The 42912-nt window shown below is 66.2% G+C and carries 44 protein-coding genes; 29 read left to right on the top strand and 15 right to left on the bottom strand.

Going from position 1 to position 42912, the window contains the following annotated elements; genetic code table 11:
- Nucleotides 1-164: 164 nt before the first annotated feature.
- Complete coding sequence (gene hrpB / locus ACKOED_RS10700; protein ID WP_408916582.1) at nucleotides 165-2597, bottom strand: ATP-dependent helicase HrpB; 2433 nt, start codon at nucleotides 2595-2597, stop codon at nucleotides 165-167.
- Nucleotides 2594-3517, bottom strand: coding sequence for a carbohydrate kinase family protein (locus ACKOED_RS10695; RefSeq protein WP_408916585.1), 924 nt, complete (start codon nucleotides 3515-3517; stop codon nucleotides 2594-2596). Before ACKOED_RS10695 ends, hrpB begins: the two co-directional genes overlap by 4 nt.
- A 145-nt stretch (nucleotides 3518-3662) precedes the next feature.
- On the opposite strand from ACKOED_RS10695, the gene zwf reads away from it, so the two are divergent.
- The 5 genes from zwf to mbfA all read left to right on the top strand — a co-directional run bounded on the left by zwf (nucleotide 3663) and on the right by mbfA (nucleotide 9508).
- A complete protein-coding gene (gene zwf / locus ACKOED_RS10690; RefSeq protein WP_408916581.1) occupies nucleotides 3663-5144 on the top strand; it encodes a glucose-6-phosphate dehydrogenase in 1482 nt (493 codons plus the stop codon).
- Complete coding sequence (locus tag ACKOED_RS10685) at nucleotides 5141-5797, top strand: 6-phosphogluconolactonase (RefSeq protein WP_408916580.1); 657 nt, start codon at nucleotides 5141-5143, stop codon at nucleotides 5795-5797. The genes zwf and ACKOED_RS10685 overlap by 4 nt, the downstream gene beginning before the upstream one ends.
- Nucleotides 5798-5806: 9 nt before the next feature.
- Nucleotides 5807-7621 carry a phosphogluconate dehydratase gene (gene edd / locus ACKOED_RS10680; protein WP_408916579.1) on the top strand — a complete coding sequence of 605 codons (1815 nt, stop codon included), beginning with the start codon at nucleotides 5807-5809 and terminating at the stop codon, nucleotides 7619-7621.
- Nucleotides 7621-8271: a bifunctional 4-hydroxy-2-oxoglutarate aldolase/2-dehydro-3-deoxy-phosphogluconate aldolase gene (gene eda / locus ACKOED_RS10675; protein WP_408916578.1), complete on the top strand. Its 651-nt coding sequence runs from the start codon at nucleotides 7621-7623 to the stop codon at nucleotides 8269-8271. Before edd ends, eda begins: the two co-directional genes overlap by 1 nt.
- A 280-nt stretch (nucleotides 8272-8551) precedes the next feature.
- On the top strand, nucleotides 8552-9508 hold the full coding sequence (mbfA, locus tag ACKOED_RS10670; RefSeq protein WP_408916577.1) for an iron exporter MbfA: 957 nt from the start codon (nucleotides 8552-8554) through the stop codon (nucleotides 9506-9508).
- Between the two features lie 3 nt (nucleotides 9509-9511).
- Here mbfA and ACKOED_RS10665 read toward each other — a convergent pair whose 3' ends face one another.
- The 4 genes from ACKOED_RS10665 to ACKOED_RS10650 form a co-directional block, all read right to left on the bottom strand.
- Nucleotides 9512-10354: an EamA family transporter gene (locus ACKOED_RS10665; RefSeq protein WP_408916576.1), complete on the bottom strand. Its 843-nt coding sequence runs from the start codon at nucleotides 10352-10354 to the stop codon at nucleotides 9512-9514.
- A gap of 52 nt (nucleotides 10355-10406) precedes the next feature.
- Nucleotides 10407-10970, bottom strand: a complete 564-nt coding sequence (locus tag ACKOED_RS10660; RefSeq protein ID WP_408916575.1) for a TadE/TadG family type IV pilus assembly protein — start codon at nucleotides 10968-10970, stop codon at nucleotides 10407-10409.
- Nucleotides 10970-11485, bottom strand: coding sequence for a TadE/TadG family type IV pilus assembly protein (locus tag ACKOED_RS10655; RefSeq protein WP_408916574.1), 516 nt, complete (start codon nucleotides 11483-11485; stop codon nucleotides 10970-10972). Before ACKOED_RS10655 ends, ACKOED_RS10660 begins: the two co-directional genes overlap by 1 nt.
- Nucleotides 11486-11645: 160 nt before the next feature.
- Nucleotides 11646-12143 (bottom strand): pilus assembly protein N-terminal domain-containing protein, encoded by a 498-nt coding sequence (locus tag ACKOED_RS10650; RefSeq protein WP_408916573.1) that lies wholly within the window; start codon nucleotides 12141-12143, stop codon nucleotides 11646-11648.
- A 433-nt stretch (nucleotides 12144-12576) separates the two neighbouring features.
- On the opposite strand from ACKOED_RS10650, the gene ACKOED_RS10645 reads away from it, so the two are divergent.
- The 10 genes from ACKOED_RS10645 to ACKOED_RS10600 all read left to right on the top strand — a co-directional run bounded on the left by ACKOED_RS10645 (nucleotide 12577) and on the right by ACKOED_RS10600 (nucleotide 22010).
- Nucleotides 12577-12807: a Flp family type IVb pilin gene (locus tag ACKOED_RS10645; protein ID WP_408916572.1), complete on the top strand. Its 231-nt coding sequence runs from the start codon at nucleotides 12577-12579 to the stop codon at nucleotides 12805-12807.
- A 142-nt stretch (nucleotides 12808-12949) separates the two neighbouring features.
- Nucleotides 12950-13117, top strand: coding sequence for a Flp family type IVb pilin (locus tag ACKOED_RS10640; RefSeq protein ID WP_408916571.1), 168 nt, complete (start codon nucleotides 12950-12952; stop codon nucleotides 13115-13117).
- 523 nt (nucleotides 13118-13640) lie between these two features.
- Nucleotides 13641-14141: a prepilin peptidase gene (locus ACKOED_RS10635; RefSeq protein WP_408916570.1), complete on the top strand. Its 501-nt coding sequence runs from the start codon at nucleotides 13641-13643 to the stop codon at nucleotides 14139-14141.
- A gap of 82 nt (nucleotides 14142-14223) precedes the next feature.
- Complete coding sequence (cpaB, locus tag ACKOED_RS10630; RefSeq protein ID WP_408916569.1) at nucleotides 14224-15066, top strand: Flp pilus assembly protein CpaB; 843 nt, start codon at nucleotides 14224-14226, stop codon at nucleotides 15064-15066.
- A gap of 18 nt (nucleotides 15067-15084) precedes the next feature.
- Nucleotides 15085-16509, top strand: a complete 1425-nt coding sequence (locus tag ACKOED_RS10625; RefSeq protein WP_408916568.1) for a type II and III secretion system protein family protein — start codon at nucleotides 15085-15087, stop codon at nucleotides 16507-16509.
- Between the two features lie 14 nt (nucleotides 16510-16523).
- On the top strand, nucleotides 16524-17207 hold the full coding sequence (locus ACKOED_RS10620; RefSeq protein ID WP_408916567.1) for a CpaD family pilus assembly protein: 684 nt from the start codon (nucleotides 16524-16526) through the stop codon (nucleotides 17205-17207).
- A gap of 19 nt (nucleotides 17208-17226) precedes the next feature.
- On the top strand, nucleotides 17227-18477 hold the full coding sequence (locus ACKOED_RS10615) for a CpaE family protein (protein WP_408916566.1): 1251 nt from the start codon (nucleotides 17227-17229) through the stop codon (nucleotides 18475-18477).
- A complete protein-coding gene (locus ACKOED_RS10610) occupies nucleotides 18477-19991 on the top strand; it encodes a CpaF family protein (protein ID WP_408916584.1) in 1515 nt (504 codons plus the stop codon). Before ACKOED_RS10615 ends, ACKOED_RS10610 begins: the two co-directional genes overlap by 1 nt.
- An 18-nt stretch (nucleotides 19992-20009) precedes the next feature.
- The gene (locus tag ACKOED_RS10605; protein WP_408916565.1) at nucleotides 20010-21017 is read left to right on the top strand and encodes a type II secretion system F family protein; all 1008 of its coding nucleotides are present in this window, start codon (nucleotides 20010-20012) and stop codon (nucleotides 21015-21017) included.
- 15 nt (nucleotides 21018-21032) lie between these two features.
- The gene (locus ACKOED_RS10600; protein ID WP_408916564.1) at nucleotides 21033-22010 is read left to right on the top strand and encodes a type II secretion system F family protein; all 978 of its coding nucleotides are present in this window, start codon (nucleotides 21033-21035) and stop codon (nucleotides 22008-22010) included.
- Nucleotides 22011-22014: 4 nt separating this feature from the next.
- On the opposite strand, the gene ACKOED_RS10595 is transcribed toward ACKOED_RS10600, so the two are convergent.
- Nucleotides 22015-22794 carry a tetratricopeptide repeat protein gene (locus tag ACKOED_RS10595; protein ID WP_408916563.1) on the bottom strand — a complete coding sequence of 260 codons (780 nt, stop codon included), beginning with the start codon at nucleotides 22792-22794 and terminating at the stop codon, nucleotides 22015-22017.
- 107 nt (nucleotides 22795-22901) lie between these two features.
- On the opposite strand from ACKOED_RS10595, the gene ACKOED_RS10590 reads away from it, so the two are divergent.
- From ACKOED_RS10590 to ACKOED_RS10580, 3 genes are all read left to right on the top strand, one after another.
- Nucleotides 22902-24278 carry a leucyl aminopeptidase family protein gene (locus ACKOED_RS10590; protein WP_408916562.1) on the top strand — a complete coding sequence of 459 codons (1377 nt, stop codon included), beginning with the start codon at nucleotides 22902-22904 and terminating at the stop codon, nucleotides 24276-24278.
- 83 nt (nucleotides 24279-24361) lie between these two features.
- Entirely contained in the window at nucleotides 24362-24706 is a 345-nt protein-coding gene (locus ACKOED_RS10585) for a MarR family transcriptional regulator (RefSeq protein WP_408916561.1), read from the top strand.
- Nucleotides 24706-25566: a C40 family peptidase gene (locus ACKOED_RS10580; protein ID WP_408916560.1), complete on the top strand. Its 861-nt coding sequence runs from the start codon at nucleotides 24706-24708 to the stop codon at nucleotides 25564-25566. The genes ACKOED_RS10585 and ACKOED_RS10580 overlap by 1 nt, the downstream gene beginning before the upstream one ends.
- Nucleotides 25567-25845: 279 nt before the next feature.
- On the opposite strand, the gene ACKOED_RS10575 is transcribed toward ACKOED_RS10580, so the two are convergent.
- From ACKOED_RS10575 to ACKOED_RS10565, 3 genes are all read right to left on the bottom strand, one after another.
- Complete coding sequence (locus tag ACKOED_RS10575) at nucleotides 25846-26325, bottom strand: type II toxin-antitoxin system HicB family antitoxin (protein ID WP_408916559.1); 480 nt, start codon at nucleotides 26323-26325, stop codon at nucleotides 25846-25848.
- Nucleotides 26326-26544: 219 nt separating this feature from the next.
- Nucleotides 26545-27867, bottom strand: a complete 1323-nt coding sequence (gltX, locus tag ACKOED_RS10570) for a glutamate--tRNA ligase (protein ID WP_408916558.1) — start codon at nucleotides 27865-27867, stop codon at nucleotides 26545-26547.
- Nucleotide 27868: 1 nt separating this feature from the next.
- Nucleotides 27869-29497: an NAD+ synthase gene (locus ACKOED_RS10565; RefSeq protein WP_408916557.1), complete on the bottom strand. Its 1629-nt coding sequence runs from the start codon at nucleotides 29495-29497 to the stop codon at nucleotides 27869-27871.
- Between the two features lie 82 nt (nucleotides 29498-29579).
- On the opposite strand from ACKOED_RS10565, the gene ACKOED_RS10560 reads away from it, so the two are divergent.
- The 5 genes from ACKOED_RS10560 to ACKOED_RS10540 all read left to right on the top strand — a co-directional run bounded on the left by ACKOED_RS10560 (nucleotide 29580) and on the right by ACKOED_RS10540 (nucleotide 34902).
- Nucleotides 29580-31082 (top strand): acyl--CoA ligase, encoded by a 1503-nt coding sequence (locus ACKOED_RS10560; protein WP_408916556.1) that lies wholly within the window; start codon nucleotides 29580-29582, stop codon nucleotides 31080-31082.
- The gene (locus ACKOED_RS10555; protein ID WP_408916555.1) at nucleotides 31079-32071 is read left to right on the top strand and encodes a 2-dehydropantoate 2-reductase; all 993 of its coding nucleotides are present in this window, start codon (nucleotides 31079-31081) and stop codon (nucleotides 32069-32071) included. The genes ACKOED_RS10560 and ACKOED_RS10555 overlap by 4 nt, the downstream gene beginning before the upstream one ends.
- A 12-nt stretch (nucleotides 32072-32083) precedes the next feature.
- Nucleotides 32084-33067: a neutral zinc metallopeptidase gene (locus tag ACKOED_RS10550; RefSeq protein ID WP_408916554.1), complete on the top strand. Its 984-nt coding sequence runs from the start codon at nucleotides 32084-32086 to the stop codon at nucleotides 33065-33067.
- A gap of 104 nt (nucleotides 33068-33171) precedes the next feature.
- Nucleotides 33172-33585: a universal stress protein gene (locus tag ACKOED_RS10545; protein ID WP_408916553.1), complete on the top strand. Its 414-nt coding sequence runs from the start codon at nucleotides 33172-33174 to the stop codon at nucleotides 33583-33585.
- A gap of 69 nt (nucleotides 33586-33654) precedes the next feature.
- Nucleotides 33655-34902, top strand: coding sequence for a glycerate kinase (locus tag ACKOED_RS10540; RefSeq protein ID WP_408916552.1), 1248 nt, complete (start codon nucleotides 33655-33657; stop codon nucleotides 34900-34902).
- Nucleotides 34903-34990: 88 nt separating this feature from the next.
- On the opposite strand, the gene ACKOED_RS10535 is transcribed toward ACKOED_RS10540, so the two are convergent.
- Nucleotides 34991-35323 carry a DUF1491 family protein gene (locus tag ACKOED_RS10535; RefSeq protein WP_408916551.1) on the bottom strand — a complete coding sequence of 111 codons (333 nt, stop codon included), beginning with the start codon at nucleotides 35321-35323 and terminating at the stop codon, nucleotides 34991-34993.
- Nucleotides 35324-35327: 4 nt separating this feature from the next.
- Nucleotides 35328-35921: a peptidoglycan-binding domain-containing protein gene (locus tag ACKOED_RS10530; protein ID WP_408916550.1), complete on the bottom strand. Its 594-nt coding sequence runs from the start codon at nucleotides 35919-35921 to the stop codon at nucleotides 35328-35330.
- 274 nt (nucleotides 35922-36195) lie between these two features.
- On the opposite strand from ACKOED_RS10530, the gene ACKOED_RS10525 reads away from it, so the two are divergent.
- On the top strand, nucleotides 36196-36615 hold the full coding sequence (locus ACKOED_RS10525) for a DUF5330 domain-containing protein (RefSeq protein ID WP_408916549.1): 420 nt from the start codon (nucleotides 36196-36198) through the stop codon (nucleotides 36613-36615).
- A gap of 60 nt (nucleotides 36616-36675) precedes the next feature.
- On the top strand, nucleotides 36676-37134 hold the full coding sequence (locus ACKOED_RS10520) for a SufE family protein (protein WP_408916548.1): 459 nt from the start codon (nucleotides 36676-36678) through the stop codon (nucleotides 37132-37134).
- Here ACKOED_RS10520 and ACKOED_RS10515 read toward each other — a convergent pair.
- From ACKOED_RS10515 to ACKOED_RS10505, 3 genes are all read right to left on the bottom strand, one after another.
- The gene (locus tag ACKOED_RS10515; RefSeq protein WP_408916547.1) at nucleotides 37089-37673 is read right to left on the bottom strand and encodes a DUF6456 domain-containing protein; all 585 of its coding nucleotides are present in this window, start codon (nucleotides 37671-37673) and stop codon (nucleotides 37089-37091) included. The two genes, ACKOED_RS10520 and ACKOED_RS10515, sit on opposite strands and share 46 nt — an antisense overlap.
- Nucleotides 37674-37775: 102 nt before the next feature.
- Nucleotides 37776-38270, bottom strand: a complete 495-nt coding sequence (locus ACKOED_RS10510; protein ID WP_408916546.1) for a PAS domain-containing protein — start codon at nucleotides 38268-38270, stop codon at nucleotides 37776-37778.
- A 112-nt stretch (nucleotides 38271-38382) separates the two neighbouring features.
- The gene (locus ACKOED_RS10505) at nucleotides 38383-38787 is read right to left on the bottom strand and encodes a MucR family transcriptional regulator (RefSeq protein WP_408916545.1); all 405 of its coding nucleotides are present in this window, start codon (nucleotides 38785-38787) and stop codon (nucleotides 38383-38385) included.
- A 45-nt stretch (nucleotides 38788-38832) separates the two neighbouring features.
- On the opposite strand from ACKOED_RS10505, the gene msrB reads away from it, so the two are divergent.
- The 4 genes from msrB to ACKOED_RS10485 all read left to right on the top strand — a co-directional run.
- On the top strand, nucleotides 38833-39333 hold the full coding sequence (gene msrB, locus ACKOED_RS10500; protein WP_408916583.1) for a peptide-methionine (R)-S-oxide reductase MsrB: 501 nt from the start codon (nucleotides 38833-38835) through the stop codon (nucleotides 39331-39333).
- A gap of 1 nt (nucleotide 39334) precedes the next feature.
- Complete coding sequence (locus tag ACKOED_RS10495; protein WP_408916544.1) at nucleotides 39335-41428, top strand: S9 family peptidase; 2094 nt, start codon at nucleotides 39335-39337, stop codon at nucleotides 41426-41428.
- A complete protein-coding gene (locus tag ACKOED_RS10490) occupies nucleotides 41418-41969 on the top strand; it encodes a hydrolase (protein ID WP_408916543.1) in 552 nt (183 codons plus the stop codon). Before ACKOED_RS10495 ends, ACKOED_RS10490 begins: the two co-directional genes overlap by 11 nt.
- Nucleotides 41970-42035: 66 nt before the next feature.
- A partial coding sequence (locus ACKOED_RS10485; RefSeq protein ID WP_408916542.1) for an acyl-CoA dehydrogenase family protein occupies nucleotides 42036-42912 on the top strand: 877 nt, incomplete at its 3' end.

Here is a 42912-nt window from a genome sequence, read left to right as displayed (position 1 = left end):
CTTGCCGTGGTCGATATGGGCGATGATGGAGAAATTGCGGATATGCGCGGTGTCAATCATGATTGCGCGGTGTTTGGCATCGGGGCCCTGCAAGGTCAAGCCTCGCCGAAGGTCTAAGGCAGCGCAGACTGCATCCGCTGCAAGGCTCGATGCCCCATCCGTGATCAGCGCAGGCGCCGCGGCTTCACCGGCGCCGTATTGAGCGGGTCTTCAGGCCAGGAATGCTTCGGGTAGCGGCCGCGCATGTCGGCGCGCACCGAGGGGTAGCCGTTGGTCCAGAAGGTCTCGAGCGACTGGGTGACGGCCAGCGGCCGGCCGGCCGGCGACAGGAGCTCGATCCTCAGCCTAGCGCGGCCCTCGGCGATGGCCGGCGTGCGCGCCAGCCCGAACATTTCCTGCAGCCGCACCCGCAGCACCGGGTCGCCCTCCGTGCCGTAGTCGATCCGCACATCAGCGCCCGACGGCACCTCGATGCGCGAAGGCGCCAGCCGGTCCAGGCGGGAAAGCAGCTCATGCGGGATCATGCCGCGCAGCATCGCCTTGAGGTCGAGCCGCTCGAGATGCGCCTTGCGGGTGATGCCGGCGAGCCAGGGCGTGAGCCAGTCCTCCAGCGTGGCAAGCAGCGCCGCGTCCGACAGGTCCGGCCAGCCGTCATCGGGAAACAGGCGGCGCAGGAACATGGCGCGGGCCCGGAACGCGCGGATTTCATCCGTCCACGGAAGACAGTCCAGCCCCATCTCGCGCGCGCCCCGCGCCATGGCGGCGGCGGCGAGCGCGGGATCGGCGTCGCGCAAGGGCTTTTCCTCCAGCACCAGCGCGCCGAGCCTGCGGCTGCGCGTGGCGGTCACCGCCTGGGCGCGGCTGTCCCAGCTCACATCCGCGCGGGTTTCGATGGCCGCGGCGAAACCGGCCTCGATCTCGGCGAGCGACAGAGGTGCTGCAAGGAATATCTTCTGGTCGCCGGTGCCGCCGTCGGTGGTGGCCACGGCGAGGAAGTCCTCAGTCACCAGCGGGTCATGTTCGGGCAGGATGGCGCCGCCGCCGCCGGACAGCCGGTAGCGCCGGTCGCCGCCGCGGCGCTGGGCGATGCGGTCCGGGAAGGCATAGGCCAGCAGCATGCCCGCACGCGCCTCGCTGTCGCCCTCGCCCGCCGCCGCGATCTGGCGGATCTGTTTCGCGGCCTGGCGGATGCGCTCGCGGGCGGGGCCGCGCAGCTGCGCCAGCCGCGCCGTCACATCGACGCCCGCCTCGCGCGGCAGGCCGTCGCGCTCGGAGAGCAGCGCGGCGAGATCGGCGGCAAGCCCGCTCCGGCCCCTCGCCACCATATGCGCCAGCCGCGGGTGCAGCGGCAGCCGCACCATCTCCTTGCCCATGCGGATGATGCGGCCTTCGGCGTCCAGCGCCTCAAGCCTGATCAGCAGGTCGCGGGCCTGGGCGATGGGCGCGGCCGGCGGCGGGTCGAGCCAGGGCAGAGCCTGCGCATCGCTCACCCCCCAGGCCGCGAGTTCGAGGACCAGCGGCGCCAGGTCGGCATGGAGGATTTCCGGCGCGTCATGGGGCTTCAGCGCGCGGGTCTCGGCCTCCGGCCACAGCCGGTAGCAGACGCCGGGGCCAAGCCGCCCGGCGCGGCCGCGGCGCTGGTCGGCGGCGGCGAGCGAGACGCGGATGGTTTCCAGCGCCGTCATGCCCGAGGCGGGGTCGAAATGCGGCACCCGCTTGAAACCGGTGTCGATCACCGCGCCGATGCCGTCGATCGTCAGGCTCGTTTCGGCGATGGTGGTGGCCAGCACGATCTTGCGCTCGCCCGGGGGCGAGGGCCGGATCGCCTGGTCCTGCTCGGCAAAGCTCATCGCGCCATAGAGCGGGCGCACCACGGTGCCCGGCGGAAGCGCGGCCGTGTCCAGCGCCTCCGCGGTGCGGCGGATCTCGGCCTCGCCCGGCAGGAACACAAGAATACTCTTGTCGGTCTCAGCGAGCGCCCGGCGCACCGCGCGCGCCGCGTCCGCCGCAAGGGTCTGGCGCTGCGCCTTGTCGAGATAGCGCGTGTCGACCGGAAACACCCGGCCCGCCGCCTCGATCACCGGCGCCGATCCAAGATGCGCGGCGAGCCGGCTCGCATCGAGGGTCGCCGACATGGCGAGAATCCTCAGATCGTCGCGCAGCCCGCGCTGGATGTCGAGGCAGAGGGCGAGGCCCAGGTCGGCGTCGAGCGAGCGCTCGTGGACTTCATCGAAGATGACCAGCCCCGTGTTCCTGAGTTCGGGGTCGGACTGCAGGCGGCGGGTGAGAATGCCTTCGGTGACGACTTCGATCCGGGTGCGGGCGGAGACGCGCCGGTCCAGCCGCACGCTGTAGCCCACGGTTTCACCCACCTCCTCGCCCAGTGTTTCGGCCATGCGGTGGGCGGCGTTGCGCGCCGCAAGCCGGCGCGGCTCCAGCATCACGATGTTGCGGCCCTTGAGCCACGGCGCATCAAGAAGCTTCAGCGGCACGCGCGTGGTCTTGCCGGCCCCGGGCTCGGCCACCAGAACCGCGCAGGGGCTTTCGGCGAGTGCCGCCTCAAGCCGCGGTACGATCCGGTCGACGGGTAATGTCAAGCGAGCTCGCGCGCCCAGGGCGGATCGGCGCCCGGCCTCGAACAGGTGACCGCGGCGGCGCGCGCCGCGAAGGCCAGGGCGGCGCTGAGCTGGTCCTCGCCGAGAGCGGCGACTCGCCGCTTGTCGAGCAGCCTCGCCGCTCTCAAGGCGCAGAGGAAACCGGCGGTGAAGGTATCGCCCGCCCCCACCGTGTCCGCCACCTTCACCTTTTCGGCGGGCCGCGCCAGATGCAGCGATGGCGTGAAGGCCTCGACGCCCTTTTCGCCCCGGGTGACCAGCACCATGCCGGCGCCCAGCTTCAGCCATTTGCGGGCGGCGGCGCGGATGTCGTCTTTGCCGGTCATCCAGCGCACGTCTTCATCCGAGAGCTTGAGGATGTCGGCCATGGCGATGAGGCGATGGAGCCTCGCCAGATGCGCGCGGCGGTCCTTGATCTGGCCGGGGCGGATGTTGGGATCGAGCGAGATCACCCGCTTTCCAGCCTCGCGCTTCATCAGCGCTTCCAGCGCGCCGCCGCCGGGCTCCGGGATGAGGCTGATCGAACCGAAATGCAGCGCCTGCATTTTGCCATCGAGCTTCGGAAGGTCGCGCCTGGTCAGCATGCGGCCGGCCGAGTTGTCATCGAAGAACGAATAGCGCGCCTGGCCGCCGCTCAGCTTGACGAAGGCCAGGGTCGAAGGCCGCGCCGCGGTCTTGATGAATTTCAGGCTCACCTTGCTGGCCGTCAGGCCTTCGCGCAGCATGTCGCCGAAGAAATCCTCCGAAAGCCCGGTGAACAGCCCCACCGGCACGCCAAGCCGGCCGAGCGCAATCGCCGTATTGTAAATGGAGCCGCCGCAGAACGGCTGGTAGGCGTCCGCCCCATCCGCCGTCTTGCGCGGCAGGAAATCGATCAGCGCCTCGCCGCAACACAGGATCATGCCATCCCCCCGGATTTCGCACCTCGCGCCGATATGGCCGGTTTCACCGGCGATTGCAATGTGGGGGGCCAGCCATGCCGCATTGCAGCAAGGCGCGAAAGCCGCTAACGGGATGGCGCTCATCAGCAAGACCGGACCGTTTCTCATGACTTCCCGCATCATCCCCGTGGACCTCTTCGATCTCGTGGTCTTCGGGGCCACCGGCGATCTTTCGCAGCGCAAGCTTCTTCCCGCCCTGTTCCACCGCGACCAGCAGGGCCAGATCCCGCCGGGCTCGCGCATCATCGGCTGTTCGCGCCGGGCGCTTGGGTCCGAGGAGTTCACCGCCTTCGCCCGCAAGGCCATCGAAGACCATGTGGCGGCGGACGACAGGCCGCCCGAGGTGATGCAGAGGTTCCTCGCGCGGCTTTCCTACGTGGCGGCGGATGCCGCGCAGGATGGCGGCTGGGCAGATCTCGAACGCGTGCTGGCGCGCGGGGCTGACCGTATCCGGGTGTTCTACCTGGCGGTGGGGCCCGATCTGTTCGGGCCGATCTGCGAGCGCCTCGCGGCCTCCGGCATGGTGACGCCGCGGACCCGCGTGGTGATCGAGAAGCCGCTGGGCAAGTCCGGCGCCTCGGCGCGCGCGCTCAACGAAACCATCGGCCGGGTGTTCGCCGAACCGCAGATCTACCGCATCGATCAGTACCTCGGCAAAGAGACGGTGCAGAACCTGATGGCGCTGCGCTTCGCCAATGCGCTGTTCGAGCCCGTGTGGAATTCGGGCCATGTCGATCATGTGCAGATCACGGTGTCGGAAACCCTGGGCGTCGAGGGGCGCGCCGGTTACTATGACACCGCCGGCGCGCTGCGTGACATGGTGCAGAACCACCTGTTGCAGCTCCTCTGCCTCGTTGCCATGGAACCGCCGGTCTCCACCGATGCCGATGCGCTGCGCGATGAGAAGCTGAAAGTGCTGAAGTCGCTGAAGCCCGTGGCCGGCGACGCCGTCTCGCAACTTACGGTGCGCGGGCAATACCGCGCCGGGGCGGCCAATGGCGGAGCGGTGAAAGGCTATCTCGAAGAGCTGGGGGCCGCCGCCTCGCGCACGGAAACCTTCGTGGCGCTCAAGGCCGACATCGCCAACTGGCGGTGGAGCGGCGTGCCCTTCTATCTCCGCACCGGCAAGCGGCTGGCGAGCCGCGTGTCAGAGATCGTCGTCACCTTCAAGCCGATCCCGCATTCGGTGTTCGACGCCAGCGCCGGGCCGATCGCGCCCAACCGGCTGGTGATCCGGCTGCAGCCCGACGAGGGCGTGAAACTGTGGCTGATGATCAAGGACCCCGGGCCCGGCGGCATGCGGCTCTCGCATGTGCCGCTCGACATGAGTTTCGCCGATGCCTTCAACGTCCGGAACCCGGATGCTTATGAGCGCCTGATCATGGATGTGGTGCGCGGCAACCAGGCGCTGTTCATGCGCCGCGACGAGGTGGAAGCGGCCTGGGACTGGATCGACCCGATGCTCGAGGCCTGGAGCGCCTCCGCCGATCTGCCGAAGCCCTATACCTCCGGCACCTGGGGGCCATCCGCCGCCGTGGCGCTGATCGAACGCGACGGCCGCACCTGGTATGAGGACCAGGACCTGTGATCGCCGAAGAGCGTATGTTCGAGGACCGTCCTGCTCTGGCCAGCGCGCTGGCCCAGGACGTGGCCGGGGAACTGGCCGCGGCCATCGCCACGCATGGCGCGGCGGTGCTCGCCGTTTCGGGCGGCTCGACACCAAAGCTGTTCTTCGCGGCGCTGTCCGAGGCGGCGGTCGACTGGCCGAAAGTCAGGGTCACGCTGGTCGATGAGCGCCAGGCGCCGGAGTCGAGCGAGCGCTCCAACGCCCGGCTGGTGCGCGCCCATCTGTTGCAGGGAAAGGCGGCGGCGGCCACCTTTGTCCCGCTGTACCTAAACCCCGCGGCGGCGGCGCTTCCCGGCTTCGACGTGGCGGTTCTCGGCATGGGCAATGACGGGCACACCGCCTCGTTCTTTCCCGGCGGCGACCGGCTGGCCGAAGCCCTCACCCCCCTCAACGGCGAGCGGCTGATCGAAATCGCCGCGCCGGGGGCCGGCGAACCGCGCCTCACCTTCACGCTTCCCGCGCTGGAACAGGCGCGCAGCCTCAAGCTTCATATCGAGGGGCAGGACAAGAGGCAGGTGCTTGCCCGGGCGCTGGGGCCGGGGCCCGTCGAAGAAATGCCGGTGCGCGCGCTGCTGCGCGGTTCCAAACCCATAACGCTCTATTGGTGTCCGTGAGGTGAAGCCATGGCCGTGACCGAAACCATTTCCGCCGTCACTGAAAAGATCGCGCAGCGCAGCAAGGCGGCGCGGCGGCGCTATCTCGACAAGATCGACGCCGCCATCGCCACCGCGCCGAAGCGCAAGAGCCTGGGCTGCGCCAATATCGCGCATGGCTTCGCGGCCTGCGGCGCTCATGACAAGGACGCGCTCCGCAACGGCAATGCGCCCAACCTCGCCATCGTCACCGCCTATAACGACATGCTCTCCGCCCACCAGCCGTTCGAGACCTACCCCGAGACGATCCGCGCCGCGGCGCGCGCCGCCGGCGGCACCGCCCAGGTGGCGGGCGGCGTGCCCGCCCTGTGCGACGGCGTCACCCAGGGCGAGACCGGTATGGTGCTGTCGCTGTTGTCGCGCGATGTGATCGCGCTCTCAACCGCGGTTGCGCTCTCGCACCAGATGTTCGACGCCGCGGTCTATCTCGGCGTCTGCGACAAGATCGTCCCTGGACTGATCATCGGTGCACTGTCTTTTGGCCATCTGCCCGCCGTCTTCATTCCGGCGGGGCCGATGACCAGCGGGCTCGGCAATGACGAGAAGGCGAAAATCCGCCAGCTCTATGCCGAAGGCAAGATCGGACGCGCCGAACTCCTGGACGCCGAGGCCCGCTCCTATCACGGGCCCGGCACCTGCACCTTCTATGGCACCGCCAATTCGAACCAGATGCTGATGGAGATCATGGGCCTGCATCTTCCGGGTTCGACCTTCGTCAACCCCGGCACGCCCCTGCGCGAGGCGATCACGCGGGAGTCGGCGAAGCGGGCGCTGGCCATCACGGCGCTCGGCAACGACTACCGCCCGATCGGCCGCATCTATGACGAGAAGGCGGTGGTGAACGGCGTCGTGGGCCTTCTTGCCACGGGCGGCTCCACCAATCACACCATGCATCTGATCGCCATGGCGGCAGCGGCCGGCATCGCGCTCACCTGGCAGGACCTGGCCGAACTCTCAAAGGCCGTGCCGCTGCTGACCCGCATCTATCCCAATGGCAAGGCTGACGTGAACCACTTCAACGCGGCGGGCGGCATGGGCTTCCTGATCCGTGAACTGCTGGGCGCGGGGCTTCTGCATGAGGATGTCTCGACCATCATGGGCGCCGGCCTTTCGGGCTACACGAAAGAGGCGCGCCTTGGCGAGGCCGGCGAACTTCAGTTTGCCGATGCCACCCACGCCTCGCATGACGAATCGGTGCTGCGCGGCTGCGCGAGGCCCTTCCAGCCCACCGGCGGCCTCAATGTGCTGACCGGCAATCTCGGCCTCGCGGTGATCAAGTCTTCCTCCATTCCCGCTGACCGCCATGTGATCGAGGCGCCGGCCAAGGTGTTTCATTCGCAGGAAGAGCTGCAGGCCGCCTTCAAGGCCGGGGCGCTCAACCAGGATGTGGTGGCGGTCGTGCGTTTCCAGGGCCCGAAGGCCAATGGCATGCCGGAGCTGCACCGGCTGACGCCGCCGCTCGCGGTGCTGCAGGACAAGGGCTTCCGGGTGGCCCTCGTGACCGACGGCCGCATGTCGGGGGCCTCCGGAAAGGTTCCGGCGGCGATCCATGTGACGCCGGAGGCCGCGGAGGGCGGGCCGATCGCCAAGATACGGGATGGCGACATGATCAGGCTCGACGCCGGTCAGGGCACGCTGAACGTGCTGGCCGATCTCTCTACGCGCGCGCCGGTGAAGGCCGATCTCGCCGCCAATCACAGCGGCACGGGCCGCGAACTGTTCGAGGCGTTCCGGAAAATTGCCAGCGGGGCTGACCGCGGCGCATCGATTTTTGAGGTGGTATGATGAGCAGGGAATATCAGAAGACGCTCGGCCAGGCGCTGGCGCTGGCGCCCGTGGTGCCGGTGATGGTGATCGAGCGCGTGGAGGATGCCGTGCCGCTGGCGCGTGCTCTGGTGAAGGGCGGGCTCCCGGTGCTGGAGATCACGCTGCGCACGCCTGCAGCCATGGACGCGATCCGCGCCATCATCGCCGAGGTGGAAGGCGCCATCGTCGGGTCCGGCACGGTGCTGACGCCGGAGCAGCTGCGTGACAGTCACAGGCTCGGCTGCAAATTCGCCGTCTCACCGGGGGCCACCGGCCGGCTGCTCGGCGCCGCCGAGGATTACGAGATCGACTTTCTGCCAGGCGCCGTCACCGCCTCGGAGGCCATGGCGCTGCTCGAATGGGGCTATGCGATCCAGAAATTCTTTCCCGCCGAACCGGCGGGCGGGGCGGCTTATCTCGCAGCACTCGCCTCGCCGCTGCCGCAGATCCGCTTCTGCCCGACGGGCGGGATCACGCCAGAAAAAGCGCCGGCTTACCTGAAGCTCGGCAATGTGATCACTGTCGGCGGCTCATGGATGGCGCCGAAGAAACTGGTCGAGGCCCAGGCCTGGGCGGAGATCGAGCGGCTGGCGGCCGGGTCCGCCGCCCTGCGCAAGGCCGCGGCTTAGGAGCAGCGGCTTGCGCCAACGCCGCCCGCCATGCCGCATCAGGCCTCAAGTTTGATGGACGTGAGCCGCCAAAACCTTGCTTCACCCGCGGGCTTGACCAGACCATCATCACGGGCGCCGCGGCCAAAGAGCCTCCGCAATCTGCACGGATGCTACGGTCAAGCCGGGTGCGCCGGGAGAGGGGACGTGGCGCACGCCGTTTTTCCCCTCGGTTGATCCGTCTCCGGGCTGGACCGTAATTTGGAACGGTTCTAAACCGGGTGTTCAACAGGGGGCCGCCGTGAAGAGCTTTTCCGACCTCAACGAACAGGAACTCCTGGCGCTCGCCATTTCCAGCGAGGACGATGACGCGCGCGCCTATGCGGGCTTCGCCAATTCGCTGATGGACACCTATCCAGCCTCCGCCAAGGTGTTCATGGAGATGGCCGAGGAGGAGCACGAGCACCGCCGGTCGCTGACCGAGCTTTACCGCCGCAAGTTCGGCGACTTCATTCCGCTGATCCGGCGTGCCGATATCGAGGGCTTCGTGCGCCACAAGCCGGCCTGGACCATCGGCAAGATGAACATCGAGGAGATGCGCCAGCGCGCCGAGGTGATCGAACTCGAGAATTACCGCTTCTACAAACAGGCGGCGGAGCAGAGCAAGGACGAGCAGGTGAGGAAGCTGCTGCTCAACCTCGCCGAAGCCGAAAAGGGCCATGAGTCGATCGCCGTCAAGCTGGGCCTCACCCACCTCACCGCCGACGCCAAGCTGGAAGAGAATGAAGCGAAGCGCCGGCTGTTCCTGCTGCAGGTGATCCAGCCGGGCCTGGTGGGCCTGATGGACGGCTCGGTGTCGACGCTGGCGCCCTTGTTCGCCGCCGCTTTCGCAACGGGCGACACCTGGCAGACTTTTCTTGTCGGCCTTGCGGCCTCGCTGGGGGCAGGCATTTCCATGGGGCTGGCGGAAGGCCTGTCGGATGACGGCAAGCTCACCGGCCGGGGCCACCCGCTGATCCGTGGCCTCGCCGCCAGCATCATGACCACGGTGGGCGGGCTTGGCCATGCGCTGCCCTATCTCATTCCGCACTTCCAGCTGGCGACCTGGATCGCCATTGCCGTCGTGTTCTGCGAGCTGTGGGCGATCTCCTGGATCCGCTACAAGTATATGGATACGCCGTTCCTCCGGGCCTCGATGCAGGTGGCGGTGGGCGGCTTCCTGGTGTTCCTCACCGGCATCCTGATCGGCAGTGCCTGAGCTTCACCCCAGCCTGATCAGCATGGCGCCGGCCACGATCAGCAGCGCGCCGGCCAGCCGGGGCAGGGTGACCGGCTCCTTCAGCAGCCGCATCGACAGCAGCATCACCACCAGGATGCTGGTCTCGCGCAGCGCCGCGACGCCGGCGATGGGCGCCTTGGTCATGGCCCAGATGGCGATCCAATAGGCGCCGCCGGCAAGCAGCGCGCCGAGCACACCGGTTTTCCAATAGGGCGCCACCTGGCGGACCACGCCCGGGCCGCGCATGGCGAGCGCGGCGGCGCTGAGAAACAGAGCATCGAACACGAACACCATGCCGGCATAGGAGGACGGCTGGCCGGAGACGCGGCCGCCGATGCCGTCGACGATCGTGTAGGCGGTGATGAACAGTGACGTGCCGATGGCGAAGAACAGCGTGAGCCCGTCGAGCCGCAGGCCGCGCCGGCCGGCGAGGCTCACCGCCCAGATGCCCGCCACCAGCAGCGCCACGCCGGCCCCGATCGTGAGGTTCACGTCCTCATGCATGAAGCCCCAGGTGACGAGCAGCGTGAGCAGCGGCGCGGCACCCCGCGAGATCGGGTAGACCTGGCTCAGATCGCCGGTGCGGTAGCTGCGGGCCAGGAACAGATTATAGCCGAGATGCAGGATGCCCGAGGTGAGCGCATAGGGAATGCTGGCGGCGGTGGGCGGCGGAAATGCCAGCAGCATGCCGATGCCGCCAACCCCCATCAGCGCCTGGATCAGCAGCAATGACAGGAACCGGTCAAGCCTGAGCTTGACCAGCACGTTCCAGCTTGCATGCATGACGGCCGCGGCGAGCACGGCCAGAAAAACGTGAGGTTCCAAATCGGATGCTCCGTGCTTCCGCTTAGCCCATCAGGACGTAAAGGCGAAATGCTCAGCAGTCGTTGCAGCTGAGCCTGGCGGACTGGCGCGGGACGGCCGCCACTTCCTCGCTGAGGGTGATGGAGGCAAAGCCCAGGATGCTCCTGCCAAGGAAAGCCGCCACCGGCGGCGCATAGGTCATGCAGGCCACCGTGACGATGATGTCACGCTGGTTCTCGATCACATCCGAGAGGGAAGCCAGGTCCGGATCCGGGCACTGGCGGCTGCCCGAGCCGCGTGACCATCGCGGCGTGGCAGACAGCACGCCGCCCGATTTGCGCAGCGCGCGGACGTCGATTCTCATGTCTTGCGCCTGGCCCGGGCCAAGCAACAGCCCCGCCGCCACGAAGTAGTCGTCGATATCCTGGCGCGAGACGATGGTGTCGTTTCGGGCCACCAGATCGGCGACCAGCGCGGTTGCCGTGGCGAGGCGGCGCTGGCTCGCGAGGTAGTCCGCCACATTGACGACGCCCAGGAACAGCAACAGCAGGAATGGCAGCGTCAGCGCCATTTCGACGGCGGCGGCGCCTGACTGGTCGCGTGGAAAGCGCCCCAATGCGGCCCAGCGGCTCCGCATCAGAACGACCCGTTCTTGTAGACGGCGAGCCCGGAAAGACGCCGGGTGCGGGGAAACTCCGGCAGGTTGCCGAACATGTCCAGAGGTCCGAAGAACTGCCAGTCATAGGTGACGATGAGCGAACCGGGCTGTTCGGGGCCACCCGTCTGGTAGCTCGGCTGGTAGGCGCCGCCCGGAGTTTGCGGCCCCACCGCCAGCGGATCGGGCATTTCCTGCGCCAGGTCCGAAAACCGAGGGGCGCTGCGGAGGTCGATATTGATGGCGTCCTCGCAATTGCTGAGGAGCGACGCCTGGCTGCAAAACTTCGCCCGGAATTGCGGCGCCTGCATCTCCGCAGTCACCTTGCCGGAGCGGATCAGGCGGGATATGGCGTCCGTGGCGCTCTGCAGCTGGTGTTGCGCGGCCAGCATCAGACTCACTTCGATGATCGCGAACAACAGGAACAGCAACGGCGCCGCCACCAGCGCGAATTCAACCGCGGTTGCAGCGCTCTCGGAACGGCGGAACTTCCGCATCGCCGATCCGGCTTCCACGGGTGAAACCGGCGCGGTTCTCGATCTGGGGTCTGGCCACTGTGAACACAAAGCTTCCCGGTCCCTGGACAGGCAATCAATCCAAGGCCGGTGTATATGCCACGCCTTTCTGAAAAGACAATCCGAAGAAGATGTTTAGAGTTTATGGCGTGGGGGCGGCGGCTTCGGCCGGGGCCGGAGCCGCTTCGCCGCCAAGCGCCTGCGAGGCGGCGAGTTCCGATTTTGCCCCGACCTGGCCGGCGGCCGCATTGAAGAACTCCTGATTGTCGCCCACCCGGACAACGGGCGCACAGTCACGCGCGCAACTGTAGGTGTTGCGGCCGGCGGGTGAATAGACGGCAAGACTGTCGGGATCGTCATAGATGACGTGGACGCGGTAATCGGCGATGGCGGCGCCATCTGAGTCAAGCACGATGATGTTGGTGAGGCCCGGCCCGCGCGGGTGGACGAACAGGCTCTGGCCGTCAAGCGTGACGTCGGCGATGCTGGGATTGCCGACCACCACCGTGGACGGCAGGCTGGGCAGGTTGATCAGGGCCGATTGATCCGCCGTCACCTGTATCGATTCGGTGGCCACCGCCGCTGAGACCATGCCAGAGGCCGCAGCCGCCACGCAGAGAATTCGCAAGTATTTCAACACGCTTGATAATCTCCGTGAGCGGCGCATTGGGTGAGAACCGCGCGTCGACCATGGCGGGCCAAGGTGAATGTTTCCTTAAGCGCCAGTACCGGCGCAGCGTCTCTTGCGCTCTTAAGTTGTGCTTCTGAAACGGGAGCAGCTGCTGGAATAAGCTGCAACAAGCCAGGGCGTGACAGCTTCCGTAAGGAGAAGAGAATTACCGGAAATTGAAGCTCGAATTGATAGTTTTGCTTACACGTCAAGGCGATAGAGTTAACCCTTAATGGCGGAAGTTCGATCTGGCTTGGTGTGGTTTCCATCTTCAGGTCACAACAGGCTTGACTGAACTATTGCTATTCCGTAAACAAAAAACAAATGTACGACTTGTGGTTATGTATTGAACTAACAATTTCAAGTTGTAATATGATCTCTCTGTTGTCTTAGGAAAGCAAGCATGATCCGCAAGAGCTTCTTTCGAAATGAGTCCGGGGCTACGGCAATTGAGTATTCTTTGATCGCAGCGCTCGTGTCGCTCGTGATCGTGACCGGGATGGCTACGCTTGGAGATTCGATCAAGACGACCTTTACGGGTTTGTCCTCCAGATTGGCGGGTAAATCAGTCAGCAGTTCAGACGGCGGGGGCTCTGGCGGCGATCTGGCGAGCGGACAGAAAACAACCGATTAGTGATGTCAGCATGCGGGCTCCAGGCTCCCGCAATTGGACTGGTGATTGAACGACACAGATGAGAGTAGGGTAGAATAGCATTATGCGGCCTTCCACGCGAAACGAGATTTGCCGGCGCGGCCTTCATGTGCGATGCCATGTCGTGAAGGCGGTGCGGGGCTTTCTCGGGGACGAGACCGGGGCCACGGCCATCGAGTATGGCTTGATCGTCGCGCTTGTCTCGGTCGGTCTCGTCGTTGTGTTGCAGGAAGTGGGTACGGGCCTACGCGACACATTCCAAAAAATCGCCGACACGCTGACACCGAGCTGATGGCGCGGCTGGTGTTGCCGTGCATGGGCCACGAGTGGCCGGTCTGACTGATGTTGATGGAATACCTCATGCACAGATCGCAGGCTGAGCCCCGTCAACTCCAATTTGCTACTAAAATAGCAATATGATTTCAGATGTTTACGCGGTCAGGCCGGAAAAGGGTTGCCGCGGGAGTTCTGGAGCAAGCAGATGATCGCTCACCTGATGATGTTTGCCGCTGACCGGTCAGGCGCGACGGCGACGGCACGCGCCTTGTTCCGCCCTGGGGCCGGCGGGGCTTTTGTGTCCCGGCGTTGTTGTCAACGCTTGCATCAGCGCCGTCGCGAGGTTTCTGGCGCCAGGCAGGCCGCGCGTCCCTATCTTGATCAACGGCCAGGCGAGGCGATGCTGACCGGGTGGGAAAATGCTCCGGCTGACGGTGGCCAAGCCGTTCAAGCGGACAGTTGCGGGCCCCGGAGCGGGCGCTCTCAGGCCTCGGGCAAGTCGCAAGTGGTTTGGTTAACGCATGGCTGAATCGTCCGGGATGATCGCATTACTGCCGGCCTGTGTCTTCGCCCCGCTCATGCTCGCCGCCGGGGCCGGGGACGCCATGACCATGCGCATTCCCAACTGGCTGACCGGGCTCATCGCCCTGGCCTTCTTTCCCCTGGCGATAGGCTCTGGACTGGGCGCTTGGCTGATCGGCCAGCATATGGCTGTTGGTGCGGCACTGCTGCTGCTGGGTTTTGTGCTGTTTTCATTTGGCTTTATCGGCGGCGGCGATGCCAAGCTGCTGGCTGCCGCCGGGCTGTGGTTTGGCTATCCGTCGGTGCTGCCGTTTGTGATGTACACCGCGCTGGCGGGCGGGGTGCTGGCCATCGTCATCGGGCTCTGGTTCATGCTCCGCTGGCACGCCGAAATCTGGGGCCTGTCACGCGGCCCGCCGGCCAGGGCCCTCAGCCCGGATGTACCTTACGGCCTCGCCCTGGCGGCAGGGGCCCTTTTTGCTTCTCAGGGGGCATGGTGGATGGGTCCGTGGCGATAACAGTCATGGTTAATGAAAAATTAAAAGTTGCACGCCAAGGTAGATTAATGACCTCACCTTTGGAATATGAAGGATCGGTCCGATGAGAAAGGTCAGGTTCGCCATACTTGTCGGTTCCCTGTCGGCAGGGCTCCTTGCGGCCTATCTGGCTCTGAACCAGCGGAATGAGACTTCCGGGCTCCACGCGGCCCAGTCAGCCGCGCCGGTGGTGCTGGAATCCACCCCGATGACCGAGGTGCTGATTGCCGCCAAGGACCTCAGCACCGGCGAAAGGCTGGGCGACACCGGCCTTGGCTGGCGCAGCTGGCCGCGCAGCGCCGTGGCGGCCGGCATGATCACGCGGGACGCGGAGCCCGGCGCGGTCGCGGCATTGACCGAGGCGCGGGCCCGGCTGCCGCTCATCGCAGGCGAGCCGGTTTACGATGCCAAGCTGGTCCGTCCGAACGACCGCGGCTTTGTCAGCGCCGTGCTTCCCGCCGAGATGCGCGCGGTGGCAATCAGCATCTCCGACAGGTCAGCGGTCAGCGGGCTCATCCTGCCCAATGACCGTGTCGACATCATTCTCACCCAGCGCCCGGCGGGCGCCTCCGGCAGCCGCAACGTGACCAGCGAAACAGTGCTGTCCAATGTCCGCGTCCTGGCCATCAACCAGACCTTGCGCCAGTCGCCAGACAGTCCCGGCATCCCCGACAGCAGGACTGCGGTGGTTGAAGTCGAGCCGGAGCAGGCCGAGGTGCTGGCCCGCATCGAAAGTGCCGGTGAGCTCTCTCTCGCATTGCGGTCGATCGCTGCCGGGGGCGATGGCGGCAATGGGTCGGACAGGCCGGTGCTGGCCGAAGCCTACCGCAAAGGACGCAATGTCATCACCAGGGCAGAGCCGGTGATCGTCCGTTACGGTCTGCAACGGCAGGCCAGCGGCAACTGAGTCGCGGAAGCGAGGATCATGCGATCGCGTCAGGCTAATTCGACGGGCTTCCGCGCTGTCACCCGGCGGGCGCTCGCCGTCGTCGCGTCAGCCTGGCTCGCGGCGCTTTGCACGCCGGCTCTTCATGTGCCGTCGACGCTGGCGGCGGACGATGAACTGGCGGTTTCCGGACAGTCGGGCCGGTTCCTGCGCTTGGGGCTGTCGAAAAGCGCCGTCGTCAAGCTTCCTACGGCCGCCAAGGACGTGATCGTCGGCGATCCCGAAATCGTCGATGTCATCGTGAAGAACCGCAATACGGCTTACATGTTCGCGCGCAAGGCAGGCCAGACCAACATCTTCTTCCTCGATCCCGATGGCCAGCAGATTCTGCAGCTCGATCTTGAGGTTACGCTCGACACCAAGGCGCTGAAGCAGCTGCTCGACCGGTCGATTCCCGGAAACCGCATCGAGGTGGACAGCACTGGCCCCAGCATCGTCCTCAAGGGCCGGGTCGCCGATGCGATGCAGGGCAAGAAGGCCGAAGACCTCGCCAGGAGGTTCATGGCCGGCAACCAGGGCGAGGCCGATTCAGTGGTGAACCTGCTCACCGTCTCCGAAGGCGACCAGGTCATGCTGAAGGTCCGCGTCGTCGAACTGAAGCGCTCGCTGCTCAAGGAACTTGGCATCAACCTTGAGAACGGCAAGCTCAGCGTCGGCAATTTCAACCTGGATTTCAGCAACATCGCGACGCGGGAGCTGGCGCCCACGATTCTGGAGGCGACGGCCGCTTTCACGGGCCCGGTGCTTAGCGTCGACGCCACCATAAAGGCGCTGGAAACCAACGGGCTTGCCACCGTTCTCGCCGAGCCAACGCTGACCGCGGTGTCCGGGGCTCCGGCGCGTTTCCGGGCGGGCGGCGAATATCCCTATCAGAACTGCGAAATCGGCGACAACACCATCTGCAATACCGAATTCAAGAACTACGGGATATCGCTTGATTTCACGCCCACGGTGCTCTCGGAAGACCGCATCGCGCTTAACATACATACCCAGGTGAGCGACCTTGCGGAAAACAGCTTCGGCACCCAGCCGGTGATCGACAGCCGAGAGGCCCAGACGTCGCTCGAGATGCCCAGCGGCGGGTCGATGATGATCGCCGGGCTGATCAGGGACACCACGCTCCAGAGGCTGCGCGGCACGCCCGGACTCAAGGCGCTGCCGGTTGTCGGCACGTTGTTTTCGAGCCGGCTTTCCCAGTCGGTGCAGACGGAACTCGTGGTCATCGTGACACCCTACATTGTCGGCCCGACGGGCGAGAAGGAACTTGCCACTCCACTCGAACGCTACAACACGCCCTCTGACCTGCAGCAGATTTTCCTGGGCCGGCTGAACCGGGTCTACGGACTGCCGGAAGGCGCGGCCAGCGTGAAGTATCATGGCCAGGTCGGCCATATCGTCGAATGAAACCGGAGGTGGTTATGAACGCCAAGCTGGACATGCGCGCAGCGCCGCGCCAGGCATTAATGGCGGTGGCGCTGGCGGCGGCGGTGCTGGCCGCCGGATGCTCTCAGGATCAGGCTGGCTTCGAGGATGTCTATACGCCGGCCAGTGCCGCCGAGCGCTTTCCCATCGATGTGGTGGAGCGGCCGGTTGGGCTCAAGGTTGCGGCGGGCCACGGCAAGCTCAGCGCCTCCGACGCCAACCTCGTCGCCAATCTCGCGGCTGTCGCCAACCGCCCGGCGTCATCGGCTGTCACCATTTCCTATCCCGCCGAAAGCCGCTACGGACGCAAGGTAGCGGGGCAGGCCGCCGCGATCCTCGCCCGCGAGGGCGTGCCGCGGGCCCGCATCCGCACCGCCGCCTACAACGGCAAGGCTGATACGGTCACGCTCGGGCTGGTCACCAGGGTCGCGGCCACCAAACCTTGCGGCGACTGGTCCGAGAACCTCGCCAACAACTTCGCCAACAAGCCCTATCCCAATATGGGCTGCGCCATGCAGAACAATCTGGCGGCCATGATCTCCAACCCGGAGGACCTGGTGCGCCCGCGGGGCATGCCGCCCGCGCAAAGCGCCGCGCGGGCCAAGCCCATGGAAAACTACCAGACAAACGAGTGGACCAAGCCCACGGCTACCTTCGGCGACGTGAATATGGCGGATTGAGCCTTTGGATAGAATTGTCATGCAAGCCGCCGACGAGTATCGGGGAGGGCCGGACGCCGGACCGGAACTCGCCGTCATGGCGCCGCGCAGCAATATCGAAGCCTTTTGCGAAACGGCGGCGCTGGCCGACGCCATGCGCGCCGCGGCGGCGGACCGGCGCATGGCGCGGGCTCATACCCAGGTTCACATGGGCGGCATTGCCGCCGCCGTGCGCCGCTTCGAGGCGCAGTCGACTCCCAATCTGCTGATCGTTGAGTCGCCCGCCGAGCAGGGCGCGTTGCCCGCGGCGCTCGCCGCGCTGGCAGAGGTCTGCCAGGCCGAAACCAAAGTGGTGGTCACCGGGCGCTTCAACGATGTTGAGCTTTACCGCGAGCTGATGCGCCAGGGCATCAGCGAGTATCTGGTCATGCCGTTGGCCCCGCTGCAGCTGATCGAAACCATCGCCCGCCTGTTCGCTGACGCCAGGGCTGCGCCGGTGGGGCGGGTGATCGCCTTCATGGCTGCCAAGGGCGGCGCGGGCTCGAGCACCATTGCGCAGAATTGCGCGCTGGAAATTTCGAGATACGCCGACCTTGAAACGGCGATCGTCGATTTCGACCTGGCTTACGGAACCGCGAGCCTCAACTTCGACATTGACACGTCTGCCGGGCTTCTGGAGGCCATCGACCAGCCCGCCCGCATCGATCCCGTGCTGCTTGACCGGCTGCTGATCAGGATCGACGGAAAACTGAGCCTGCTCAGCGGGCCTGGCGGGATCAGCCGCGACCTATCCGCCGCCCCCGCCGCGGTGGAGGCTGTCATGCTCACCCTGCGCGCCTCCCTTCCGCGCATCGTGCTCGATTTGCCGATGATGTGGACCGGCGCGGTCAAATCCGCGCTGTTCAACGCCGACCGCGTGGTGATCACCGCCGAGCCAGAACTGGCGAGCCTGCGCAACGCCAAGTTCATTCTTGAGACGCTCAAGGCGGCGCGGCCCAATGACGTGCCGCCGCTTCTGGTGCTGAACAAAACCGGCCTCGCCAGGCGCCCGGAGATTTCCGCCGCCGATTTTGCCAAGGCCGCTGGCGCCGCGTTGTGCGCTGTCATCCCGCACGACCCGCGGAGCTTCGGGGCCGCCGTCAACAATGGCAAGATGCTGCTCGACATGGCGCCGAAATCAAAAGCCGCGCAAGCGCTGCGGCAGTTCGCGCGCCAATTGGCCGGAACGGAGAAGGCCGCGGTCCGGCCCCGGTCCTTCTTCAGCCGGTTCGGAATCTTCAGGAAGACATGATGTTCGGCAAGCGCCCGGGCGGCACCACGTTCAGGAATGTCGTCGCGCCGCCGCCGCCGCGCGGGGCGGAAAACGGCGCCAGACCGGAAGAAGGCCAGGCTTCCGCGGAAGAAGCCGCGCGGGAACTGGGTGCGGAAGCGTCTGGCAACGAGGCTCAGAGCAGCGGAACAGCGCTGTTCCCGGCCGAGGCCCAGACGTTTGAAGCCGCGGGAAGCCTGCGCCGCTCGCAGAACTATTTTGGCGTCAAGGGCACGATCTTCAACGCGCTGATCGACGCCATCGATCTGACCCAGCTGGCTTTGCTCGACCGCGCCGCGGCGCGCCGCGAGATCACTGATATCGTCAACGAGATCATAACGCTCAAGGGTCTGCCGCTCTCGACCGCCGAGCAGGAAGAACTGCTCACCGACATTTGCAATGACGTGCTGGGCTTCGGGCCTCTGGAGCCGCTGCTGGCGCGCGACGACATCGCCGACATCATGGTGAACGGCGCCGACACAACCTTCATCGAAGTGGCGGGCCGGGTGGAGCGGACGGCGGTGCGGTTCCGCGACAATACCCAGCTTCTCAACATCTGCCAGCGCATCGTGAGCCAGGTGGGCCGCCGCGTGGACGAGGCGAGCCCGATTTGCGACGCCCGGCTGCTCGACGGCTCACGCGTCAACGTCATTGTGCCGCCGCTCGCCATCGACGGCCCGGTGCTGACTATCCGCCGCTTCAACCGCGACCGGCTGACGCTGCCGGACCTCGTAAGGTCCGGCTCGATCACGCCGGAGGGCGCCACGCTGCTCGAAATCATCGGCCGGGTGCGCTGCAACGTGCTGATTTCCGGCGGCACCGGCTCCGGCAAAACGACGCTGCTCAACTGCCTTACCGCCTATATCGAGAACGGCGAGCGCATCATCACCTGCGAGGACGCCGCTGAGCTGCTATTGCAGCAGCCCCATGTGGTGCGGCTTGAAACAAGGCCGCCCAACCTCGAGGGCGAGGGCGAGATCACCATGCGCGATCTGGTCCGCAACTGCCTGCGCATGCGGCCGGAGCGCATCATCGTGGGCGAGGTGCGCGGGCCAGAGGCTTTTGACTTGCTGCAGGCAATGAACACCGGCCATGACGGCTCGATGGGCACGCTGCACGCCAACAGCCCGCGCGAGGCGCTGTCGCGCCTCGAATCGATGATCACCATGGGCGGCTTCTCGCTGCCGTCGCGCACGGTGAAGGAGATGATTTCCGAGTCGGTTGACCTGATCATCCAGGCCGCGCGCCTGCGCGATGGTTCGCGCCGCATCACCCATGTCACCGAAGTCGTCGGTATGGAGGGCGACGTGATCGTTACCCAGGATCTTTTCGTGTTCGAAATTCTGGGCGAGGATGCGAATGGCCGGGTCATCGGCCGCCACCGGGCGGCCTCGATCACAAGGCCGCATTTCTGGGAACGGGCCCGCTATTTCAACGAGGAGCGGCGGCTTGCCGGCGTCCTCGAAGCCGCGGCGTTGCCGGACGATTTGCGGTGAGGCGCGGGAAGCTGGCGCATGGTGTTTGACATGGATATCACCCGGCTTGCCATCGCGGCGCTGGCCGCCGTGGCGGTGGGCGGCATCGCCGCCGCGCTGGCGTTTCCGCTGCTTGCGCCCTCATCCGCCAATTCGCGGCTGAAGGCGCTGCTGCGGGAAGACGGCGCCCCGCCGCCGCGCCGGTCGCTGTTCGGCAGGATCGCCGGCGGCGGAAGGGACAGCCGCAGACGCCAGGTACAGGAGACGCTGAAGCAGATCGAGGAGCGCGAGCGCCGCCGCAAGGACGCCTCGCTGCGCGTGCTGATCGCGCGCTCCGGCCAGAGCCTTTCGGTGATGCGGTTCTATGGACTGTCGGCGCTTCTTGGCGCTGCCCTTGCTGCCGCGCCGCTGGCGTTCGGCGTGCCGTGGTATGCGTGCGCCGCGCTGGGCGCCATTGGCGCCGTGGCGATCCCGCGCCGCATCCTCGGCTATCTGGGAAAACGGCGGCAGGAAGCGTTTCTTGACGGCCTCGCCGACGCCGTGGACGCCATCATCCGTGGGCTGAAGGCCGGGCTGCCGCTCTCCGATGCGATGCGGGTGATCGCCTCCGAGACCGGGCCGCCGGTGGGGCCGGAGTTCCTGGAGATCGTCGAAGGCCAGCGGCTTGGCGTTTCCATCGATCAGGGCCTTGAGCGCCTCGCGGAGCGGATGCCGCTGCCCGAAGTGATCTTCCTCAGCATCGTCGTCGGCATTCAGTCAAAGTCCGGCGGCAATCTGGCCGAGGCGCTGGGCAATCTCTCGCGCATGTTGCGCGAGCGCAAGAAACTGAAGAACCGCATAAGGTCGGCGTCGCAGGAAGCCAAGACGTCGGCGATGATCATCGGCTCGCTGCCGTTTCTGGTGGGCGGCGGTCTCATGGTGATGAGCCCCGGCTATCTGGCGCCGTTTTTCGAGACGGCGGCCGGCAATCTGATGCTGGCCGCCTGCTTGCTGTGGATGCTGATTGGCGTTTTGATCATGCGCAAAATGATCAATTTCCGCATGTGAGGCCGGGGGCTGACGATGCTGGATACGCTGCCGGACCTTGCCGCTTCCGAGTTGCTGATCGCCCTGTTGCTGGGCGTGGCGGCGTTCGGCATGGTGATGGGCCTTGCCGGCGCCGCGGCGGGCGGCGATCCTCTGGCGGCGCGCGTCAGGGCGATCGCCGAGGGGCGGGCAAACTCCGGCCCGCGGCGCGGCGGCCAGGGCCGCGGCGCGGAAGTCCGGTTGCGCGAGACGCAGAATGCCGGACTGGCCGCCCGGCTGGTCGACGCCCTGAAGCTCCGCCAGGTGTTCGAGGTGGAGCCGTCGCGCGGGATGCTGCGCCAGGCCGGATACCGGAGCGAGCGGCACCTGGTCGTCCTGCTGATGGCGCGGTTCCTCACCCCGATTGCCGCCGGCTTTCTGGTCTACGCCTATTCCGCCGCGATCCTGGCCAGCGCCATGCCGGCGCAGATGCGCATCGCCGTGACGGTGGCAGGCATATTGACGGGCTACTACCTGCCGGTTCTGGTGTTGAAGAACATGGTGGCCCGCCGCCAGGCCTCGATCTCGCGGGCATGGCCGGATGCCCTTGATCTGATGCTCATCTGTGTCGAGGCCGGCATGGCGGTCGAACCGGCGATGCAGCGGGTGGCGCGCGAGATCGGGTCGATCTCCGAGCCTCTGGAGGACGAAATGTCGCTTACCGTCGCCGAACTCGCTTATCTTCAGGAGCGGCGCAAGGCTTTCGAAAATCTGGCCAAGCGCACTGGCTTGCCGATTGTCAAGGCGGTGGTTACCACGCTCATCCAGTCCGAGCGTTATGGCACGCCGCTGGGCCTCGCATTTCGCGTGCTGGCCCAGGAAAACCGCGAGACGCGCATGGCGGAGGCCGAGCGCAAGGCCGCCGCGCTGGCGCCAAAGCTTACCGTGCCGATGATGCTCTTCTTCATGCCCGCGCTGTTCGTGGTGATCCTCGGGCCCGTGGGATTCAAGGTGATGGAAACGCTGGCGAAATAGATCGTCACCCCTGATCGTTCTGGCTGATCTGCTGCCAGGTGTTGGGCTGCGACAGCATTTTGCGGAGATAGGCCATGTTCTCTTCAACCTGCTCGGGGGGCAAGTCTTGCCGGGCCAGCGCGGTGGCTTCGTCGAAGCGGCCCTGCAGCCCCACCACCAGCGCCAGATTCTGCCTGATGCGCGGGTCCTTGCTGGCGGCGGGCAGCGCGTCGGCCTTGCGCAGCTCAGCTTCCGCCTGCTTGAGATCGCCCTCCAGCGCGTAGGACATGGCAAGGTTGTTCAGGGCCGTGACGTTCTGCGGATCCTTGCTGAGCACCGTCTGGTATTGCGCGCGGGCCTTCTGATAGAGGCCCTGCTGGTCATAGGCCGAGCCCAGCGCCGAAGCGACGCGCCAGTCGGTTTCGCCCCTCTGCTGCGCGGCTTCGAGAATGGCAACGGCGCTCGCCGGATGGCCGGCGGCCACCAGCTTGCGGCCATAAAGGCCAGACAGGCGGGCATTTTCGGGATTGAGTTCAACAAGCCGCCGGTAGACATCGAGCTGTTCCTGGGTCTTGCCCGCTGCCTCAAGGCCGTTGGCATAGGCCAGGCCCTTGTTGATGTCCTTCGGATTGGCGCGCCATTCGGCGTTAAGGCCGGCCAGCCCTTCGAGTGACATGGGCGCGGTCGACGCCGTGGTGAGGCTGCCGTCGCCTGAAAGCTGGGGGGTGGTCTTGCTGCAACCGGCCAGCAGCGTGGCAGCCGCCAGCGCGAGGAAAAGGGCGGTATGCCGCCTGGCCCGTGACATGCGCGAACTCCGCTGCGATTCAGCGCCCGAGTCTGGCGGTCAGTTATCAATATTTGATTAACCATGATGCGGTTTCGCGTTAAGGAGAGCCAGATCACGGAGCCGCCATGACCGATCCTGAAACCGTGCTGAGAGCCTCCAGCAGGAGCGCTGCCCCGATTTCCGTCATCGCCGCCGCCCATTGGCCGGAAGCCCGCGCCAGGCTTGCGCCAGGCTTGCGCCGCTGGGCCGATGCAAACGGCTTCAAGGCGCAGGCGGGCCGCGTGCTCTGTCTGCCGGATGCGGCGGGCGGGGTGGAGCGCGTACTCGCCGGTGCGGCGCCGGATGACGATCCCTTCCTGCTGGCCAAGGCCTGCCGTGGCCTCCCCGATGGCCTCTACGCCTTCGAGGGCGAGGTCCGGCGGCCGGACCTGCTGGCGCTGGGCTGGTGCCTCGAATCCTATGACTTCCACCGTTACCGCAAGCCCGCACCGCCGCCGCCGCGGCTTGTCTGCCCGGCGGGTGTTGACCGCGAGGCTGTGTTGCGCGCCGCCCGCGCCAGCTATCTGGTGCGCGACCTTGTGAACACGCCGGCCTCCGACATGGGCCCGGACGAGCTGGAACAGGCCGCCCGCACCGTGGCCCGGCGGCACCGGGCCAGGCTCAGGGTGGTGTCCGGCCGGCTGCTGGAACGCGGCTTTCCGATGATCCATGCGGTGGGCAAGGCAAGCCCGCGCGCCCCGCGGCTGATCGATTTTTCCTGGGGCCCGGCGCGGGCGCCAAAGGTGACGCTGGTGGGTAAGGGCGTATGTTTCGACACCGGCGGCCTCGACATCAAGCCATCCTCCGGCATGGCGCTGATGAAGAAGGACATGGGCGGCGCAGCCCATGTCCTGGGTCTTGCCCAGATGATCATGGCGGCCGGCCTCAAGCTGAGGCTCCGCGTGCTCATCCCGGCCGTTGAAAATGCGATCTCCGGCAACGCCTTCCGGCCGGGCGACGTGCTGCGAAGCCGTAAAGGCCTCACCGTCGAGATCGGCAACACCGATGCCGAAGGCCGCCTCATCCTCGGCGATGCCCTGTCGCTCGCCGATGAGGAAGCGCCCGACTTGCTGATCGACATGGCCACTCTGACGGGCGCAGCGCGGGTGGCGCTGGGCCCCGATCTGCCGCCCTTCTTCACCGATGACGACGCTCTGGCGGCGGCGATCGCGGAGGCGGGCGACGCGGTCAACGATCCGGTCTGGCGGCTGCCGCTATGGCGGCCCTACACCAGGCTCTTCGAGTCTCCGGTGGCCGATATGAACAACGCGGGCGATTCCGGTTTCGCAGGCGCCATCACCGCGGCGCTGTTCCTCCGCCGCTTCGTGGAGAAAGCCAGGGCGCACGTTCATTTCGACGTCTTCGCCTGGACGCCGCAGGCGAGGCCCGGCCGCCCGAGAGGTGGCGAAGCGCAGGCGATGCGGGCGCTGTTCGAAACGATCCGCCGGCGGTTTTCGGCTTGACCAGTCCGGCAGCCCTTGCCAGCCGGGGCGTTTGCGGACAGCATATTGGCCAGCCCGAACAACGATAATGATGTATAAGCGCGATGCCGGTTGTACTCACCACCGCTCAGGCCCTCACCCTTTTGCGCTGCGTGGCTCTGGCCATGGTGCGCGATGACGAGCCTGACCTGTCCTTGCGCCAGGCCAGCATTCTCCTCACGGTCTATCTTGAGGCGCCACCGCACACGGTGCGCGGGCTCGCGGCACGTCTTGGGGTTTCGAAACCGGTGATCACCCGCGCGTTGGACACCATGGGCAAGCTCGACCTGCTGAGCCGCCGCCGCGACGAGAAAGACCGGCGCAACGTTCTGGTGCAGCGGACGGTCAAGGGCGCGCTCTATCTTGAGCGGCTGGCCGATACCATCGGCGCCTGCGCGCAGGACATCTGATGGCCGCCGCGATGACCCAACCCGACAAGCGCCTTCATGCCTACCGCGATGACCTGGCCGATGCGGCGCTGGCCGGCCGCGTCGAAGCCCGGCGTTTTGTGGCCCCGCGCCTGATGCGGGCGATCGATCCGGTCGTGCCGGTCTACAGGGAGCCGCGCTTTGACTCCATGCAGCTCACCCAGGCGCTGCTGGGCGAAGCCGTCAAGCTGTTTGATGAGCGGGAAGGCTGGGCCTGGGTGCAGCTGGCGCGCGATGGCTATGTTGGTTATGTCAAGTGCAATGCGCTCGCGGCGCCTGGCCTTGCGCCCAGCCACCGTGTGGCCGTGCCGTCCACCTTTGTCTACCCTGCGGCCAACCTCAAATCGCAGCCGGCACAGGCCGTGCCGCTCAACGCCGAGGTAACGGTGCTTGATGAGGTGGGCGCCTTTTCGCGGCTCAGCGACGGGCGGTTCGTGTTCAGCCGCCACCTGAAGCCGGCTGGCGTGTTCGAGCCTGATTTTGTGGCTGTGGCGGAGCAGTTCCGGCATGTGCCTTATCTGTGGGGCGGGAAATCCGTGCAGGGGCTTGATTGCTCCGGCCTCGTACAATTGTCGCTCGAAGCCGCGGGCGCCGCCGCGCCGCGCGACAGCGACATGCAGGAGGCAGCGCTTGGAACGCCCATCCCGCGTGATGATTTTGAAACGCTGCGCCGCGGCGATCTCATATTCTGGGATGGCCATGTGGGCATCATGACCGATGCCAAGACCTTGCTGCACGCCAATGGCCATCACATGATGGCTGTGGCGGAGCCGCTGGCCGAAGCGGCAGATCGCATCGCCCGCCGCTACGGTCCGGTGAGCGGCGTACGGCGGCTTCCATAGCCGTTGTTGCTCGCCTTGCTCCGGCAGGCCGGCGTTCGCCGGCTTCAGAAAGCGCCCGCGGCGCCTCACCGGCGGCCGTGCCGAAAGGCCAAATCTCCGCAGAACCGGCCGCGCCCTCGGTTGACCGCGCGGGCCGGCTGGCGCTCAAGCAGGTCCGGTCAGCTTGAGCAGCGGGCGGCCATTTCCATGCATCTCAACCCACACAATGCTTATCATGCCCGCGCTTGATCCTGGCATCCCCTTACCGCCGCAACGAAGAGGATTGCCCGGTCAAGCCGGTCAATGATGAGAGTTCTTGTCTGGAACGCCTGAGTTCAACCGAGCGCCCGATGCTCTTGCCTCGCTGACGGCGATATCGAGTGTCTTGCCGAGCGCAGCAAATGTCTTTTCGATCTTGGCCAGACTCGTTGCGTGGTTGAGGTCGAGCAAACAGTCGATCTCCCGCCGGTGCAGGTCCATGCGCCGCGCCAGATCGAATTTACGCAAACCGGCCTTATGCATCTGCTGATAGAGCGGAACCTTAACCGCGGCCTGGGCGGGAAGCGTCACCCGCGGGTCGCAGGCCTTTCCCTTCGAGCGCTCCGGCACCGGCTCGCGTTCCGAAATGCGCGCTTCGATCGCCTCCTCAAGAGCTCCAACCGCCCGGGAGAGGGCATCTTCCCGGTCTTCCCCATAAGTGGTCAGTTCCGGAAAATCCGTCGCTACGACCAGAATGGTGCCGTTGCTGTCATTTTCGAGACGCACTCTGTAAGAGATCATTTCCATCCCAAGTCTTTCTTGATCTTTTCAGCCAAGCCCATTCCCTATTCCTTGCCCCCGCCATGGGCGGGCAATTGGGTTTCCCGGCCCTTGAGTTACACGGTGATATGGCTGCCGCCGCCCTTATGAGCCTGAAAGGTGCGGCCTTGCTTGGCCAGCCACTGTCTCAATTCGGCGTCACTCACTGCCAAGGAAAATTTTCCGAAATGCGAGCGCTGGTCAGCCCGGGCTCAGCCGCGCGGCGGCCCGGTCCCGCCCGATCAGCGGCAGAAGCTGGGCCAGTTCGGGCCCATGGCTGAGACCGGTGAGCGCAAGGCGGAGCGGCATGAACAGCGGCTTGCCCTTGCGCCCCGTGGCGGACTTGACCGCCTCGGTCCAGGTCTTCCAGGTGCTGCCGTCCCACGGCTCCGGCGGCAGCAGTTCTTTGGCCGCGGCGATGAAGTCCCTGTCCTCCGCCGCGATGACCGGCGCCACCGGGCCGTCGATCACCAGCCGCCAGGTTTCGGCATCCGCGAGCTTCGCGATATTGCCGCGCACCGCCAGCCAGAAGGCTTCCGTGGCGCCGGCCAGGCGGTTCTTCACAGCCTCCCAGGGCAGATGGTGCAGAAGCTTGGCGTTGAGCTGGGCGAGCTCGGCTTCATCAAAGCGGGCCGGCGCGCGCGACAGCTTGTCCAGCGCGAAGCCGCCGGCCAGCTCCTGGTAATCCGTACACGGATGGATATTATCCGAGGTGCCGAGCAGCGCGGCAAGACTCGCCACCGCCATGGGCTCAAGGCCTGACTCGCGGAGGCCCGCCACCGAGAGCGAGCCCAGCCGCTTCGACAGTCCCTTGCCATCCGCCCCGGTGAGCAGGCTGTGGTGGGCATACTGTGGCGGCGCGGCGCCCAGCGCCTCGGTGATCTCGATCTGCACGGCGGTGTTCACGACATGGTCCTCGCCGCGGATCACATGACTGATCGCGAAGTCGATGTCGTCGATGACCGAGGGCAGGGTGTAGAGATAGCTTCCGTCCTCGCGCACCAGCACCGGGTCGGAGAGGCCCGCGGTGTCGATGGTTTGCGGACCGCGGATCAGATCGTTCCAGGCGATACTCCGGCCATCGAGCTTGAAACGCCAGTGCGGCTTGCGGCCTTCCGCCTCAAGCTTCCCGATCTCAGCCGCCGATAGCCTGAGGGCGGCGCGGTCATAGACCGGCGGGGCGCCCCGGGCCAGCTGGCGCTTGCGGCGGCGGTCGAGCTCATCCGCCGTCTCGAAGCATGGGTAAAGCCGGCCAGCCGCCTTGAGCTGGTCCGCCACCTCGCGATAGCGGGCGAAACGCCGCGACTGCCATTCGACCCGCGCCGGACTGATCCCGAGCCAGGCGAGATCGGCGGCGATGCCGCTGGCGAATTCCTCTGTGGAGCGCGCGACGTCGGTATCATCGTAGCGCAGGATGAAGTGGCCGCCGGATTTCAGCGCGAACAGCCAGTTCAGGATCGCCGTGCGGGCATTGCCGATGTGAATGCGCCCGGTGGGCGACGGCGCGAAGCGGACGGCGGTCATCTCAGCGCCCGTCCCGGAAGGCGTTGGTGACCGGGTAGCGGCGGTCGCGGCCGAAATTGCGCCGGGTGATCTTGACGCCGGGCGCGGCCTGCCGCCGCTTGTACTCCGCCACATAGAGCATGTGCTGGATGCGGCGCACCAGGGCTTCGTCGTAGCCGGTCGTGGCCACGATTTCCGAAACCGGTATTTCGCGCTCAACGAGCCCTTCGAGGATGGCGTCGAGCACCTCATAGGGCGGCAACGAATCCTGGTCCTTCTGGTTCTCGCGCAGTTCGGCGGTGGGCGCCTTGGTGATGATGCGCTCCGGGATCACGCGGCCCAGGCTGTTGCGCCAGCTCGCCAGCCGGTAGACCTCGGTCTTGTAGACGTCCTTGATCGGGTTGAAGCCGCCGTTCATATCGCCATAGAGCCCCGCGTAGCCCACCGCCACTTCGGACTTCTCGCCGGTGGTCAGCACCATGGCGCCAAACTGGATGGAGATCGCCATCAGGATCACGCCGCGGCTGCGTGACTGCAAATTCTCCTCGGTGATGCCGGGCGGCGTTCCCGCGAACAGGGGTGCCAGCGCCGCGAGGAAGCCTTCAACCGGCTGCTTGATCGGCACCACGTCATAGCGCACGCCCAGAAGCTTCGCGCATTCCTCCGCGTCCACCTGGCTTTCGCGGCTGGTGTAGGCATAGGGCAGCATCACGCAATGCACCCTGTCCTTGCCCAGCGCGTCCACCGCCATGGCGGCGACCACGGCGGAATCTATGCCGCCGGAAAGGCCCAGCACCACGCCGGGAAAGCGGTTCTTCAGCACATAGTCGCGCAGGCCCAGCACGCAGGCTTCCCAGGTTTCCTTCTCGTCTTCGGGCAGCGGCACGATCTCGCCCGGCAGGCAGTGCCAGCCATCGGGGCCGCGCCGCCATTCGGTGAGCGCGATCTCTTCGCGGAACATCGGCAGCTGCCAGGCCAGCGAGCGGTCGGCATTGATCACGAAGGATGCGCCGTCGAAGACGAGTTCGTCCTGGCCTCCCACCTGGTTGAGATAGACCATCGGCAGCCCGGTCTCGGTGACCCGCGCCACCACCAGATTGAGCCGCACATCGTCCTTGTTCTGCTCGAAGGGCGAACCATTGGGCACCAGCAGCATTTCGGCGCCGGTCTCGGCCAGGGTCTCGCAGGTCTCTTCCGTCCAGATGTCCTCGCAAATGGGCACGCCGATGCGCACGCCCTTGAAGGCGATGGGGCCGGGGGCAGGGCCGGGGTCAAACACCCGCTTCTCGTCGAACACGCCATAATTGGGCAGATCGAACTTGTGGCGCAGCGTCTCGATCCGGCCATTGGCGAGCAGCGCCATGGAGTTGTGAAGCTTCTCCCCGTCGCGCCACGGCAGGCCGATCAGCACGGCGGGGCCGGAGGCGGTATCTTTCGCCAGTTCTTCCACCGCCAGACGGCAGGCCGCGACGAAGGAAGGCCGCAGCACCAGATCCTCCGGCGGATAGCCGCAGATGAACAGTTCGGGAAACAGAATAAGATCGGCGTCCGGCGCCTCGCGCAGCACGTCGCGGGCCCGCGCGAGATTCGCGTTGATCGCGCCCAGCGTGGGGTTCACCTGGGCGAGTGCGATGATGAGTCTGTCGGTCATGACGGCGGTCTTAGCGGATCGGGGTCTGGCCTTCAATTGCGCGGCGTTGACGGACCCGCGCCGATGCGGGAAGAAGACGGCCATGATCCTCAAGAGCCTTCTCGCTGCCCGGCCGGCGGCTGACAAAGCGTTGCTGGCCTCAGGCCGCGCTGATCTCTCCTATGGGCTGTTCGCCGAACTGGTGAGCGAGACGGCGCGGGCGCTGCGCGGCCTCGGCCTCGCCCGCAATGACCGGCTGGCCATCGTGCTGCCGAACGGGCCGGACATGGCGGCGGCCTTTCTCGCTTCCGCCTCGGCCGTGACGGCGGCGCCGCTCAACCCCGCCTACCGCGAGGATGAATTCCATTTCTACATGGATGATCTCCGCGCCAGGGCGCTGCTGGTGGAGGAGGGCAGTACCTCACCCGCCGTCGCCGCCGCGCGGCGTCTGGCCATTCCCGTGCTGACGCTGAGCCCGGCCCGCGAGGCCGGGGCCTTCACGCTCTCAGGCACTGCCGCCGGCCCGCCGGTGCGCGAAGGCCTCGCTGTGGGATCCGATGTGGCGCTGGTGCTGCACACGTCCGGCACCACCTCGCGGCCCAAGATCGTGCCCTTGACCCATGCCAACCTGCTGGCCTCGGCCAACAACATCCGCAGCACGCTGCGCCTTGCCGGGCAGGACCGCTGCCTCAATGTGATGCCGCTGTTTCATATTCACGGGCTGGTGGCGGCGATCCTCGCCAGCCTGAGTGCGGGAGGCTCCATCCACGCCACGCCCGGCTTCAACGCGCTTCAGTTCTTCGGCCAGATCGCCGAGGCGAGGCCCAGCTGGTACACGGCGGTGCCGACCATGCATCAGGCGATCCTGGCGCGCGCTGACCGTAACCGGGAGGTTATCGCCGCCAACCCGCTGCGGTTCATCCGGTCGAGCTCGGCCTCCTTGCCGGCGCCGGTTTTCCACGCTCTCGAGGCGGCCTTCGGCTGCCCGGTCATCGAAGCCTATGCGATGACCGAAAACGCCCACCAGATGACGTCCAATCAATTGCCGCCGGGCAAGCGCAAGCCTGGCCTCGTCGGCTGTGCGGCGGGCCCTGAGGTGGCGGTAATGTCGCCCGATGGCCGGCTGCTGGGCCCGGGCGAGGAGGGCGAGGTGGTGACCCGCGGACCGAATGTCACCCCGGGCTACGAGAATAATCCCGCCGCCAATGAATCCGGCTTCGCCTTCGGCTGGTTTCACACCGGCGACCAGGGCTTCATGGACGAGGATGGCTTCCTGAAGATCACGGGGAGGCTGAAGGAAATCATCAACCGCGGCGGCGAGAAGGTGGCGCCGATGGAAGTCGATGAGGCGCTGATGGCCCATGAGGCCGTGCATCAGGCGGTGGCCTTTGCCATGCCGCATGACATGCTGGGCGAAGAGGTGGCCGCCGCTGTCGTGCTGCGCGAGGGCAAGACGGCGAGTGAGCGGGAACTGAAGGATTTCGCCGCCCGGAAGCTGGCCGCCTTCAAGGTGCCCAAACGCATCGTGCTTCTCGATGAGATTCCAAAAGGTGCGACCGGCAAGCTGCAGCGCATCGGCCTGGCGCAGAAACTGGGGCTGGCATGACCCGCATTTGCGTTTTCGGCGCGGGCGCCATCGGCGGTTATGTGGGCGCCAGGCTGGCGCTGGCCGGCGAGGCGGAGGTCTCGCTGGTGGCGCGGGGTGCTCATCTGGCGGCCATGCGTGACCGGGGCCTGACGCTGAAGCAGGCCGGAGAAACGAAGCAGGTCTATCCGCGGGTCACCGACACGCCGTCCGAGCTGGGCCCGCAGGATTATGTGATCCTCACCCTCAAGGCGCATGGGCTGGCTGGCGCCATCGATCAGCTGCTGCCGCTCCTGGGGCCGGATACCGCAATCCTGTTCGCGCAGAACGGCATTCCGTGGTGGTATTTCCATGGCGCCGGCGGCCCGCTCGAGGGAACGCGGCTGGAAAGCGTTGATCCCGGCGGCGTCATCTGGAACCGGCTCGGCCCGGAGCGGGCGCTGGGCGCGGTGGTCTGGCAGGCGGCCGAGATGGAAGCCCCTGGCGTCATCGCCCACCATTATGGCGACCGCATGCCGCTCGGCGAGCCGGCGGGCGAGAAGAGCGAACGGGCGGCGCTGCTGAGCCGGCTGCTCACATCGGCGGGAATCAAGAGCCCGGTGAGGCCCAACCTGCGCGGTGAGATCTGGCTGAAGCTGTGGGGTAACTTGAGCTTCAACCCGGTGAGCGTTCTCACCGGCGGCACGCTGGTCGATCTTGCCACCGACCCTGGCGCCAGGCGGGTGATCCGCACGAGGATGGAAGAGGCGCGGGCGGTTGCCGCAAAGCTCGGCATCAGCTTCGCGGTCGATGCCGAGGAGCGCATGGACATGGCGGCCCGCGTCGGCGCCCACCGCACCTCGATGTTGCAGGATGTCGAGGCGGGCCGGCCCACCGAACTCGATGCCCTGCTGGGCGTGGTGATCGAGCTGGCGCGGCTTGTCGAAACCGATACGCCATGCTTGAAGACGATCTACGATCTCTGCAAGTTCAGGTGCGACAGGGCCTTGGCGGTCACCCGCCAGACATGAGGAAGGCCAGCCATGCGGCTCGACAATGAAAAACCGGATTATGACAGCATCGAGGACCGCCGCGGGCAGAGCGGAGGTTTTGGTTTTCCGGGCGGCCGCCGTGGTGGCCGGATCGTGGTTCCGATGGGCGGGTCGCGGGCCGGCGGCTTCAGCATCAAGACGCTGCTGTTTCTCGTCGTCATCTATTTCGTCTTGAAGCTGCTGGGCGTCGATCTGCTGCAGGGCTTCGATCAGGGGCCAGCGCAACAGAGCGGGACCGATACCTCGATCACCGTTCCTGACACCAGGCTCGATCCGGCGTCCGACCCGGCCGCCTCCGCCGGATCTGGCTCCAACAGCGGTAATGTCCAGACGGACGCCGGCAAGGAGTTCGTGGCGCGGGTCCTCGGCTCCAACAACCGGGTCTGGAGCGATATCTTCAGCCAGATGGGCGAAACCTATGCCAAGCCAAAGCTGGTGCTGTTCGACGGCGCCGTGCAATCGGCCTGCGGCATGGCGCAATCGGCCATGGGGCCGTTCTACTGCCCGCCCGACCAGAGGGTCTACATCGACCTCAGCTTTTATCAGGACATGAAGAACGAGCTCGGCGCCGGCGGGGATTTCGCGCAGGCCTATGTGATCGCCCATGAGGTGGGCCATCACATCCAGAACCTGTTCGGCATCGCCAGCAAGGTTTCCGCCTTGCGCATGCGGGTATCGGAAGCGGAGGGCAATGCCCTGTCGGTGCGCATGGAGCTTCAGGCCGACTGTTTTGCCGGCATCTGGGCGCAGGAAGCCAATGCCTCCGCCAATCTCCTCGAGGATGGCGATATCGAGGAAGGCCTGAACGCCGCCGCCGCCATCGGCGATGACCGGCTGCAGCGCCGCGCCCAGGGCTATGTGGTGCCGGAGTCATTCACCCATGGCAGCTCGGAGCAGCGCGTCAGGTGGTTCAAGCGCGGCCTTCAGGCCCAGAGCCTGAGCGATTGCGACACGTTCAACACCAACGACCTCTGAGTTTCCACACAGCTGCTCGCCATTGTTGACTGAAATCAAGGTCGCGGCGCCCCCCTCCGCCTAGCGTTGTCCATGAATTCATGGAACCGCCAACAGGAGGGATTATGACGAAGAAGATTCTTTGCGCCACGGATGGCACCGAACACTCGGCGCATGCCGTGGAACTCGCCGCCACCCTGGCTGCCAGGCTGGGAGCCAGGCTGTCGATCTGCGCCGTGAACGTCGCGCATGGCGGGGCCCGCGGGCCGCTGATCTACGCCTGGGAAGACGACCAGGTGAAGAAGGTGCTCGATTCCGCCGCCGCCGTTGCCCGCCAGGCGGGCGCGCATGCGGTCGAAGAACTGGCACTGAGGAGCCGCGAGGCGGCGTCGGCGATCGTGCAATATGCCGAGGAGAACGGCTTTGACCACATCGTCGTCGGCACCGGCGACAAGCGCGGCGTTTCCAGGCTGGTGCTGGGTTCGGTGGCCGCGGATGTGGCCGGCCGCGCCCATTGCAGCGTGACGGTGGCGCGCTAGGCGCGGGGGCGGTCTTGTGCATCTCCCCGGCTTGGCGCAAAACCCGCCAATTCGGGGAGACTGATCTGCGTGGCTGATGACATCTCGATCCTGCGTGGCCTGTTCGATGCCGCCGTGGAAGCGGCCAATCCGGTGACCGCCGTCATGCGCAACCTGCCGGACCGGCCCAGAGGCCGCACCGTGGTGATCGCGGTGGGGAAGGCCGCCATGCCGATGGCCAAGGCGGTGGAAGACAGCTGGGATGGCCCGCTCGAGGGCCTGGTGATCGCCCCGCATGGCTACGGCCATGCCCTGAAACGCCTTGACGTCATTCACGCCAGCCACCCGGTTCCGGATCAGACGAGCCTTGCCGCTGCCGAGCGGGCTCTGGCGCTGGCAGCCACACTGGGTCCCGACGATCTGCTTATCGCGCTCATTTCCGGGGGCGCTTCGGCGCTGATGTCGAAGCCGGTTCCCGGCATTTCGATTGCCGAGAAGTTCGGGCTGGTGAAAGCCGTGCTGAAATGCGGCGCCAACATCGGCGAGCTCAACTGTGTGAGAAAACAGATCTCCGCGGTCAAGGGCGGGCGTCTGGCGCGCGCCGCGGGCCGGGCGCGGATTTGCACCCTGGCGCTGTCGGATGTGCCGGGCGACGATCCGGCGGTGATCGGGTCGGGGCCCACCGTGCCGGATCCAACCCGCAAGGCCGACGCACGCGCCGTTCTGGAGCGCTACCGGGTGCCGGTTCCGCCGGCGATCAAAGCCTGGCTCGATGGCCCTGACGAGGACCGGACCATCATCAGCCCGCAAACGGAAACGCGGGTGATCGTCTCGCCCTATGAATCCTTCACTGCCGTCCGGCGCAAGGCGGCGGCACTCGGGCTTCCGGTTCTCTATCTCGGTGACCGGATCGAGGGCGAGGCGCGTGACGTGGCAAAAGTTCATGCCGCCATCGCGCTGGAAATCGCCACGCGCGGCGAACCGCTGGCCCGGCCATGCCTGGTGCTGTCGGGCGGCGAAACCTCGGTCACGGTGCGGGGAACCGGGCGCGGTGGCCGCAATGTCGAGTTCCTGCTCGCGCTGGCCGTGGCGCTGGGCGGTGAGCGGTCGGTCCATGCGCTGGCCGCTGACACCGATGGCATCGACGGCATGGAGCCCATCGCCGGGGCGGTCATCGGGCCCCGAAGCCTGGACCGGGCGCGGGCGCTTGGCCTCGATCCCGCGGCGGTGCTGGCCAATAATGATGCCCACAGCCTGTTCGAGGCGCTGGGCGACCAGGTGGTGACCGGTCCCACCCACACCAATGTCAATGATTTCCGCGCCATTCTGATCCGTTGAGCGGAAAGCAGACGGCGGAACCGAAATACGCCAGGCGCGATCGAGCCGCGACCCGGACTTACGGCGTGATCCCGGATGCCGGGCGGCCTCAGGTGGCGCAGAGTCCCGCCGTGCCGCGCCGGTCCTCGACTTCGACGATCCACAGATCGGGGTCGGCGCGCTGCCGCCGTTCGAGCAGCGCCATGGCCTCGGCCGGGCCTTGCGGCGGCACGTTGTCGGCGCTCGAGCGCCGTTCGCCGTCCTCGTCGTGGGAGGGGCCGGGCGCCGGGCTGAACAGATGGCAGGTGCCGTCGAGATGGTTGACGATGACGTGGACCGCGCCGGCCTCCTCGGCCCCTTTGCGGATGACCGCGCCGAACATGCCCTCCACGCCGCAACGCCGCAGAAAGGCGCTCACCCAGATCGCCGTTTTGAGGCGCAAGCTTCTAGGGGCTCGCGGGCTCGGACTGGGCCGTTGCCCGGTCGAGTTCCGCCACCAGCGCGTTGTCGATCTCGCCGGTCTCCGGCATGTTGCGCGCCTGCTGGAAGGCCATGATCGCGTTCCGCGTCTGGCGGGTCAGTTCGCCGTTGATCTCGCCCGGGCTGTAGCCAAGGTCGGCGAGACCGGCCTGCACCCTGCGGATCGCGGCCCGTATCTCGGCGTCGGGCGCCGCGGCGATGCTGCCGGTGAACAGCGAGGCTTCCGCGACCTGGCGGGTGAAGCGGATGTGTTCAGCGAGATCGGACGTCGCTTTGCCGTCGGGCGGCAGGCCCACCGCCTGCTGATAGGCGGCGATCGCCTGGCGGGTCTTGCGGCCGTTCACGCCGTCGACGGGCCCCTTGTAGTAGCCGGTGGTGATCAGCTCGCGCTGCACCGCCTCGACCACCGGATCGTATTTGAGCTGGATGGTGCGCGCCCCCTCTTCCGGAAGCGCCTCGCCCGAAAGGGTGTCCGGGGCGGCCTCCGGACCCGCCTCGGCGATGCCGGGCCGCGGCGCCTGGCCGAACATCGCGTTGCCGGCGATGGCGAACGCCAGCACGGCCGTCAGACTCCACACGGCCGCCGGTATGATCCGCCGCCGGCGCGTTTTCTTTTCGAGACCGTCACGCATTCCCGACCCGATAACCGCTGTTCCGGAGCCCAGCCGCGATGGGCGCCATCGATACCCCTCAACCTTGCACCGCTTGCGGTTAACGAAAGCTTTCCGCCAGCCGGCAGCAACGTGGCACAGCCGCTTTACCGAAAATAAGCCAGGCCTGTTCAGGTCTGGTCAACATAGGCCGGGCTATTCCAGAACGCGCAAGGGGCGGGGCATGCGTATCTTCCGGACATTGATCCTTCTGACTGGCGCGGGGCTGCTTCTGCCATCGCCGCCGGAAGGCTGGCGGGCGGCGGAGCAGGGCGCGCCGGAGCCCTCAACCCTGGAACTTCTCACCTCGGCGGGCGCTGCCGCCTCGGATGCGGCCTCCTTCTGTTCGCGGCAGCCGGAGGTTTGCAGCGTTGCTGGCTATCTTACCGAAAAACTGACCGCCAAGGCGCTCTATTCCGCCTCGCTCGTCTGGGGCTGGGCGGAGCGCGACGCGCCGCAGCCGGCTGAAGCCAGCGGCCCCTTCGCCGCCATCTCGGTGGCCGGGGATGTTCCGGATGCACTGCCGGCGGAACAAGCGGGGCAGTCGACGCTGGGGCTCGATGATCTGATCCCGGAATGGCGGGGGCCTCAGAAAGGCGGTTGAGCTTGGGGCCCGCGCCGCCTATCTCAGATGGATCGTTTCTCCAGCCGGAAGGCCAGCTCCTTGACCGCCATCGACGACCTTATCGCCGACTTCGACATCCTCGACGACTGGGAGGACCGCTACCGCCATGTCATCGAACTGGGCCGCCAGCTGCCGCCGCTTGCCGGGGCCGCCCACAGCCCGGAGAACAAGGTGCGGGGCTGCGCCAGCCAGGTGTGGATCATCTCGGCGGCGAGCGGCAACACCGCCGACCCGGTGCTGAGCTTCCAGGGCGACAGCGACGCGCTGATCGTCAAGGGTCTGATCGCCATCGCCTTCATGATCTATTCCGGCAAGACCGCGCGGGAAATTCTCGCAACGGATGCCGGTGAGGTGCTGGGCCGGCTCGGCCTGGCGGGCCATCTGACGCAGCAGCGCTCCAACGGCTTTGCCTCGATGATCGCCCGCATCAAGCAGGATGCGCGGGCTGCCCTTCAGGCCCCGGCCGCCTCCTCCGGCCGCGGAATCGACGGGCGGTAGTCCGCAAGACCCCAGTTGAGGATCTGGCCGGCGGGACGGGCCGGGTGTTCCAGAAAGCCATAGTGGCGGGCCAGCGCGGTGAGCGCCAGGCCCAGCACCGCCTTGCCGCGGGGCCGCGGCAGGGTCAGCAGCCGTTCGGCCTGCTCAAGCCCGGCGGACAGGCAGCATACATGGGCGAGAATGCCGCTAAGTTCTGGCCCGACGCTGTCAAGCGCGCGGAGATACCGTTCGCGCGCCGCCAGCGCCTGGTCGCTGGCTTCGGCGGCGCTGTTGGAGGCCCGGCTTCCCGCACCCGCCAGATCCCAGTTGGTGGTGACACGGCGGTTCAGCATGGCGCGTTCGAAATCGCGCCGCAGCCGCTCTCCGGCCAGGAATTGCACTTCGCTGATCAGCGGCGCGCCGTTCTTGCCGCGCCTTGACCTGAGCCAGGCGAGCGGGCTTTCGGCCGCGTTGAAGCCGGGCTGGGCATTGGGCCCCGGGTCCGGGCGGAGCGGACGGTGGGCGGTGAGGGTCTCGGTCGGACGGGAAGCGTGATGCATGGTCTGGGTCCTCCTGGCGTCGGACCCCAACATAGGAAATAAATCAGAAGGAATCAATACCTGTTTTTCGTTTATTTTCCTGAAACGTTTTCATGTCCACAATCAGGCGAGATTGGCCAGCCGTTCATCGTGTTCGAGGCCGGAGAGGAAATAGTCGAGGCCCAGAACCATGTTGACGCCGCCGCCGGCGGCGGCCAGCGGCAGCCGCAGCCAATATTGCACCAGGTGCTCCTTGTTGACGCGGGGGCCGCGCACGATTCCCTGGGTGGGCTTGCCGTCGAACACGGTGTGGCGGTAAGCGGCCAGCCAGTAGTCCTGCTTCTCTCCCAGGTCGAGATCGCCGATGGTAAGCCCGGTGATCTCGCGGTCGAAGACATCGCGCAGCCTGGTGCCGGCCAGCCGCACGCGGCTTTGCTTCACATCATCGGCGACATCGATCAGGCTTACGAAAGGCAACAGGCGCGGAATGTCGGCGGGATTGATATCGGCCCGGCTTGGCATCGGCTTGCCGCCGCCGCAAGATAACCAGTAATCGTATAATTGCCGTTGCTCGGGCACCACCAGTTGTGCCCTGAACGCAATGTTGACCGACCCCATAGCCAACGCCGCCCCTTCGCGAATCACCGCCCCATTCAGTGCTTTCGTTTATGAATCGTGAATGGCTGATCCGCAAGAGTCGGCGGCGCAAAAATTGTTGCGCCCGTCAGGACTATTTCCCGCGCCGCTGCCCCAGGCCCATGTTCTTGGCGAGCGCCGACCGCGAGGACGCGTAGTTCGGCGCCACCATCGGGTAATCATGCGGCAGGCCCCATTTCTCGCGGTATTGTTCCGGGGTCAGACCGAACTGGGTGCGCAGGTGCCGCTTCAGCGACTTGAACTTCTTTCCGTCCTCGAGGCAGATGAGGTAGTCGGGGGTGATGGTTTTCTTGACGGCCACCGGCGGCCTCGCTTCGCCGCTCTCCTCCCGGTTGGCGGCGGACGCGGCGGCAGCTTCGAGGGCGCGATACACTTCGCCGATCAGCCCCGGCAGCTCGGCCGGGGCGACCGGATTGCGGCCCACATAAGCAGCAACGATCTGACTGGCCAGTTCTATCGTGGTCGGTATGTGATCCATGACTGGCTGGCCTTTCTAATTGTAAGAAGCACGATGATATTGTGAATACGTGAGCGCAATTTTTCCGGCAAGAGGGCTTCCGCTTGTGCTTCACTTTTTTTCCCTCATGCTCCAAAATGCGGCGGAGAAAGCGAGAGATCAATGCCCAAGATCGAAAAGACCGACGCCGAGTGGCGGTCCGGCCTGTCGCCAGCGGCCTATCACGTCCTGCGCGCCCACGGCACCGAGCGGCCCGGCACCAGCCCACTCAACCATGAGAAGCGCAAGGGCGTGTTTACATGCGCTGGTTGCGGACGGCCATTGTTCGCCTCTGAAACGAAGTATGAGTCCGGCACCGGCTGGCCCAGCTTCTGGGCGCCCGTCAGCCCGGACGCGGTTGGCGAGTCGGAAGACAGGTCGTGGTTCATGAAACGCACTGAAATCCATTGCGCCGATTGCGGCGGCCATCTTGGCCATGTTTTTCCGGATGGGCCCAAGCCCACAGGCTTGCGCTATTGCATGAACGGCGCCGCACTCTCCTTCAAGCCCGCCGGCGGAGCGGAATGAGATGGCCGTTCCGCAACCGCCCCGCGCCGCGCGCCGGCCGCGCACCGAGACCTGGCACGGCTACGAGAAGCTGGATGACTACCACTGGCTGAAGGCCGCGAACTGGCAGGAGGTGATGCAGGATCCCTCCCTTCTGCCCGCCGACATCCGGGCCTATCTCGAAGCCGAGAACGCCTATCACGTGGCGGTCATGGCGGATACCGGAGCGCTGCAGGAAAAGCTGTTCGCTGAACTGAAAGGCCGCATCAAGGAAGACGACACCACGGTGCCGGCCCCCGACGGGCCGTTCGATTACTTCACCTCCTACGTGACCGGCGGGCAGCAGCCGCGCTTCTGCCGCAGGCCGCGCGGCCAGCCGGGACCGGAGCAGCTGCTGCTCGACGGCAACGCGCTGGCCAAGGGGCGTGATTATTTCCGCTTCGGCGGCGTAAGCAATACGCCGGACCACAGCCTCATCGCCTGGTCATTCGATGGCAACGGCTCGGAGTTCTTTGAATTGAGAGTCCGTCATGCCGGATCGGATACGGATTTGCCGGACGTTCTCCACAACACGGCGGGCGGCGCCGCCTGGGCGGCGGACGGCAAGAGCTTTTTCTATACGCTGCAGGATCCCAACCACCGGCCGCTCAAGACCTACCGCCATGTGCTGGGAACGCCGCAATCCGCCGACACACTGGTTCACGATGAACCGGATACGGGCAAGTTCACCGATGTCTCGCTGACCATGTCCGAGAAGTTCATCGTCATCGGCATCCACGACCACGACACGTCCGAGTGCCGCGTCATCGATGCGGCGCGGCCCGGCGCGGCGCCGCGCCTCATCGCCCCGCGGGTGGATGGCGGCGAATACGATCTCGAGGTCTGGGAGGACCGCTTCATCCTGCGCACCAATGCCGGTGGCGCCGAGGACTACAAGCTGGTCTCGGCGCCGCTCGATCATCCGTCTACGGAGAATTGGGCCGATCTCGTTCCCCACCGCCCCGGCGTGTTCATCGTGGGCTTCATCGCGCTCAAGCGCTGGCTGGTCCGGCTGGAGCGTGAGAACGCCCTGCCGCGCATCGTGGTGCGCGACATGGCATCGGGCGAGGAACATACCATCGCCTTCGACGAGGAAGCCTATGCTCTGGGCTTTGGCGAAATGCGCGAATACGACACCGACGTCCTGCGCTTCACCTATTCCTCGATGACGACGCCGGCCCAGGTGTTCGATTATGATATGCGAAGCCGCGCGCGCCGCCTGCGCAAAATGCAAGAGGTGCCGAGCGGGCACGACCCGGCGGACTATGTCACGCGGCGCATCTTCGCGCCCGCCCATGACGGCGAGACGATCCCGGTGACGTTGCTCTACCGGAAAGGCACGGCGCTGGACGGCTCATCTCCACTGTGGCTCTACGGCTATGGCTCCTACGGCATCTCGCTTCCGGCATCGTTCAACACCAATATCCTCTCCCTGGTGAACCGCGGCTTCGTCTATGCCATCGCGCATGTGCGGGGCGGCCAGGAAAAAGGGCGGCGCTGGTACAAGATGGGCAAGCTGTCGCTCAAGCAGAACACCTTCAGGGATTTCATCTCCTGTGCCGAACACCTGATCCGCGAGCGCTTCACGGCGAAGGGCCAGATCGTGGCGCAGGGCGGCAGCGCCGGCGGCCTGCTGATGGGGGCGGTGGCCAACATGGCGCCCGGCCTGTTCGGCGCCATTGTGGCCGAGGTGCCGTTCGTCGACGCGCTCACCACCATGCTCGACGATACGCTGCCGCTGACTCCGCCGGAATGGCCCGAATGGGGCAATCCGATCCAGGACAAGGCGGCTTACGAAAACATCTTGGCCTATTCGCCCTATGACCGGATCGAGGCCAAGGACTATCCCCATATCCTCGCGGTGGCCGGGCTCACCGATCCGCGCGTCACCTATTGGGAACCCGCCAAATGGGTGGCGAAGCTCCGTGAACGGAAGACCGATTCCAACCTCCTTCTGCTCAAGACCAATATGGGCGCGGGCCACGGCGGCGCCTCGGGCCGCTTCGACCGGCTGAAGGAAGTGGCCTTCGTCTATGCCTTCGGGCTCAAGGTGGCGGGGCGCGCCGGTGCTGGTTGAGGCGGCGAAGGCGAGCCTGCTCCTCATCGACATGCAGGAGCGGCTGCTGCCCGCCATGGCGGGCGGGCCCGCGGCGGAGGCGCGCGCCGCCATTCTGCTGAAGGCGGCCCGGGCGCTGAATGTGCCTGTCACCGTGTCCGAGCAATATCCGAAAGGCCTCGGCCGCACCGTGCGGGGCCTGCGGGATGAGATTGGCAATGCCCCGGTCTTCGAGAAACTCAGCTTTTCCTGCTGGCGCGACATGGCGCTGAAGCAGCACCTGATCGCCCTTCATGAGGCCGGGCGGCCGCTGGTGATCATCGCCGGCATCGAGGCCCATGTCTGCGTCATGCAGACGGCAGCCGATTTGAGTGCGGCGGGCTTCGGCGTGTTCGCGGTGGCTGACGCCATGGCCTCGCGCGCCGAAGCCTCCCATGCCCTGGCGCTGGACCGCATGCGGCAGAATGGCGTGGCGGTGATCAACACCGAAATGGCGGTGTTCGAGCTGCTCGGCCAGGCCGGAACGCTCGCCTTCAAGGCGGTTTCCGCGCTGGTCAGGTGAGCCACTTCGCCGAATTGACTTTTCCTTGCCCCATTGCTTTCTAGCCTGAAACGACAGGAGTTCCGCATGGCCGCCGCCGAATTCAATTGGGAAGACCCGCTCGATCTCGAATCCCAGCTGACCGACGAGGAACGCATGATCCGCGATTCGGCCCGCGCCTTCGCGCAGGACAAGCTGATGCCGCGCGTGAAATCCGCCTTCCGCGAGGAACGCTTCGACCGCGAGATCATGAACGAAATGGGCGAGATGGGCTTCCTCGGCGTGATGACCTCCGCCGATCACGGCGGCTCAGGGCTGGGCTATGTCGCCTATGGGCTGGTGGCGCGTGAGGTGGAGCGCGTCGATTCCGGCTACCGCTCGGCGATGAGCGTGCAGAACTCGCTCGTCATGTTTCCGATCGAGGCCTATGGCACCCCCGAGCAGCACAGGACGTTTCTGCCGAAGCTCGCCACCGGCGAGCTTGTCGGCTGCTTCGGCCTCACCGAGCCCGATGCCGGATCGGACCCCGGCGGCATGAAGACCAGGGCCCGCAAGGTCGATGGCGGCTATGTGCTGAACGGTTCCAAGATGTGGATTTCCAATTCGCCGATCGCCGATCTCGCCGTGGTCTGGGCCAAGACCGACGACGGGCAGATCCGCGGGTTCATCGTCGAACGCGGCATGAAAGGCTTCACGACCCCGGTCATCGAAGGCAAGATCTCGCTCCGCGCCTCGATCACCGGCGAAATCGTGCTCGACAATGTGGAAGTGCCGGAAACCGCGCTGCTGCCCAACGCCAGGGGCTTGGGCGGGCCGTTCGGCTGCCTCAACAAGGCGCGCTATGGCATCGCCTGGGGCGTGATGGGGGCGGCGGAGGATTGCTGGCACCGCGCCCGGCAATACACGCTGGACCGCAAGCAGTTCGGAAAACCGCTGGCCGCCAACCAGCTGGTGCAGAAGAAGC

The sequence above is a fragment of the Aestuariivirga sp. genome (assembly GCF_046093005.1).
Taxonomy (GTDB): Bacteria; Pseudomonadota; Alphaproteobacteria; order Rhizobiales; family Aestuariivirgaceae; genus Aestuariivirga.
This window is presented reverse-complemented; position numbering and strand designations above follow the sequence as displayed.

Coding starts and splice junctions, on each gene's coding strand:
- ACKOED_RS10550 (WP_408916554.1), top strand. CDS start 32,084: ATGCGGCTCGACAATGAAAAACCGGATTATGACAGCATCGAGGACCGC.
- cpaB (WP_408916569.1), top strand. CDS start 14,224: ATGAGAAAGGTCAGGTTCGCCATACTTGTCGGTTCCCTGTCGGCAGGG.
- ACKOED_RS10625 (WP_408916568.1), top strand. CDS start 15,085: ATGCGATCGCGTCAGGCTAATTCGACGGGCTTCCGCGCTGTCACCCGG.
- ACKOED_RS10595 (WP_408916563.1), bottom strand. CDS start 22,794: ATGTCACGGGCCAGGCGGCATACCGCCCTTTTCCTCGCGCTGGCGGCT.
- ACKOED_RS10510 (WP_408916546.1), bottom strand. CDS start 38,270: ATGGGGTCGGTCAACATTGCGTTCAGGGCACAACTGGTGGTGCCCGAG.
- ACKOED_RS10635 (WP_408916570.1), top strand. CDS start 13,641: ATGATCGCATTACTGCCGGCCTGTGTCTTCGCCCCGCTCATGCTCGCC.
- ACKOED_RS10560 (WP_408916556.1), top strand. CDS start 29,580: ATGATCCTCAAGAGCCTTCTCGCTGCCCGGCCGGCGGCTGACAAAGCG.
- ACKOED_RS10525 (WP_408916549.1), top strand. CDS start 36,196: ATGCGTATCTTCCGGACATTGATCCTTCTGACTGGCGCGGGGCTGCTT.
- gltX (WP_408916558.1), bottom strand. CDS start 27,867: ATGACCGCCGTCCGCTTCGCGCCGTCGCCCACCGGGCGCATTCACATC.
- ACKOED_RS10545 (WP_408916553.1), top strand. CDS start 33,172: ATGACGAAGAAGATTCTTTGCGCCACGGATGGCACCGAACACTCGGCG.
- zwf (WP_408916581.1), top strand. CDS start 3,663: ATGACTTCCCGCATCATCCCCGTGGACCTCTTCGATCTCGTGGTCTTC.
- ACKOED_RS10505 (WP_408916545.1), bottom strand. CDS start 38,787: ATGGATCACATACCGACCACGATAGAACTGGCCAGTCAGATCGTTGCT.
- ACKOED_RS10515 (WP_408916547.1), bottom strand. CDS start 37,673: ATGCATCACGCTTCCCGTCCGACCGAGACCCTCACCGCCCACCGTCCG.
- ACKOED_RS10585 (WP_408916561.1), top strand. CDS start 24,362: ATGCCGGTTGTACTCACCACCGCTCAGGCCCTCACCCTTTTGCGCTGC.
- ACKOED_RS10565 (WP_408916557.1), bottom strand. CDS start 29,497: ATGACCGACAGACTCATCATCGCACTCGCCCAGGTGAACCCCACGCTG.
- ACKOED_RS10615 (WP_408916566.1), top strand. CDS start 17,227: ATGCAAGCCGCCGACGAGTATCGGGGAGGGCCGGACGCCGGACCGGAA.
- ACKOED_RS10555 (WP_408916555.1), top strand. CDS start 31,079: ATGACCCGCATTTGCGTTTTCGGCGCGGGCGCCATCGGCGGTTATGTG.
- ACKOED_RS10575 (WP_408916559.1), bottom strand. CDS start 26,325: ATGATCTCTTACAGAGTGCGTCTCGAAAATGACAGCAACGGCACCATT.
- ACKOED_RS10605 (WP_408916565.1), top strand. CDS start 20,010: ATGGTGTTTGACATGGATATCACCCGGCTTGCCATCGCGGCGCTGGCC.
- ACKOED_RS10495 (WP_408916544.1), top strand. CDS start 39,335: ATGGCCGTTCCGCAACCGCCCCGCGCCGCGCGCCGGCCGCGCACCGAG.
- ACKOED_RS10610 (WP_408916584.1), top strand. CDS start 18,477: ATGTTCGGCAAGCGCCCGGGCGGCACCACGTTCAGGAATGTCGTCGCG.
- ACKOED_RS10695 (WP_408916585.1), bottom strand. CDS start 3,517: ATGATCCTGTGTTGCGGCGAGGCGCTGATCGATTTCCTGCCGCGCAAG.
- ACKOED_RS10660 (WP_408916575.1), bottom strand. CDS start 10,970: ATGCGGAGCCGCTGGGCCGCATTGGGGCGCTTTCCACGCGACCAGTCA.
- ACKOED_RS10590 (WP_408916562.1), top strand. CDS start 22,902: ATGACCGATCCTGAAACCGTGCTGAGAGCCTCCAGCAGGAGCGCTGCC.
- eda (WP_408916578.1), top strand. CDS start 7,621: ATGAGCAGGGAATATCAGAAGACGCTCGGCCAGGCGCTGGCGCTGGCG.
- ACKOED_RS10620 (WP_408916567.1), top strand. CDS start 16,524: ATGAACGCCAAGCTGGACATGCGCGCAGCGCCGCGCCAGGCATTAATG.
- ACKOED_RS10580 (WP_408916560.1), top strand. CDS start 24,706: ATGGCCGCCGCGATGACCCAACCCGACAAGCGCCTTCATGCCTACCGC.
- edd (WP_408916579.1), top strand. CDS start 5,807: ATGGCCGTGACCGAAACCATTTCCGCCGTCACTGAAAAGATCGCGCAG.
- ACKOED_RS10600 (WP_408916564.1), top strand. CDS start 21,033: ATGCTGGATACGCTGCCGGACCTTGCCGCTTCCGAGTTGCTGATCGCC.
- ACKOED_RS10645 (WP_408916572.1), top strand. CDS start 12,577: ATGATCCGCAAGAGCTTCTTTCGAAATGAGTCCGGGGCTACGGCAATT.
- ACKOED_RS10655 (WP_408916574.1), bottom strand. CDS start 11,485: ATGCGGAAGTTCCGCCGTTCCGAGAGCGCTGCAACCGCGGTTGAATTC.